The organism is Grimontia marina, assembly GCF_900060185.1.
Taxonomy (GTDB): Bacteria; Pseudomonadota; Gammaproteobacteria; order Enterobacterales; family Vibrionaceae; genus Enterovibrio; species Enterovibrio marinus.
This window is the reverse complement of sequence record NZ_FIZY01000001.1, coordinates 288,356-346,026: the sequence shown is the minus strand read 5'-3', so window position 1 is coordinate 346,026 and position 57,671 is coordinate 288,356. Positions and strand designations below refer to the sequence as shown.

Here is a 57,671-nt window from a genome sequence, read left to right as displayed (position 1 = left end):
GGAACACACAATTTGGGCGAAGATGTTTATCATAATCTGTCTGGACATCAACGAAGACAATTAGATAGCGAAAATGGCAAGACGGCCGCGCTAGATTCGGCAAATTTATATAGTCAATTAGTTACCGCAAAACGTTTCAATGAAATGCATGTTAGGGCGTAATCTTCTGATTTAATTACGATTATCAAACCCACTACCATAGCCAACTCATCAACTCAAGAACTTTAGCCCCAAAAAACCAAACTGTGATCACTTACTAAAAAATTAATTTTGCACACAGGTTGCACAACCTTTTTTGAACAAATTCACACCACTTTCGTAGATCATGGTCCAAGATTGTTATCCATCTCTTAAAAAGCTGGGTGTAAGTTGTTAGTCATCGTCGTATAACAATGAAGTGTGTCGGTAATAAATTAGAAAGGTCAGACAATGGATATTGCTAAATCCGTCATTGTGATTACAGCTGCTGGGACTCCAACAGGTCGCGCTATGGCTGAACATTTTTGTAGACTGAATGCCCGCGTTGCTCTCGTAGATACCAACTCGAATCAACTTCAGTCAACGTATGAATCTTGTATGAAAGTCGGAGGCATTTGCTTTTCCTTCTTACTTGCAAACCGCAATGTTGAGAATATTTCTTACCTGTTTGAGGAAGTAAATCGCGAGATGGGGGCTGTGGATGTACTTATCAACTACTGGCAAGGTGGGTCGCTTCCAAATCTGCTCGCCAGTCAGGAAGCTGCTAATGATGTCGTGAAAGACACTCTCGCTGATGTAGCTTCGAATCTGTACCTGTTTGGACGGGGAGCAGCATTCAATATGCTGAACAAAGGACGTAAGGGTGTGATTGTGAATATTCCCGGTGTTCTGACTCCTAATAATAGTACGCCAACCTTTGACAGTTCTAATGCTGTAATTAAAGGGCTGACCCGCAGTTGGGCGCAAGAACTGGAACATGCCAATATTCGGGTAGGCGGCGTTTTGCCAAGAATGCGTCATAGTGATGAAGGTAACGTTCGTTATCACCCTGCAGTGAACTACGACATGATTGATGGCGCCGCTTACATCGTAGAAAACGACAGTTTCACCGGCCGTATCTTAGAAGCTGCGAGTTAAACGGCCGGTGAGGTTTGCCGTAGCCGCTTCTATGCCCTGTTAAATTGAAGTGATAACACATCAGGCGATTGGATAGGTCCCATCGTCAGGGCGTTTTCACCTCAAAAGGGTATTGCCACTGCCAATAAAAAAGCCCGCTTATGCGGGCTTTCTCTTTATGTTTCAATCAGAAGGTTATGCTTTCGCTGCTTCTTTTTTCGCTTTAGGGGCAGGCTTTACCGCTGCTTCTTGATCTACGCGCTTCTTGATAACTGAAGTGCCTTCTACCGTTTCGCCTTCAACAAATGCTTTACCGTAGTAAGAAGCCAGAAGTACTTCTTTCAGCTCAGTGATCAGTGGGTAGCGTGGGTTTGCACCAGTACACTGGTCATCAAACGCTTCAACTGCCAGCTCATTCAGTTTCGCCAGGAAGTCAGCTTCTTTAACGCCAGCTTCTTGGATTGACATTGGGATGTCCAGGTTCGCTTTCAGCTCGTCCAACCAGCCCAGCAGGCGCTCGATTTTCTGAGAAGTACGGTCACCCGCTTGTGACAGACCCAGGTGGTCAGCAACTTCAGCGTAACGGCGACGTGCTTGTGGGCGGTCGTACTGAGAGAATGCTGTTTGCTTAGTTGGGTTGTCATTCGCGTTGTAACGTACCACGTTAGAAATCAGCAGTGCGTTCGCCAGACCGTGTGGCAGGTGGAACTCAGCACCGATTTTGTGCGCCATTGAGTGACATACACCCAAGAATGCGTTAGCAAATGCGATACCTGCGATAGTCGCTGCGTTGTGAACTTTCTCGCGTGCGATTGGGTCTTGTGCACCGTTCGCATAGCTTGATGGCAGGTATTCTTTCAGCATCTTCAGTGCTTGTAGAGCTTGACCATCAGAATATTCGTTCGCCAGAACAGATACGTAAGCTTCCAATGCGTGAGTGACTGCATCGTAACCTCCGAATGCTGTCAGAGACTTAGGCATGTTCATCACCAGGTTCGCATCTACGATTGCCATTTGAGGCGTCAGTTCGTAGTCAGCCAGCGGGTATTTCGCACCAGTCTTGTCGTCAGTTACAACCGCGAATGGTGTCACTTCTGAACCTGTACCTGAAGTGGTAGTGATACATACAAGCTCAGCCTTTTTACCCATTTTCGGGAACTTGTAGATACGCTTACGGATGTCCATAAAGCGCATTGCCAGTTCTTCGAAGTGCGTTTCTGGGTGCTCGTACATTACCCACATGATTTTCGCTGCATCCATCGGTGAACCGCCGCCCAGCGCGATAATCACGTCTGGCTGGAAGCTTTGCATTGCTGCTGCACCTTTTTCTACCACAGTCAGCGTTGGGTCAGCTTCTACTTCGAAGAAGGTCTGTACTTCCATGCCTTGTGCTTTCAACAGCGCTACCACTTCATCAGAGTAACCGTTGTTGAACAGGAAGCGGTCGGTAACAACCATTGCACGTTTCTTACCTTCCAGATCACCCAGTGCGATTGGCAGGCTGCCACGACGGAAGTAGATAGATTTAGGTAGTTTGTGCCACAGCATGTTTTCAGCTCGCTTCGCTACAGTTTTCTTGTTGATGAGGTGCTTAGGTCCAACGTTCTCAGAGATTGAGTTACCGCCCCAAGAACCACAGCCTAGAGTCAGTGATGGTGCAACGTTGAAGTTGTACAGGTCACCGATACCACCGTGAGTGGTTGGGATATTCACAAGAATACGTGCAGTTTTCAGCTTATCGCCGAAGTATTTGATGCGATCTTGGTTCACGTCTTGGTTAGTGTACAGACCAGAGGTGTGGCCGATACCACCGATTTCAACCATGGTGACCGCTTGTGCTACTGCGTCTTCAAAATCCGTTGCGCGGAACAGACCCAGTGTTGGAGACAGTTTCTCGTGAGCAAATGCATCATCGATAGACACTTTACCCAGGCCTTCACCAACCAGCACTTTGGTGTCAGCAGGAACGGTTACGCCTGCCATTTCAGCGATTGCTGCTGCTGGCTGACCTACGATTTTCGCGTTCAGAGCGCCATCAATCAGCAGAACTTTACGAACTTTTTCGGCTTCATCTTTGCTCAGGACATAGCCTTTGTGAGAAGCAAAACGCTCTTTCACTTCGTCATATACTGCGTCAACAACGATTGCAGCCTGCTCAGAAGCACACACTACGCCATTATCGAAAGTCTTAGACATCAGGATAGATGCAACAGCACGCTTAACATCGGCCGTTTCATCGATAACAACTGGAACGTTACCTGCGCCCACACCGATTGCTGGTTTACCAGAAGAGTAAGCTGCTTTAACCATACCTGGACCACCTGTTGCCAGGATCAGGTTGATGTCATCGTGCTTCATCAGCGCGTTAGACAGTTCTACTGAAGGCTGGTCAATCCAACCGATGATGTCTTTTGGTGCGCCCGCTGCCACTGCTGCGTCCAGAACCAGTTTAGCTGCATCATTAGTCGAGTTTTTCGCACGTGGGTGTGGCGAGAAGATAATACCGTTACGGGTCTTCAGAGAAATCAGAGATTTGAAGATCGCGGTAGAAGTCGGGTTGGTAGTTGGAACGATACCACAGATGATACCTACTGGCTCAGCGATAGTGAAAGTACCGAACTCGTCGTTCTCTTCCAAGATGCCGCAGGTTTTTTCATCTTTGTATTTGTTGTAGATGAATTCAGAAGCGAAGTGGTTTTTGATGACTTTGTCTTCGACAATACCCATGCCAGATTCCGCAACAGCTTGTTGAGCCAGAGGAATACGGGCGTTGTTAGCAGCCAAAGACGCAGCACGGAAGATTTTGTCTACTTGCTCTTGAGAGTAAGTTGCAAACTCTTTCTGCGCTTTCTTTACACGCTCAACCATTGCGTTGAGTTCGGCTACGTTAGTTACAGGCATAGTTGTCTCCTACATACCTAAAGTTTGAAAATTATTTAGTAACTACATGCTCGTTTACTTGGAGGCCTAAGCGTCACACTTCCTCAGTGAGCCTTGGCAAGCATTTAGTAAATAACTTTCAAAACTGATTATAGATTTTCAGAAAGGCAGAAGATTGATCGGGATCATGTGTAGTAAACTTTCACTGAGTTTTTCATCAACCGATTAATAATCAATCGAATTACGCTATAATCGATGTTTTGAAAGCCTAAATCCACAATAAAACTACGAGAATGTAACACATACGCACTGTGTCTCATACACTTGTGTAACTTCTTTGACTACTGTTGTCCCTCTTAGATTTTAAGGTGTGACCAGAATCACATAGATAGACTAGCAAGGCAGCGTATAGACCAGTTTTCAGCCTTACCCAATCGATAATATTTCGGACACTTATTGCTCGGATCGCCCCAAATACCTGACCTCTGGACTTGGAGATATTATTTCTTCCTCGCTCGACGTGTATCGATTGGCATTTCATCTTTCGACGTTATACTAGCGCTCAAGATTGGCACTTTTGCGATCCAAATCTAATCCTTACGTTTCTCAGATTTCGAGTGTTTGGGAATGAACAATATTGAACTTGTAATATTTTTTCAGTTTTTCATTGGTTTGTTTGCAGCCGTGAACCCATTAGGCATTATGCCTATCTTTGTGTCGCTAACAGCGCATCAGGACCCAGTTGAACGGAACAAGACTGCATATACCGCAAGTCTAGCCGTGGCTGCTATTCTGGTTGTCTCATTATTGGCGGGTCAGTTACTGCTGGATTTCTTCAGTATTTCTCTCGACTCTTTCCGTGTTGCTGGTGGTCTGCTACTGGTGAGTATCGCTTTCACCATGATGAGCGGTAAGTTGGGTGAAGATAAGCAAAACAAGCAGGAACAATCTGAATCTGTCAGCCGTGAGCAGATTGGTGTCGTCCCGCTGGCAATGCCACTTTTGGCTGGCCCTGGTGCTATTAGTTCGACTATCGTCTACGCGAGCCGATATCCAAATTCTGTGGATACACTTGGTCTTATTGGCAGTATTTGTATTTTTGCTGCCGGAATATGGGGTTTGCTAAGACTGGCGCCAGCCATTGTGAAATTCCTAGGCCAAACAGGTATTAACGTCATCACCCGTATCATGGGTTTGATTCTGGCTGCCCTTGGTATTGAGTTTATTGCCAACGGGCTCCGCGCCCTCTTTCCAGGCTTAGGCTAAACATTCATTGTTTTAGAGCCCGCTCCTCTCCCGAGTGGGCTTTCCCCTGCTAGACTTCTCATATCTAAATACTTTCCTAGAGCGCTTAACATGAGCAGGAATGCTGTTCAGGAGTCCCTTTACACCACCATTTTCGGTACCGAAACCAGGGCCGGTAAGGCCTTTGACGTTACCCTCATCATTGTTATTCTGGCGTCAATCGCAGTATTGATGCTCGAATCTGTCGGTGATATGCAGGCTAAATATGGGGGTTGGTTCTTTTCCATTGAGTGGGGCTTCACTTTGTTCTTTACTATCGAGTATGCCCTGCGCCTATACTGCTCCCCTGCCCCGAAAGCCTATGCAAAAAGCTTCTATGGTATTGTCGATTTGCTTGCCATTCTTCCAACCTATATCGCAATGCTTTTCCCCGGTGCAAATTACCTCATGGCTATTCGTTTACTCAGGGTACTGCGTATATTCCGGGTGCTAAAACTGATGCGCTATCTTGAAGAGTCAAACATCTTGCTCGTAGCACTCAAATCCTCTGGCAGAAAGATCTTTATCTTCTTTTATGCGGTGATGGTTTTGGTCACCATATTTGGCTCGTTGATGTTTGTGATTGAAGGCCCAGAGCATGGCTTCACCAGCATTCCTTACAGCATTTACTGGGCGATTGTTACCATGACGACAGTCGGTTATGGCGATTTGGTGCCGCAAACAGACATTGGCAAAGCTTTGGCCTCCATTACCATGCTGATGGGCTACTCCATCATTGCGGTGCCTACAGGTATTATCACCGCACAAATGGGGCAACAAATGACCATAAAAAGACAAACCGTTCTATGTCCTAACTGTTCAAAACCGGGACACGAAAATGATGCGGCGTTTTGCAAATATTGCGGCAGCGATTTAAGTGCAACAGGAACAGATAAAAGATGAAATCGAAGCAAGGACACAGTTGGACTTAATCTCGACTTCTTATGTAGGCTAGCTACACATCGAAGCCTCTGGCCCCCACAAACTGCTTAAAAAGTCATCACCAAAGATCAACAGACCCTATGATTCACCATCAATTTTTTGGTTACCTTTGGGAAGCCATTTTTTGCAAAGCTGCCCTACAAAAAAGCGGAGCATCAGCTCCGCTTTTTACTTCTGTAAATCTAGAAATCAGAACGAGTAGCGAATACCAGCCTGCATCTGATCATCATTCTGTTTACCATCGAGACGATTAAACTCATAGCCAGCATACCCGACAAAATTCTCCGTGACGTTATAAGCACCTTCAATGGCGTTGTAATCCACGCGATAATCTACAGGCGTCTTGGCTTTGTTATCAGTATCGCGATAATTGAAGACATAACGGAAAACAAAGTCATTGATACCGTAAGCAGCAGCAATCTCAAATCCATCTACGTCTACATTATCTATTTCACCGTTAACGTATATGCCGCCTATGTAAAAGCCACCCACCTCATAGGAGGCAGCTAAGTTGATTTGATCAACATCTACGTTCTTTCCAAGAACAGCTTGCTTACCTCCGACATAACCTGCACCAAACGCAAAGCCAATCGGATCATCATAGAACAATGATATGCCTGCACTGTCATTGTCTTTTGCATCCGATGCGACATAGTTAACTGTCGCTGTCACCCCAAAAGGAATCTCCAACTCGTATACAAAGTTATTTTCCCTTTTGTCTTGGTTTGCATCGATAAGATCCGCTGCACTGCCTCCAAACGTGTCCATAATATCGGTGACATTAGTCAGTATGACCTGCGCAGAATCCTGCTTACCATAGGAAAATGCACCAAAGTTGGTGTCAAACCCTGCGAACATGTATCGGTCATCAATCTGTGAAGTGCCAGATGCCATTTCACCTTCATAAAAACCAAAAACACTCACGTTATCATTTACCTGAGTTTCACCAGCGAAGTGAAGGCGTGCACGGCTGATATCTTTAAAAGAACTATCACCCGCCTTAACCTCATTTGCATCGGATACATTAAATCTAGGCTCAATACGACCACCAATATCAAGCGCTGACTCATCACTGGAATAAACCGTGTACGCGTAAGTGTTAAAGCCCACTGCCGCGCCAATTATTGACGCTGTTATCATCGTTTTTTTCATTTCAATCCATCCCTGCGGCTTTACAGCCGCTTGAGTTCCATCAAAACAACTGCACGTAATCGCGCCTACAACGATTAGAAAATAATTACGACAAGCGCCTGAACATCACAGCAAGAATCGCTCAAAGCCAGTAAAAATGGGCTCCCATAAGTGAGATTATGAACATAAACTCAATGAAAGAGCGCTCGTATCGACACGCGACTGGTGAATGGACGTCTTCATACAGACCATTTGAGGATAAATATTGTGATAAAAGCAGTGCAGGAGAGAAAGTGAAAACAAAAAATGGAGCACTAGGCTCCGCTTTCTTTCAATTTAAATTGACTTACTTTCGACGCCAGGTTGTGCCGGCTGCGCCATCTTCTAGAACGATCCCCATAGCAGTCAATGCATCACGCGCAGCATCTGCGGCAGCCCAATCTTTGCTAGCACGCGCATCGTTACGCGCTTTGATCAGGGCTTCAATTTCCGCCACTTCATCATCTCCACCTGCATTGCCCTGTAAGAAGGCTTCAGGGTCTTGCTCAAGCAGACCTAGGACTTCAGCCAGTTCACGCATGCGTGCCGCCAGTTTAGATGCCCCTTCTACATCTTCTGCTTTCAGGCGGTTGATTTCGCGTGCCATATCGAACAGCACTGAATACGCTTCTGGCGTGTTGAAATCATCATCCATCGCGGCTTTGAAACGTTCAACGAATTCTTCGCCGCCTTCTGCGGCTACTGAAAGGTCAAGGCCGCGAAGTGACGTGTATAGACGCTCCATCGACGCACGCGCTTGTTTAAGGTTCTCTTCACTGTAGTTCAGTTGGCTGCGGTAATGGCCAGACATCAGGAAGTAGCGAACAGTTTCAGCATCGTAGTGTGCCAGCACATCACGGATAGTGAAGAAGTTACCCAGTGACTTCGACATCTTCTCACGGTCAACCATCACCATACCGCTGTGCATCCAGGTATTTACATACTGGGTGTCATGTGCACAGCAAGATTGCGCGATTTCGTTTTCGTGGTGCGGAAACGTCAGATCTGAACCGCCGCCGTGGATATCAAAATGATTACCCAGAATGGCAGAGTTCATGGCAGAACATTCAATGTGCCAACCCGGACGGCCTGGACCCCATGGAGATTCCCATGTTGGCTCACCCGGCTTGGACATTTTCCACAGTACGAAATCCAGTGGGCTTTTCTTCGCTTCTTCTACATCAACACGTGCACCCGCCTGAAGCTGGTCAAGATCCTGACGTGACAGCTTGCCGTATTCGTCAAACTTAGCCACTTCGAACAGTACGTCGCCGTTAGAAGCAACATAAGCGAAACCGCGCTCAATCAAACGCTCCACCAACGCAATGATTTCAGCAATAAATTGCGTTGCGCGAGGCTCAACGTCTGGGCGCTTCATGTTTAGCGAATCAAAGTCAGCATACATTTCACCGATCAGACGCTCAGTCAAAGAATCACAGCTTTCACCATTTTCAGCTGCTCGCTTGATGATCTTGTCATCGATGTCTGTGATGTTACGAACGAACTTAAGGTCATAACCCAGAAATCGCAGGTAACGTGAGACAACATCGAATGAAACGAAGGTGCGGCCATGGCCGATGTGACACAAATCGTAAATGGTAACCCCACACACATACATGCCAACCTTGCCAGGATGGATAGGTTTGAATTCTTCTTTTTTCTTGGTGAGGGAGTTGTAAATCTTCAACATGGTAGTCGGGTTACCCATTACAAATATTAAATGATAAGAGGAATGGCATATTACACCTTTTCCGCCGAGTTTAGGCAAGGATGAACAGAGGTGCGCGCACAATTAAAGCATGCAGGCGCTAAGCTGAGTCATAAGGCTGATTTTTCTGGTGTGATCAGTTGAATGTCGCGACCACTAGGATAGAATCAAACGTTCAAAGCTAAACGCGAATTTATAGGAACAAATCATGGTTACGCTTCATACCAACTTTGGTGACATCAAAATCCAACTGAACAGCGAAAAAGCGCCAGTGACTGCAGAAAACTTCCTGCAATACTGCCGTGACGGTTTTTACAACGGCACTCTGTTCCACCGCGTCATCGACGGTTTCATGATTCAAGGCGGCGGCATGGCTTCTGGCATGCAAGAAAAAGAAACCAACGCACCGATTAAAAACGAAGCTAACAACGGCCTGAGCAACAAAGTAGCTACCATTGCAATGGCACGTACTATGGAACCGCATTCAGCGAGCTCTCAGTTCTTCATCAACGTTAACAACAACACCTTCCTGGACTTCAAATCTGAAACGCCAGACGGTTGGGGTTACTGTGTATTCGGTGAAGTGGTTGAAGGTATGGACGTGGTTAACAAAATCAAAGACGTTGCTACCGGTAACTGGGGTTACGTTCACCAGGACGTGCCTGTAGAAGAAGTGCTGATCGAAAGCGTGACAATCGAAGAATAAGGCACTGAGGGCGGCATGATATGCTGCCCTTATTATTATCTATGACCGTATTATTTATCTCTGATCTCCATCTCAGCCCTACCCATCCTGAAATTACCCAGTGCTTTTTGCGTTTCCTTAAAGAGGACGCGCCGAAGGCAAGCGCACTTTATGTGCTGGGTGACCTGTTTGAGTCCTGGATTGGTGACGACGACAGAACCCCGCTTCAAATTGAAGTGGCTGACGCATTCAAAGCGCTCAGCGATACAGGGGTACCGATTTACTTCATTCACGGAAACCGCGATTTTCTGGTCGGTAAACGGTTTGCCAGAGCATCCGGCATGACTTTACTCCCCGAACACAAAGTGATCGATCTGTTCGGCAAACCGACATTGATCATGCATGGCGATACGCTATGCATTCAGGATGAAGCTTACCAACGCTACCGCAAGAAAGTGCACAACCCTTTCATTCAGTGGCTTTTTTTCAGATTACCACTGTCAGTAAGACGTCGCATCGGTGAAAAGATCAGAGCTGGCAGTACTAAGAGCAATCAGGAAAAGTCTGAAGACATCATGGATGTGGATCAATCTGAGGTACAACGTGTGATGAAAGAAAGCGGAGTGAAGCAGCTTATTCACGGTCATACCCACCGTCCGGATATTCACGACATTCAACTCGATACTGATCCTGCTCAACGAATTGTTCTTGGAGATTGGTACACTCAGGGCTCAGTTTTGGTCTGTACCGAAGAAGGCTGCGCACTGCAAACACGTGCATTCTAAATTTTCCATTAAAATTATTTACTTATAGTTACATCGTCAAGATGAGAAAAGCATTAGCTCGTCAATTAATTTTCTTCGCGAAATATCAGTCTTTATTAGCACTCTCATATATGAGACATGATGTAAACTTTCTTTTGTAGTTCTCTTCAAGGAATTCTTGGCATTTTATGCGTTCGAACATTGCACGACAGGCTATCTATAACTCAGAGCAAACGGTCGTGGCATACGAGTTGTTGTTTCGGGAAGGCTGTCATGACGCTTTTCCTTGTGTGGAGTCAGAAATAGCTACCGCAAGCGTACTTAATGATCTCTTTTCTGAAGCCAATAAGAGTGCCAAACAAGTGTCCGATGGTCTCCCCTGCTTTGTTAACTTCTGTTACGAAAGTCTGACTCAGGGTAAAACGTTTAACTATCCGGTTGAAGATCTTGTCGTTGAAGTGTTGGAAGACTGCATCACTGATGCTTCTCTATACACTGCGTTGGAACATCTGAAAACACGCGGCTACCAAATCGCCTTTGATGATTTTATTCCGTCTTCTGACTGGCTCCCTTTCCTTCGTTTAGCCGATTACGTAAAAATCGACTTCCGGGCACAGACCCTGAATCAGATTTCCCAGTTTGTCTGCAAATACCGAAAGCGTTTTGACTTTAAACTGCTGGCAGAAAAGATTGAAACAGACGACGAATATCACGCGGCACTTGAGATGGGGTTCGACCTGTTTCAGGGTTATCAACTAAGTAAACCTGAGCGTATTTTCTTTTCAAACGTCGCTTAACGTTCAATCATACCAATCACAGTAGGTAGCTGATCAGAAATAGCGCAGGAAAAATGCTCGAGAACAAGGCGGAAAATTTCGATAAGTAGTTATTCTACAATCAAATTTTTCAACGCAGTTATCGAACATTTTAACAAGCTAGGATGAGCAGATATTTACTACGATTGGTATCAGTACTCCACATGAAAAAAGGAACCGTTCGGTTCCTTTTTTCTTTCAGGCATATTGCCATTATTTCATGGTTGGCATAATAAAATCGGCGTTTGCCCTGAGTCCGGTTGGCCATCGCGCTGTGATCGCCTTGCGTCTAGTGTAGAAACGCACACCATCGGGACCGTGCACATGCAGCGAACCAAACAGCGAACGCTTCCAACCGCCAAAGCTGTGGAATGCCATTGGTACTGGGATAGGCACATTCACGCCAACCATACCTACCTGAATTTCATGGCAGAACTGGCGGGCTGCATCACCATTTTGGGTGAAGATTGCCGTACCGTTACCAAATTCATGTTCGTTGATCAGCTTCACCGCTGTCGCATAATCAGGCACGCGAACGACGGATAAAACCGGACCAAATATTTCATCGCGGTAGATGGTCATCTCCGGCGTGACGTTGTCGAACAGGCAACCGCCCAAGAAGTAGCCGTCTCCACCTTCAGCCTCAATGCCTCGCCCGTCTACAATCAGATCCGCGCCTTCTTCCACGCCTTTTGCCACATAGCCTTCCACTTTGCTCAGGTGTTCTTTCGTCACCAAAGGCCCCATTTCCATGCCTTCAATCACGCCATTACCAACACGAAGCTCTCGGACTTTTGGCATCAGTTTTTCAATTAGGGCATCTGCAACATTACCGACGGCAACTGCGACAGAAATTGCCATACAACGCTCGCCGGCAGAACCATAAGCTGCACCCATCAACGCCGCAACCGCCTGATCCAAGTCTGCATCTGGCATCACCACCATATGGTTTTTCGCGCCGCCCAATGCCTGAACGCGCTTACCGTGCGCCGATGCCGTACTATAGATATATTCTGCAATCGGCGTGGAACCCACAAAGCTGACCGCTTGCACATCTGGGTGAGTCAGCAACACATCTACTGCTTCTTTGTCCCCATTGACCACATTAAATACGCCATCTGGCAAACCCGCTTTAGTCAGCAGCTCTGCGATACGTAGCGTTGAACTTGGATCCTTTTCCGAAGGTTTCATCACAAAGGTGTTACCACACGCAATGGCAATCGGGAACATCCACATCGGCACCATCACCGGGAAGTTGAACGGCGAAATACCTGCCACCACACCCAAAGGCTGATTGAGTGACCAGGCGTCAATGCCTGAGCCAATTTGCTCTGTCATCTCACCTTTCAACAAATGCGGAATACCGCATGCAAATTCCACCACTTCCAGACCACGGGTCAGCTCGCCCTTTGCATCATCCAGTACCTTCCCGTGCTCTTTGGTGATGAGGGCAGCGAGCTCGTCGATGTTTTCTTCTACCAACGCCTTGAACTTAAACATCACACGGGCACGGCGAAGTGGCGACATTTCAGACCATGCTGGAAAAGCCGCTTTGGCAGAAGCAATTGCAGCTTCGGTTTCGGCAACTGATGCCAAAGAGACTTGGCCACTTTGCTCGCCTGTCGCTGGGTTGAACAGCGCTTGTTTGCGCTCGCTTTCCGCTGTGTATTTGCCATCAATGTAGTGCGTTACAGACATATCCTTATATCCCCTTGAAGTTAAATCGCTTGCTTGATGGCGCGTTCCAGCGTGCTAACCATCTGATCGATGTGTTTAGATTCCATGATAAGTGGCGGTGACATAGCAATGATGTCGCCCGAAGCGCGAACTAACAGGCCATCGTAGAAACAGCGCGTAAAAATGTCATAGCCACGCTTGCCAATACCCTCAGTGCTTGGTGCAAACTGAATACCGGCAATTAAACCTGTGTTTCGAACATCAATCACATTCGGCAAATTATCGAGCGAATGCAGTGCCTCTTCCCATTCGGTTTCCAGTTGCCTTGCACGCTCAAACAGATTCTCATCACGATAAATATCCAGAGACGCCAACGCCGCTGCTGCCGCAACAGGGTGACCGGAATAGGTATAACCGTGGAAAAGTTCGATAGTGTCTTCCGGCGCTGCGTTCATACAGGCATCGTAAATACGGTCACTCACCAGAACAGCCCCCATTGGGATCGCGCCATTGGTTAGCGCTTTCGCCGTGGTAATAATGTCTGGAGTGACATCCCAGCGCTGCGAAGCAAAAGCATCGCCCACGCGGCCGAAGCCTGTGATCACTTCATCAAAGATCAGCAGAATGTCATGTTTGGAGGTGATTTCACGAAGACGTTTTAGGTAGCCTTTCGGTGGAAGAATAACACCACCCGAGCCTGACATTGGCTCAACCATCACTGCCGCTATGTTTTCGGCACCGTGCAGGGCAATCAACTGCTCCAGCACTTCAGCACGCTCGATACCGTGTTCGGGTAGGCCTTTAGAAAAGGCATTTCGCTCAATATCCAAAGTATGTGGGAGATGAGCAACACTCGGCAGCAACTGACTGTTAAACGCTTTGCGGTTGTTCACCATGCCGCCGACAGAGATACCGCCGAAGCAGGTCCCGTGATAACCCTGCTCGCGACCAATAAACATAGTCCGGTTAGCATGACCACGAGCGCGTTGGTAAGCCAGTGCAATTTTCAACGCCGTATCGGCAGACTCAGAACCTGAATTGGTAAAAAACACACGGTTCAGATCAGCGGGTGCCAGTTCTGCCAGACGTTCTGCGAGTTCAAACGGAAGCGGGTGCCCCATCTGGAATGTCGGCGCATAGTCGAGCTCTTTAATCTGCTTGCTCACTGCATCAGTGATTTGCTGACGGCTATGACCAGCGTTACAACACCACAGTCCGGCAGTAGAATCCAGCACCGGATTGCCTTCAACGTCGGTGTAATACATGCCTTCTGCTCTAGCGAGTAAGCGTGGCGTGGTTTTGTACTGACGGTTTGCGGTGAAAGGCATCCAGAAGTTGTCCAAACGCGCTCCTTCACTCTGTGGTTTGTTCACTGCCATAGTCCGATATCCTTGCTTGCGTTGTTAACAAGATGTTGCCTAGCGGCTAATATTTGCAATACTATGTCAAATATAACGAACAGTAAACGTGTTTTGTTCAATATCTAAAGAACAAATTACGTCAATTGTAAAATATTTTGAAATGGTGCACAGTGACCACATTCATCGCACATAAAAGGAAAAAGGGGCTGCTATGACTTCGCACAAGTCTCGTCAAGACTGGGATGCACTCGCACAATCTATAACAATTAAAGGACAGGCATTCATCGATGGTGAATACCGCGATGCGGTTTCTGGAGAGACTTTTGCCTGCATCAGTCCGGTCGATGGTCGTGTGCTGGCCGATGTTGCCAGTTGCGATCTTGCTGACGCCAACCACGCTGTCAGCAATGCCCGTGCAACGTTTGAGTCTGGTGTATGGGCTCACCTTCCTCCTGCAGAGCGTAAAAAAATCGTGATCCGTTTTGCGGAATTAATAGAAGAAAACGGCGACGAACTGGCACTCCTGGAAACACTGGACATGGGCAAACCTATCCGGTATTCCAAAGCGGTTGATGTGAACGGCGCCGCCCGTGCTATTCGTTGGTCAGGCGAAGCGGTCGACAAGATTTACGATGAACTCGCTCCTACGCCGCACAATGAAATCGGCATGGTCACCCGTGAACCTGTGGGCGTTGTGGCCGCTATCGTGCCCTGGAACTTCCCTATGCTGATGGCCTGTTGGAAGCTTGGCCCTGCCCTCGCCTCTGGCAACTCTGTCGTACTTAAACCTTCAGAGAAATCACCACTCACCGCCATCCGTCTTGGCGAACTTGCCATTGAGGCAGGTATGCCAAAAGGCGTGCTGAATGTACTCCCTGGTTTTGGGCACACAGCGGGCAAAGCGCTCGCACTGCACATGGATGTTGATACTCTGGTGTTCACGGGCTCGACCAAAATCGCCAAACAACTGATGATTTACGCTGGCGAGTCGAACATGAAACGTGTCTGGCTGGAAGCGGGGGGTAAGAGCCCGAATATCGTCTTTGCTGATGCACCGGATTTAGACGCTGCAGCCTCTGCCGCTGCGTCCGCCATTGCTTTCAATCAAGGCGAAGTCTGTACAGCGGGCTCACGGCTATTGGTGGAAGCGTCCATCAAAGATGTCTTCATCGAAAAGGTCGTCGAAAACCTGAAAGGCTGGCAGCCAGGGCATCCGCTCGATCCGGAAACTCAGGTCGGTGCAGTGGTTGACCAACAACAGCTTGATACCGTGCTGACCTATATTGATAAAGGTGCCCAAGGAGGTGCCAAGATGGTGTGTGGCGGCAGCCGTGTCATGGCAGAAACCGGTGGTTTATTTGTCGAACCCACGGTGTTCGATAATGTGAACAATGAGATGGCGATTGCCCGCGAAGAGATCTTCGGCCCTGTATTGTCGGTGATCACCTTCGACACACCCGAGCAAGCAGTCGCGATTGCCAACGATACCGATTATGGCCTTGCTTCTGCGGTATGGACATCTGACATCGGCAAAGCACACAAAACCGCGAAAGCGCTGCGCACTGGTATGGTGTGGATTAACCACTACGATGGCGGTGATATGACAGCGCCATTTGGTGGCTACAAGCAATCAGGCAATGGCCGCGATAAATCACTTCATGCGTTCGAGAAATACACAGAAGTGAAAGCCACCTGGATTGCGCTTTGATCTGACAATTTTCTAAATCAGATAAAAAAGACCGGCTCGATGAGCCGGTCTTTTTTATTTACCGAAGCCGTATTACTTATCTTTCAGTTCGGTAGTGATAACAATCTTACCTTCCAGCGTTTTGTGAACCGGACATTTATCCGCAATCTCAAGCAAGCGCTGACGTTCTTCATCGGTTAAGTCGCCAAAAAGCTCGATTTCACGAGACATGACCTCCACCTTCGCGTTGTTTTCATCACAATGCTCGCAATCTTCACCGTGCTGACGACTATGCGACAGCGTCACTTTCACATCTTCCAGTGGCAGCTTTTTACGGTTGGCATACATGCGCAGCGTCATGGAGGTACAAGCACCTAAACCAGCCAGCACGTGCTCGTATGGGTCGGGACCAAGGTTATCGCCACTGTAATCAACGGGTTCATCGGCAAACCACTGGTGATGGTCTGTTTGTATAGTCCGGGTAAATTGCTTGTTATGCTCATGCACAAGCACTTCACCGCGCTTCACGCCCTCTTCAACCTCTTTGACCGGCGCAGCTCTGTCTATGTAACGATGAGACCAGGCAGCAATAAGCTCAGCCACATACTGGGCATCGTCTTTATTGGTCAGCAAGTGGTCAGCACTATCAAGGGTGACAAAGCTCTTTGGGTGTTTGGCACGGGTATATATTTTCTCTGCCTCTTTGATCAACACAACGTTGTCGATAGGCGAATGCATCACCAGCAGCGGTACGCGCAGGTTTTCAATATCATCGTTGTCAGCTCGGATATCATCAAGGAACTGCTTTTTGATAGTGAAAGGACGACCAGCCAAAGAAAGCTCTGCTTCACCTTCGGCCTCAATTTTTTCCACATGGGCAGCAAACTGCTTGGACACATGTTCAGCGTCAGCTGGCGCGCCAATGGTGGCAACTGCCGATACTTCTGGAATACGGTGTGCGGCCGACAGCACCGCACGGCCCCCTAAGCTGTGACCAATCAACAATAGCGGTGCTTCATAGTTCTCCCGCAGGAAATCTGCCGCCGCCACCAAATCGTCAACGTTGGAAGAAAAATTGGTGTTGGCAAAGTCACCATCACTCCCGCCCAACCCTGTGAAGTCAAAACGGAATACTGCAAAACCAATGTTCACTAACGCACGTGAAATACGGGAGGCTGCAGCGACGTCTTTACCACAAGTAAAGCAGTGGGCAAACAACGCATAACCCCTCGCATTTTGCTCTGGTGTCTCTAACATCCCAGCCAGCTCAAGCCCCTTACTCAGGAAGGTAACTTTGCTTCTTTTCCCTGCCATTTCCGTCTCCCGGTTGTTTATTATGTGCTTCAAATCATTTAGCTAACGCTAACATTCATAGACAAGACCGGAACAGGGCATAAAAGATAACAAAGCGCCTCAGGCTTAAGCTTGAGACGCTTTCTACGGATGATTTAAGTATGAGGTTTATTGCAGTGCTTCTTTTAGGCGGTGATAAGTCATGCCGATCGCCAATAAAGGCGAACGTAACAGAGGACCACCCGGGAAGGTCATGTGCTTCACTTTAGCAAATACATCAAACCGTTCTGCGGTGCCTGAAATCGCTTCTGCAATAACTTTACCCGCCATATGCGTAGCATTTACGCCGTGACCGGAATATGCCTGTGCATAGAAGATATTGGGGGCATCCGGCAATCGGCCAATTTGTGGAAGACGGTTAGCACCAATCCCTATCATGCCACCCCATTCAAAATCGATACCCACGCCTTTCAGTTGAGGAAATACCCGCTCAAGATTTGGCAGTAAGGCTCCGGTAATGTCTTTCGGATCTTTTCCAGAATAGGTACACAACCCACCGAACAGTAATCGGTTGTCACCGGACAAGTGGTAGTAATCGAGCGCAATGCTGAGATCAGCGAAAGCCATGTTCTTTGGAATGGTGCTGTTGACCTGCTCGACATTCAGCGGCTCAGTAGCAATAAGGTAGCTGCCCGCTGGGAGCACCTTTCCGCCAATATAGGGTTCCAGCTTGTGGCCGATATAAGCGTTACCGGCCAGCAACAGATAGCTACAGGTTACCTGCCCTTGCGCCGTTTTCACGACCGGCTTTTGACCTTTGACTATTTCAGTGGCTGCGCTATCTTCAAACAACTGGACACCAAGGCTCGCTGCTGCCGCCGCTTCTCCTGTTACCAAGTTCAAAGGGTGTAAATGTCCACTGCCCATATCCAGCATGCCACCAATATATCGGTCGGACCCAATCACTTCCGCAAGATCTGCTTTTTCAAGCATGCGGATTTCATGGGGATACTGGTTTGAGCTCAGATCATCAAAATCTTCCTGAAGCTCTTTCATGTGGGAAGGTTTCATCGCCAGATCGCAATATCCCATCGCCAGATCGCAATCGATGCTGAACGCTTCCACGCGATCTTTAACGATCTGCACCGCTTCCAATCCCATTTGACTGATGGCGGCGACACCTTCTTTACCTATCTGGTTGGTGAACTGATCGATGCCATGACCAATACCACGGATCAATTCGCCACCATTTCGACCTGACGCACCCCACCCAATCTTATTAGCTTCCAGAATAGCCACTGAATAGCCGAGTTGTGCAAGCTCAATCGCACTGTTCACACCACTAAAGCCACCACCAACTATACAAACATCCACGCTGATAGATTCAGTCAGAACCGGATAGCGTTGCGGATACTTTGCCGTTGCCGTGTAAAAAGAGGAGGTATGGGGGAGATTTGATGGTGTATGCGCCATGCCTTACATCCTTTGTAAAATATAATTAACAAAGACTATCGTATTTTCATCGTCGTAGTGAAGCAAAAAATATACGCTTTGTTTGCTGCTCAATACCTGAACATCACTCCGTCTGAAGAATGAGATAAGCTTTACTCAAGCTAATTAACCGGTTTTATCAAAGAAAGATATTATTCAATAATATGCATAATTCACTATGTATTGTTGATTTATATTTTTTACATAATGACGATAACATCACAAAATGCTTGATTACTGCCCCAGTGAAAGTAGGATTGCTTGTTCAAAATCTATTACAGTGATTGGGCACGCTTATAAAAACCCAATTCAAGCAGGGAGAATCGAACATTGGACATTGGTGCAAACCTCAAGGCCGTTAGAAAAAGTCGCGGATTATCGCAACGCGAACTCGCTAAACGCGCAGGCGTGACCAACAGTACCATCTCGATGATTGAGAAAAACAGTGTCAGTCCCTCCGTCAGTTCTCTGAAAAAAGTATTGTCCGGCATTCCCATGTCTCTGGTTGAGTTCTTCTCTGCTGACATTGGTCAAACTGAATCTGCACCCGTCATATATCGCCAGCAAGACTTGCTCGAAATCGGCGACGACTCTGTCTCAATGAAGCTGATTGGCAAAGAATTCCCTAACCGCGCTATATCAGTACTTTCTGAAACCTATCCGCCAGGCGGGCATTCTGGTGAAGAGATGCTCCAGCATGAAGGTGAAGAAGCTGGCCTGGTGGTTGAAGGTAAACTCGAACTTACCGTTGGTGACGATATTTTCGTTCTGGAAGTCGGTGACAGCTATTACTTTGACAGTAACCGTCCGCACCGCTTTTCCAACCCATTCGAGTCAATTTGCCGTCTGTTCAGTGCGACTACGCCTGCCAACTTCTGAGCCTACAAACCCGTATTACCAAACGCCCGGATATCGGGCGTTTTGCTATCAGCTAAATGCCAAATTTGTCCCGCACGGTGTAATACCAGGCTCCCAACGCCGAGAACGGCACACTCAGCAAGTGACCACCAGGAAACGGTAAGTGCGGCAAATCAGCGAAGGCATCAAAGCGCTCTGCCTGTCCTTTCAGCACTTCCGACATCAATCTTCCCGCCAAGTGGGTATAGGTAACACCATGACCACTGCAGCCCTGTGAGTAGTAGATATTGCTGCCAATACGCCCCACCTGCGGTAAACGAGACAAGGTCATCAGGAAGTTACCCGTCCAGCGGAAATCAGTTTTCACACTGCCAAGCTGAGGGAAAGTCTTCAGCATTTTCGGCCGGATAATCGCATCTATGTCAGCTGGGTCACGCGCTCCATAAACCACACCACCGCCATAAATCAGTCGCTTGTCACCGGAAAGCCTGAAGTAGTCGAGAAGGTAGTTACAGTCTTCGACACAATAATTCTGCGGCAGTAAGCTTTGCGCCAGTTCATCCGATAGGGGTTCCGTTGCAATAACCTGCGTTCCACAGGGCATAGATTTAGCGCGAAGCTCGGGCATCAGGTTACCAAGGTAAGCATTGCCCGCCACAATCACGAAAGAAGCCGTCACCGAGCCTTGCTCAGTCACCACTTTCGCCGGTTCACCTCGTTCAATGTTCACGACTGGCGAGTGTTCGTAGATTTTTCCGCCCAGGCTCTCCACCGCTGCAGCCTCACCAAGAGCGAGATTCAACGGATGAATATGACCACCGGATTTGTCCAGCAGACCACCAACATAACACTCGGTATCGACTACTGAACGTATATCTCTGTCGCTGAGCATTTCAAGTTGGTTGTTACCGTATCTCTCCCACAGCACTTTCTGGCTTTCGAGCTCATGCATCTGCTTGGCATTGAGTGCAGCAAACACGCCGCCATCTTTTAGATCGCACTGGATGTGATATTTTTCTACGCGCTCACGAATGATTTTTCCGCCTTCAAAGGCCATCTCGCCAAACAGGCCAATTTTTTCCTTACCGACGGTTTTCTCAATCATATCAATGTCACGGCTGAAGCTATTCACAATCTGGCCACCGTTACGGCCAGAAGCGCCCCATCCGACTTTAGCCGCTTCCAACACTACGACATTGAAACCCGCTTCCAACAGATGCAGCGCCGAAGAAAGCCCTGTATAACCCGCGCCGACGATACAAATATCCGCTGTTATGTCTTCCTTCAGTACTTCACGCATCGGTGAAGCGTTAGCCGACGCCGCATAATATGACGGCGCATGAGCTTGGCTGGCCTCCAGCCTAGTTTGTTGAATCTGGTTTTGTGGGTTCTGAATTGAGCTGGCTTGTTCCATGATGACAATCCTATTCCTGAATCTCTTGATTGAGCCGCTTCATGTCTTCCAGCGATTTTTGCTCTGCGCGGCGTGCCACGTACCAAGACAAAAACGCAAACAGAGAAACAACCAGAATGATGATGGTGGCAAGCGCATTGATTTTTGGTGATACACCAAGCCTGACCGAGGAAAAAACCACCATAGGCAACGTGGTAGAACCCGGCCCCGAGACAAAACTTGCGATGACCAAATCGTCGAGAGAGAGACTAAAGCTCAGCAGCCATCCCGCCACCAGCGCAGGGGCAATCATGGGCACAGTGATCACAAAGAAGACTTTGAACGGCGTTGCGCCCAAATCCATCCCCGCTTCTTCAATCGAAAAGTCGAGTTCCCTGAGCCTTGATGAGACCACCACTGCGACATAAGCAGCACAGAAAGTGGAATGTGCAATCCATACCGTGGTCATCCCGCGCTCTGCAGGCCAACCAAACAGGTCGCCCATCTGCACAAACAAAAGCAGCAGTGACAAACCGATAATGACGTCTGGCATAACTAGCGGTGCAGTAATCATATTGGAGAGTGTTAATCGTCCCCATGAACGTCGAAACCGCGTCATCACGAAGGCTGCTAACGTGCCGATGATCACTGCCATCGTAGAACTATAGAAAGCAATCCGGAGACTGGTCCAAACCGCTTGCAGGATTTGTTCGTCTTTGAACAGCGCGGCATACCATTTGGGCGAAAACCCACCCCAGACGGTGACCAGCTTGGATGCATTAAATGAATAAATCACCAGGATCAGCATGGGCAGGTAAAGAAAAACCAAGCCTACCCAAAGCATAACCGTCGAAAATTGCCAGCGTTTCATCGGTCAGCCTCCATGTCCTTGGACTGATAATGGTGGAATAGCGTGATCGGGATGATAAGCAAAAGCAGCATCACAATCGCCAACGCCGAGGCAACCGGCCAGTCACGGTTATTAAAAAACTCCTGCCACAGCACTTTACCTATCATCAGGGTTTCCGGGCCACCCAGAAGTTCTGGGATCACCACTTCACCCACCACAGGAATAAACACCAACATGGAGCCTGCAATAATTCCACCTTTTGACAGCGGTAAGGTCACTTTCCAGAAGGTATTGAAGTTGCGCGAGCCTAGGTCTGCTGCGGCTTCCAGTAAGCTGCCATCCAGCTTCACCAGATTGGCGTATAGCGGAAGCACCATAAATGGTAGATAGGTATAAACAATACCAATATAAACCGCAGTGTTAGTATTCAGGATCTGAATTGGCTCAGAAATCACGCCAAGCCACATCAGGGTGTTGTTAATGATCCCCGTGTTGCTGAGTAGCCCCATCCAGGCGTATACACGGATCAGGAAAGAGGTCCAGGATGGCAGCATGATCAGAAGCAACAATACGGTTTGCATTCTCGCTGGCGCGCGGGCGATTGCGTAAGCCATGGGATAACCCAAAAGCAAACAGCCTAGCGTTGATACAAAAGCGATTTTTACCGAACTCAGATAGGCAAGGTAATAGAGTTCATCGTCCAAAATCCGCAAGTAGTTCTCGAGATTTAGGGTGATTTCGATGACTTCATCTACGTAAGCAACAATGGCCTCGTAGGGAGGAATGGCCAACGCCGCCATCGAAAAACTGATTTTGAATACGATAAGGAATGGCACAGCAAAAAAGAGCAGCAGCCAGAGGTAAGGAATACTCATGGTGATGTGCCGCCCCTTGGGAAACAACATCTTATTTTTGTGCGGCGCATTGCTTGGTGCTGGCGTTTTCGTCTGGGCGTTCGTCAAGGTCGTCATACGCGTAATACCACACCACCGGTGGCCTCCCAGCTGATAAACACCTCGTCATCCCAAGTGGGGCGATCCTGATGGCGAGAAACATTGGCCATACTGCACATCACCACTTTGTTGCTCGATAACTTTACGTAATACATGGAAGTACCGCCAAGGTAGGCGATATCATGGACTGTGCCCTTCGACCAATTATATTCACCGTCCGGTTGCTCTCGGCTAATAAAGGCTTTTTCAGGGCGAACTGCCAGCCACACTTTTCTGTCTTCCACGTTGGTTGCCACACCGTGCCCCACGTAGATTTGTTGCGCTGTTTCGCTGGACGAAATGACACAGTGATCAGTTTCATCCACCACGATTTCGCCTTCAAACAAATTCACAGAGCCAATGAACTCCGCAATCATGCAACTGTTCGGCGACTCGTAAATATCTGTGGGTGTTCCGGTTTGAGCAATCCAGCCTTCATGCATAATGGCAATACGGCCTGCCATGGTCATGGCTTCTTCCTGATCGTGGGTCACCATCACACAGGTCACACCAACACGCTCCAGAATATCTACCACTTCCAGTTGCATCTGGTTGCGTAGTTTCTTGTCTAGCGCACCCATCGGCTCATCAAGCAGCAAGAGTTTTGGGCGTTTGGCCAGCGATCTTGCCAACGCCACACGTTGGCGCTGACCGCCTGATAACTGATGCGGCTTGCGCTTGGCATATTGCTCCATGTGCACAAGCTTCAGCATCTCTTTAACCCGATCTTGAATCTCAGCTTTCTTGAGCTTGTCCTGCTTAAGACCAAACGCAATATTCTGCTCAACTGTCATATGCGGAAACAAAGCGTAGGACTGAAACATCATGTTGATCTGCCTGTCATAAGGCGCCATGTCGGTGATGTCTTCCCCATCGAGATAGATACGCCCGCTAGACGGTGTATCAAAGCCCGCCAACATACGAAGCAAGGTCGATTTACCCGAGCCGGAACCACCGAGCAAAGAAAAAATCTCACCTTTTTCAATCGTTAAGGAAACATCATCCACCGCTCGGACATCCCCGAACAGCTTGCTGACACTATCAATTCTCAACAGCTCCGGCTTTTTCGAGCCTTTGCCATTTCCATTAGAGTTGCTGGTAACCATCCGATCCTCCCTGTGACTACCGCGGAAAACACGAAAGAGGGAGCTGATTTTTCAGCTCCCAACCAAATGTTTATTGGCCTGTTTTCATGCGTGTCCAACTGCGGTTTTTCAGACGGCTGATTTTGAGTGGAAGCACTTCGGAGACAAAGAGCTTGTTCATCACTTCCTGAGGCGGATAAATAGAAGGGTTATTTAGAACTTCTGGGTCAACCAACTTGTTTGAGGCTGGATTTGGGTTCGCATAGGCTACGTAATCAGTGATTGGCGCAATAACCTCGGGACGCATGATGTAGTTCATAAAAGCATGGGCATTTTTGGCATTTTTCGCATCAGCCGGAATCGCCATCATGTCGAACCAAAGCTGCGCGCCTTTGCTTGGAATCGAGTAGTCAATCACCTGGCCATTGCCTGCTTCTTCTGCACGATAAGCCGCCTGGAAAATATCACCGGAGAAGCCGTAAGCCAGACAAATATCGCCGTTGGCTAAATCGGTGATGTAGCGGGATGAGTGGAAGTAGGTCACGTAAGGGCGGATTTTCGCCAGCGCTTTACCCGCTTCCTTGTAATCGCCTTTATTGGTGGAGTTAGGATCTTTACCAATATATTGCAGCACCTGAGGCATCACCTCGTCGGCAGAATCTACGACTGCAATACCACAATCCTGAAGTTTAGCTGCGTATTTAGCGTCCAGCAGTAAGTCCAGCTTGTTTTCTGGGATATCATCGCCCAAACGCTCTTTTACTTTATCGACGTTGTAGCCAATGCCATTAGTGCCCCACATGTAAGGAATTGCGTATTGGTTACCCGGATCTGCCATTTCAAGGCGCTTCATTAGCTTCTGGTCCAGATTGCCACTATTGGTCAAAAGACTCTTATCCAGAGGCTGGAAAGCACCCGCTTTGATTTGCTTGGCAAGGAAGTTATTCGACGGCACGACGAGATCGTAACCTGAGTTACCGGAAAGCAGCTTAGCTTCCAGCACATCGTTGCTGTCGTAAACGTCGTAGGTGACTTTGATACCCGTTTCTTTTTCGAAGTTTTCTATCGTGTCTTCCGCGATATAGTCACTCCAATTGTAGATTCGTAGGATTTCTTCAGCCTGCAGCCCGGTTGAAACCATCAATCCTGCCAATAGCACGGCAGAAACTTTGTTGCGGATTACCATCTTCATGTTTTCTCCTTTTGGCTCGATTCCCCTCGAGCGCGTTACTACATTCCAATGTCCAAACCAGAAAAGACCTTCTGATCTTTGGCTCTGGTTTTGATGGCTTGCCGGCACTTGGGTCTCTTGTTCTTAAGTGCCAGCAGAGTTCAATTCTTTGCGGGTTAGAGCAAACCCTTGTCTGTCAGTACCTGCTGCGTGAGATCCAATGCCAGTTTGGCCTTATGGATAAGCTCGTCCACCTCAGCTCGGGTGATAACTAATGGTGGGCTGATAATCATGGTGTCGCCACAGGCACGCATCACAAGGCCATTTTCCACGCTAATATCCCGGCAGATTCCGCCGATGCCGACTTCCTCATCAAAACGTTGACGGGTTGCTTTGTCCTGAATTAGCTCAATCGCCGCCACTAAACCAACACCGCGTGCTTCACCGACCAGAGGGTGTTCAGCCAGCGTTTGCCACTGGGACTGCAGGTAAGGTCCAATATCTTCCTTCACATACTGAACCAGATTTTTCTCTTTCATCACCTTGAGGTTTTCCAGCGCCACTGCGGCTGCAACCGGGTGACCGGAATAGGTGTAACCGTGGTTAAAGTCTCCGCCTTTCTCTTCGAATGCATTGGCAATGCGGTCGCTGACAATCACACCACCCATGGGGATGTAACCGGAAGTCATGCCTTTCGCAATCGGCATAAAGTCGGGCTTGATATCAAAAGTCTGGCTACCGAACCATTCACCGGTTCGGCCAAATCCACATATCACCTCGTCCGCAATCATTAGGATGTCGTACTTCGCAAGAATACGATTAATTTCCGGCCAATAAGTCGAAGGCGGAATGACAACACCACCAGCGCCTTGAACAGGCTCAGCGATAAAGGCCGCAACCTTGTCTTCACCGATTTCCAGAATCGCTTTTTCGAGCTCTTGCGCCGCTTTCACGCCAAATTCTTCAGGCGTCAGGTCGCCCCCTTCACCAAACCAATAGGGCTGTGGAATATGGTGAATGCCCGGGATAGGAAGGCCACCCTGCTTGTGCATCGCTTTCATGCCCCCAAGGCTTGCACCCGCGACAGTAGAGCCGTGATAACCATTGTGACGGCCAATGATAGTGAATTTTTCAGGCTGGCCTTTCAGTGTCCAATAGTGTCGAACCATGCGCAGTACAGTGTCATTGGATTCAGAGCCTGACCCAGTAAAGAACACCTGGTTCATGTGATCCGGTGCGAGCTCTGCAATCTCTTTAGCCAACTCAACCACAGGTGGGTGGGCACATTGGAAGAAACTGTTGTAGTAAGGGAGCTCTAGCATTTGGCGGTGAGCTGCATCTGCAAGACGCTTTTCGCCATAACCAATATTGGTACACCAAAGCCCTGCCATACCATCAAGAATACGGTTGCCATCGCTGTCCCAGATATACACGCCCTGAGCGCGAACTATCATACGCGCTCCTTTTTCCCTCAACGTTTTATGATCGCTGAATGGATGAAGATAATGAGCGTTATCCAATGCTTGTAGCGTTTGGGTATCTGGGTGTTGTACGACGTGTGTCATTCTGACCTCCACATCCTTGAAGTTTGAAATACTGGCAACCTTTTTGGTTGTCTCCCTTGTAAAACAATGAGTAATCGAATCAGATGGGATTCACATTAAACAGTCAATAACAGGAACTCCCGCTCCCATGAGCTGATGACTCGCTTGAAGTTTTCCTGCTCTTTGCGCTTCACTGCGATATACCCACGGGCAAAGGACTCACCAAGGTATTCAGCTACCTCATCGCAGTTTTCCATCATCTCAAGCGCTGCTTCGAGTGTGTAAGGCAGTACCGGGCTCCGGATTTCATAACCACGCCCCTGTGCCGGAGGCGTCGGTTTTAGGTCTCGAACCATACCGATGTAACCGCACAACAGACTTGCAGCAATAGCAAGATAGCTGTTGGCATCTGCACCAGGCAGGCGGTTTTCAACTCGACGCGACTGTGGTGAACAGCTCGGCACACGAAGACCGCAGGTACGGTTTTCTTCACCCCACTCCACATTTACCGGTGCTGAGGTGTCTGGCAGGAATCGGCGGAACGAATTCACGTTCGGGGCGAACATAGGCAGCATTTCAGGTATGAACTGCTGAAGGCCGGCAATGTGGCCATAAAAGAGTGAAGAGCTGGTGCCATCTTCATTGGTAAACACATTCTTGCCCGTTTTGGCATCAACAATGCTCTGATGCAGATGCATTGCACTGCCCGGTTCGTCAGTAATAGGCTTAGACATGAAGGTCGCCACCACTTGATGCTTAAGCGCGGCTTCACGCAGAGTGCGTTTAAAGAGGAACACCTGATCCGCAAGAACCAAAGGGTCACCATGACGGAAATTGATTTCCATCTGAGCAACACCTTCTTCATGGATCAAGGTATCGATGACGAGTCCCTGTGTTTCACACCATTCATACATATCCTCAAACAGCGGATCGAACTCGTTCGCCGCATCGATAGAGAAGGACTGACGCCCTGTTTCCATGCGACCGGAACGGCCAATCGGCGGCTCGAGGGGTAAATCAGGGTCTTCGCAGCGTGCTGTCAGATAGAACTCCATCTCCGGTGCGACAACGGGTTTCCAGTTTTTCTCTTCATAGAGCTTCAGTACCTTTTTCAACACGTTGCGTGGTGTCAGCTCAATAGGATTCCCCATCTTGTCGAAGGTGTCATGAATGATTTGCGCAGTTTTCTCGACTGTCCATGGCAGGAGGTAGAGGGCGTCTTCATCCGGCTTACAGATAAAATCGATATCTGCTTCATCAAGCAGCGCGTAGTAGATATCATCATCTACATAGTCACCCGTCACAGTTTGCAACAAAACACTCTCTGGAAGGCGCATTTCGCCTTCATTAATGAACTTATCGACTGGCGCAATCTTCCCACGCGCAATGCCTGACAAGTCGCTGACAACGCACTCAACTTCCGTAATCTCGTTTTCTTTCAACCACTTCTTAAGCTTGTCCATATTCTTTCTCACGCTGATTCGCCCTTATTCGGCAGGCTTCCCCAAACATATCGAAGATAGCTGAATAAAAAGGATTATTCGTGACCTTCCACTCAGGATGCCACTGAACACCTAAGGCGAAATTTTTTGCATCGATGACAGAGACAGCCTCTATCAGTCCGTCCGGGGCGTACGCTTCTGGTCGCAGTCCTTTGCCTAGTCTGTCGATGCCCTGGGTATGGACAGAGTTCACGTCAGCAGAGGTGCGACCCCAAGCCTCGTAGAGAAGCCCCCCAGGTTCGATGTTAATGGTGTGAGAAATGCCGTATTGGATATCAACGGAAGCCGTTTTGTCTTCGCGGTGTTCGATGTATCCGCCCACCTCATGAAGTTTTTGATGCAGAGTGCCGCCCATGACGACATTGAGTTCCTGAAAACCACGGCATATAGCAAGTACAGGAACCCCAAACTCTATGGCTAAAGCAAGCATTGGCAAGGTGGTTGCATCGCGTGCTGGGTCGTGATCAGTACCTTCTTCGCTAGGTGCCCCCTGGTAATGATGAGGTTCGATATTGGATGGAGAGCCAGTGAACAGAATGCCATCTAATGACGCCAGCAGACGTTTCATCGGCAAGTCCTGTCCTAACGCAGGAATGACCAGAGGGCAAGCGCCCATGGCATCCGACACGCTTCTGACGTACTTGTCACCAACAATATGGAAGGGATGCAGACCAAGCTGAGAGGTACATCCTGTCACGCCAATCATTGGGATAGTTGAATACTCCATATCTTCCTCTGCATTTCTAGCCGAATCTCAAAGCAAATCACTACCTACTATCAGTATGCTATGCGTTCGTTTTTTTTCACGCTACACGTTAAAAATAAATTACGCAAGTGACACAAGCAACAAAAATGATCTATTTAATTATCATTTTATTAACATCGATAACCTTATGTTCTTTCGAAGCTTATCGTATTGATTTGCCGTAAAAACAGAGATTTTGTGAAGTGAAACGTTGTTGACATAATCAAGGCTTTACTATTCACTCAGAACTACATAACGAGGTGATTGATATAATTTACACTCAGGTAGGTGTTTCATGCGATATCAAACAGACAGGGAAATGTTTGTACCCGAAGATGCAAAGTTACCGGATTCTAACGAGGCCATTGAATTCCTTGCGAAGAATCCAGATATCGAGTTTGTCGATTTGCTCTTACTCGACATGAATGGCATCGTGCGCGGCAAGCGCGTAGAGAAGGATAAACTTCAAAAAGCCTACGAACAGGGGATTGCTCTGCCAATTTCTATTTATGGAATGAATATTAAAGGCACGCCTGTTGAAGAAACTGGGCTCGGGCTCGAAATTGGCGAATCTGACGCCATTTGCTATCCCGTGGCAGGCTCACTTACCCGACAGCCTTGGCAAAAGCGCCCTATCGCCCAGTTAATGTTGGAAATGTACGAAGACAAGGAAACACCACTCTTCGCTGACCCGCGGATGATTTTACGCCGTATCGTCCGTCAGTTTAAAGCCCGTGGTCTGACACCCGTTTCGGCATACGAGCTCGAATTCTACCTAATTGACAGTAAGACACCCGGCAGCGCTCCTCTTCCTCCTGTATCGCCGATCACTGGCAAGCGGCCTGAAAACACCCAGGTTTATTCACTCGATGAACTGGATGAATACGCAGAGCTTCTTACTCAAATCATCGAAGCCGCCCGAGAACAAGGTTTACCGGCAGATACTATTGTCGCGGAATCTGCACCCGGCCAATTTGAAATTAACCTTAAGCACACGGATGACGCCCTCGCTGCCTGTGATCATTCCATCTTACTCAAGCGTGTTATTAAGCAAGTCGCGCACGACAACGATCTCGATACCACCTTTATGGCCAAGCCCTATGCAGATCAGGCAGGCAATGGCATGCACCTTCATATCAGTCTTCTGGATGATGATGGCAACAATGTGTTCGAGCCTCAAGAAGAAGGTGACATGACCGACACGCTGCGCCACGCGCTGGGTGGTATGTTGGAACTTATGCCGCAATACCTCGCAATTATGTGTCCCAACATCAACTCATACCGCCGCTTTGCCCCAGATTTTTATGTGCCGAACGCGGCAACCTGGGGCATCGAAAACCGTACCACGGCCCTTCGTATTCCGGGGGATGTGCCGGCTGCGACGCGCATCGAACACCGTGTAGCAGGAACAGATGCCAACCCATACCTGATGATGGCAGCTTTGCTGGCATCCATCATGTATGGCCTCGACAACAAAATCGAACCTTCCGAACCTGTGGTCGGTAATGCTTACGACTTGGATAACGAGCCACTGCCTACCAACCTTCGCGATGCCTTACGTGAACTCTCAGCTTCTGAAGCCATGCGACAGTTCCTTGGTACGGACTTTGTAGACGTGTTCGTCACCTGCAAAGAAAAAGAGCTTGAAGAGTTTGAGCAGCACGTTACTGCGCTCGAATACGATTGGTACTTGCACGCCTTCTGATTTCTCGCCTTTCCCCAGACCGTTTTTATCGCGGTCTGGGTCGGCACTTCACCTTGACTCACTTCACACTCACTTGGACAATACCGCCGTTATTTATTCAACGCGGTTTCTAGCTATGACAACAGCGCTTTGCCCTTGTGGCAGCCAAAAACCTTACAGCGAATGTTGTGAGCCAATTCATCAAAATCACGCCAATGCCGACCATCCAGAAAAGCTGATGCGTTCTCGCTACTCAGCACACGTAAAGGGGCTGGTTGATTATGTGGTGAAAACCTATCATCCCTCTTGTGGCGCGGAGCAACATCGTGACGCCATTGCAGATTCGGTTAACAGCGAATGGTTGATGCTGGAAGTGCTATCAAGCTCAGTTGATCCGGGTGGAAAACAAGGTTTCATTGAATTCAAAGCCCATTACAAAGACGCTGATAAACAATATTGCCTGCACGAGAAATCTCGTTTCGTCACCGAAGTAAAGGATGGCGAGACACTTTGGTATTACATCGACGGTGAATACCCGAAGGCTGAGAAAGTCGGTCGAAACGATCCCTGCCCATGCGGCAGTGGCAAAAAGCACAAGAAGTGCTGCGGTTAAAAAAACATCAAGCCTTTTGGCTATGAGCCGATATAAAGGGGGAACAATCAAGGAGCATTAATATGACTTGGTTCCCCAACATCTCCGACTATTCACCCCAAAAAGTGAAAAATGTCGTTAAACAGGACAAAACCAAACAGCAGCAGCAAAAGCCTGCGCGTCAAAATCAGCAGGACGAAATGCAGGAAAATGATCATGCTGAGGACGAAAACAAGAAAAGTAGCGGATTGTTAGATGTTTACGTGTAACACCTTCGTATTACCACCTCTCATCCAGTCAGAAATCAATGCGCCTAATCTCAGGTATTTTTGACAATTGATGCAACAAAGTTTCTTGGTCCTACTCCACCCTTATCCTTGAATACATCTTCTTTTTTGGACGTTTAGTATTTAACCAGTATCGAATTCTCTAAACACGCAAATTTCTTGTTGCAATATTTAAAGAGTTTGTTAGTGTTGATGCCAAGCAAACGTTAAATCGTTACAGCACTTAGAGAAGAAAAATATGCAAAAATCGCTCATGACCATTCACCACCATCATCCTGACTAGTCTTTCGGGAGATGTGGTTTCGACTGGAAGACAAGGAGTAAGGTTCTTCCACCGGTCATCAAAGCGAACACAAGATTCAGACCCCCGGAAGAGAACCTTCCGGGGGTTTTTACTTTTAGGATTCAAAAAAATTGCGATGACACTTTAAGGAAACGGGAAGCCGTCATCGCGAAAAAGATACAGGGAATAGATCATGCAAACAGAACGTCTAAGAATTGCCATTCAGAAAAAAGGCCGTCTTGCAAAAGAGTGTCACGAACTACTCAAGCGCTGCGGTGTGAAAATTAACTTTTCCGGCGACCGTCTGATCGTTCACGCCGAGAATATGCCAATCGATTTATTGCTGGTGCGCGACGACGATATCCCAGGCCTCATCATGGATGGTGTGGTTGATTTAGGTGTTATCGGCGAAAACGAACTCGAAGAAGTACGTTTAGAGCGTGTCGCACTGGGCGAGCCAAACGAGTATGTGAAGCTTCGTCGTCTCGACTTTGGTGGCTGCCGCCTGTCTGTGGCTATCGATAAAGACAAAACTTACAACGGCCCACAGGATCTGGCTGGCAAGCGTATTGCCACGACTTATCCAAATATCCTCAAAGATTACCTCGACAAACAAGACGTTAAATTCAGCACTTGTATGCTCAATGGCTCTGTTGAAGTTGCGCCGCGCGCCGGTCTTGCGGATGCTATCTGTGATTTGGTTTCTACAGGTGCAACGCTGGAAGCCAACGGCCTGAAAGAGGCAGAAGTTATCTTCCGCTCGAAAGCGGTACTTATTCAGCGCATGGGTGAGTTCGACGCAGACAAAACTGCACTGATTGAACGCCTGCTGACCCGCATCAAAGGCGTGATCCAAGCAAAAGAATCAAAATACATCATGCTTCACGCGCCAAGCGAAACCTTGGAGCAAGTAGTTGAATTGCTGCCAGGCGCAGAAGACCCAACCATCCTGCCTCTTGCACATGACAAGCAACGTGTTGCGGTTCACCTTGTCAGTACCGAGAACCTGTTCTGGGAAACCATGGAAAAACTGAAGGCCTTGGGTGCGAGCTCCATTCTGGTGCTGCCAATCGAGAAGATGATGGAGTAAGCCATGAAAACAGTGGTTTGGAAATCCCTCAGTGATACACAGCAGGCGAAAGCGCTTGAGCGCCCTGCTATCTCTGAAAGTGCATCAATCACTGAAGCCGTTGAAGGCGTGATCAAACAAGTCCGCACTGGCGGTGATGCTGCGCTGAAAGCACTGACAGAGAAATTCGATAAAGTGGTACCTGAGAATATTCAGGTTTCACAAAACGAAATCGATGCGGCGGAAGCTCGTCTGGGTGAGGAAATCAAAACAGCACTCAAACAGGCTTATGACAACATCGCTTGCTTCCACAAAGCGCAAAAAGCAGAGCCACTGACGGTAGAAACTATGCCGGGTGTGGTATGTGAGCTGGTGACCCGCCCGATCAACCGCGTTGGTCTTTACATTCCGGGTGGCAGTGCGCCGCTGCCATCAACCGTATTGATGTTGGGTGTGCCTTCTCAAATCGCCGGTTGCCGCAAAGTGGTGCTTTGTTCACCACCGCCAATCGCTGATGAAATTCTTTATGTTGCCAAGCTTTGTGGCATTGACGAAGTCTACAACCTCGGTGGCGCACAGGCTGTTGCAGCCATGGCTTACGGCACAGAAACGGTAAGCAAGGTTGATAAAATTTTTGGCCCGGGTAACGCCTTCGTGACCGAAGCTAAGCGTCAGGTCAGCAATGACCACCAAGGTGCCGCGATTGATATGCCGGCTGGTCCTTCTGAAGTGCTGGTGATTGCAGATGAAGACGCTGATGCAGATTTCGTTGCCGCTGATTTGCTGAGTCAGGCTGAACACGGCCCAGATTCTCAGGTTGTGCTTGTCACACCATCGCCTGTGCTGGCAGAGAAAGTGGCTGACGCCGTCAAAGCCCAGCTAAAAGTACTGAGCCGTGCTGACATCGCAAGCCAGGCACTGGGTTCTAGCATCATCATCATCGCAGACAGTCTGACCCAGTGTGTTGCGATTTCAAACAACTACGGTCCTGAGCATTTGATTGTCCAGACCAAGAACCCACGTGAATTGCTACCACTGCTGGATAATGCAGGCTCAATTTTCCTGGGGGCATGGTCACCGGAATCTGTCGGCGATTACGCATCTGGCACCAACCACGTGCTGCCAACTTACGGCTATACGCGCACCTACTCAAGCCTTGGCCTTGCCGATTTCAGCAAGCGCATGACAGTACAAGAGTTGTCATCTGATGGCCTGCAAGCATTGGCTCCGACGGTCGTTGCAATGGCCAACGCTGAAGGTCTGGATGCGCACAGAAACGCCGTGACCCTTCGTGTTGAAAAACTCAATAACAAAAAATAATAAAGGGGAAGCAATGGACATTGAAAAATTAGCCCGTAAGGACGTTCAGGCACTGACCCCTTACATGTCCGCCCGCCGACTGGGTGGTTCTGGTGATGTTTGGCTGAATGCCAACGAATCACCATTTAACAACGAATACACCATCAACGGCGCTGGCCTGAACCGCTACAGCACCTGTCAGCCTGAAGAACTGATCCGTGCTTACGCCGACTATGCAGGTGTTCGCCCAGAGCAGGTCCTGACCTCCCGTGGCGCTGATGAAAGCATCGAGCTTCTCGTGCGTACTTTCTGCGAAGCAGGTGAAGACAGCATTCTGTTCTGCCCACCGACTTATGGCATGTATGCCATCAGCGCAGAAACAACCGGTGTTGCCCGCAAAACAGTCCCGCTGACCGATGAATGGCAATTAAACCTGCCTGAAATCGAAAAGAACCTTGATAGCGTCAAACTGGTGTTTGTGTGTAGCCCAAACAACCCGACCGGTAACCTGATTAACCGTGACGACATTGAAGCGTTGCTGGAAATGACGGCTGGCCGCGCGCTGGTAGTCATGGACGAAGCCTACATCGACTTCTGTCCAGAAGCCTCAACCGTTGACCTGCTGGTACGCTACCCGAACCTTGCGATTCTTCGTACGCTGTCAAAAGCCTTCGCTTTGGCCGGCTTGCGCTGTGGCTTCACGCTGGCGAATCAGCAGATCATTCAATTGATGACCAAAGTGATTGCGCCATATCCGGTGCCAGTGCCTGTTACTGAAATCGCGGTACAGGCGTTAAGCGAAGCAGGCCTTGCCCGCATGAAGTATCAAGTGCTGGACTTGAATGCCAACCGTGCCTATCTGCAGGCGGGTCTTGCGATGTTGCCGGACGTGGAAGTGTTTGATGGCTATGGCAACTACCTGCTGGTGAAATTCCCAGACGCTGACCTTCTGTTCTCAGCCCTTTGGGACAACGGCATTATCTTGCGCCGTTCGCCAATTGAAGGATGCATCCGAATCAGCGTGGGCAACCGCGAAGAGTGTGAAAAGACCCTGACCTTTATCCGCCAGCAACTGGCATAAAGAGCGCAACAAAAGGAATTTGTAGTGAAAGAAAAAATCCTCTTTATCGACCGCGATGGCACGCTGATTGTTGAGCCACCTGTAGATTTTCAGGTCGACCGCCTCGACAAGCTCAAGCTTGAGCCATTCGTGATCCCTGCCCTGCTGGCACTGCAAGACGCTGGCTACAAGCTGGTGATGGTGACGAACCAAGATGGTCTGGGCACTGACAGCTACCCACAAGAAGATTTCGACGCTCCACACAACATGATGATGGAGATTTTCGAATCTCAAGGCGTGAAATTTGCTGACGTTTTGATTTGCCCACACTTCGACCACGAAGATTGCAGCTGCCGCAAGCCAAAACTTGGTTTGGTTAAAGACTACCTCCAGCAAGGCCGTGTGGATTTCAAAACCTCTGCCGTGATTGGCGACCGTCAGACCGACCTGCAGCTTGCTGAAAACATGGCGATCCGCGGTATTCAATACAACCCGGAAACCATGGGCTGGCAGCAAATTCTGAAGGATTTGACCACCAACCCTCGCGTGGCAACCGTTGTTCGTACCACCAAAGAAACGGACATCCGAATCACGGTGAACTTGGACGAAACTGGCGGCAATAAGATCAGCACTGGCCTTGGTTTCTTCGACCACATGCTGGATCAAATCGCGACCCACGGTGGCTTCCGTATGGAAGTGGCGGTTGATGGCGACCTACACATCGACGATCACCACACAGTAGAAGACACGGCGCTCGCGCTGGGTCAGGCGCTGAAAGAAGCGCTGGGTGACAAACGCGGTATCGGTCGTTTCGGTTTCAGTCTGCCAATGGATGAGTGTCTTGCGCAATGTGCTCTGGATTTGTCTGGCCGTCCTTACCTCAAGTTCGAAGCGACCTTCTCTCAGGACAAGGTTGGCGACCTCTCTACAGAAATGGTCGAGCACTTCTTCCGCTCACTGACTGACACCATGGCCTGTACTCTGCACTTGTCATCAGACGGCGACAATACACACCACATCGTGGAAAGCCTGTTTAAAGCCTATGGCCGCACTTTGCGTCAGGCGATTCGCGTAGAAGGTAACGAGCTGCCAAGCAGCAAAGGGGTGCTGTAATGAGCGATGCAAAGATTGTCATCATCGACACGGGTTGTGCGAACGTCAGCTCTGTGCGTTTTGCGATTGAGCGCCTCGGTTACGATGTCACGATCAGCCGCGACCCAGATGTCGTGCTGGCAGCAGACAAACTCTTTCTTCCGGGTGTCGGCACCGCGTCCGAGGCGATGAAAAACCTGGAAGAACGCGACCTGATTTCGCTGGTACGCGAAGTAAAACAGCCTCTTCTCGGCATTTGCCTTGGTATGCAGCTTCTGGGTAAATCCTCACAGGAAGGCAAAGAGCAGGTGAACTGCCTAGGCCACGTTGATGCCGACACCAGCTTGATGGAAACCGGCGAGTTGCCACTTCCCCACATGGGTTGGAACACGGTCACCCCAGTGAACAATCACCCGCTGTTTAAAGACATTCCAGAAAACAGCTACTTCTATTTTGTTCACAGCTACGCCATGCCAGTCGGTGATTACACCATTGGTCAATGCGACTACGGCAAGCCGTTTACCGCAGCAGTGCAAAGTGGCAACTATTACGGTGTGCAATTCCACCCTGAGCGCTCAAGCAAAGCTGGTGCGCAACTGATTAAGAACTTTTTGGAGATGTAATTAAGGATGATTATTCCCGCTTTGGATTTAATCGATGGGCAGGTCGTCCGTCTCTATCAGGGTGACTACGGACAAGTTACCGAATACAAAGTTGACCCAAGCGAACAGTTCGCGATTTACCACAACGCAGGCGCAAACTGGCTGCACTTGGTAGACCTGACCGGAGCAAAAGATACCTCTGCCCGTCAGCTGCCATTGATTGAAAAACTGATTGCCAGCACACCAGCCAACATCCAAATTGGCGGTGGCGTGCGCAAAGAAAGCGACGTGGTAGAGCTGCTACGTGCCGGCGCAAAACGTGTCGTCATCGGTTCAACCGCTGTTAAGCAACCTGAACTGGTTAAAGGCTGGATGGAAAAATACGGCGCAGAGCAAATCGTGCTGGCGCTGGACATCAACATTGATGACAACGGCAACCGTATGGTCGCGGTTTCCGGCTGGCAGGAAGATTCTGGCGTGACCATCGAAGCGCTGCTGGACGATTTCCTGACGGTTGGTCTCAAGCACGTGCTGTGTACTGACATCTCTCGTGACGGCACCTTGGCAGGTTCCAACGTCGATCTATACAAAGACTTGTGTGCAGCGTACCCACAGGTTCAGTTCCAGTCTTCCGGCGGTATCGGCTCACTGGCTGACCTCGAAGCGCTGAAAGGCACAGGCGTCGCAGGCGTTATCGTCGGCCGAGCCTTGCTGGACGGCAAGTTCACTGCAGAGGAGGCATTCGCATGCTGGCAAGAAGGATAATCCCATGTCTTGATGTTCGCGATGGTCAGGTGGTGAAAGGCGTTCAGTTCCGTAACCACGAAATCATCGGCGATATCGTCCCGTTGGCCGCGCGTTACGCGGCAGAAGGCGCAGACGAACTGGTGTTTTACGATATCACCGCATCCAGTGATGGCCGTTTGGTTGACAAAAGCTGGGTCGCGCGTGTGGCAGAAGTCATCGACATTCCATTCTGTGTCGCTGGCGGCATTAAAACCGCAGAGGACGCCAAACGCATTCTGGAATTCGGTGCAGATAAAATCTCCATCAACTCACCTGCGTTGGCTAATCCAGAGCTCATTACCGAGCTTGCGGAGAAATTCGGCGTGCAATGTATCGTGGTCGGTATCGATTCCTACTACGACAAAGACACAGGCAAGTATCAGGTTTATCAGTTCACGGGTGACGAAACCCGCACCAAAGCGACCCAATGGGAAACCCGCGACTGGGTGCAGGAAGTGCAAAAGCGTGGTGCTGGTGAAATCGTGCTGAACATGATGAACCAAGATGGCGTGCGCAACGGCTACGACCTTGAGCAATTAAACATGGTCCGCGAAGTGTGTCACGTTCCACTGATTGCTTCGGGCGGCGCAGGTGAAATGGTGCACTTTGCCGAAGCCTACAAAAAAGCGAATGTTGACGGTGCATTGGCAGCGTCTGTATTCCACAAGCAGATCATCAACATTGGTGAACTGAAACAATACTTAAAACAACAAGACGTGGAGATCCGCTTATGAGCCAGACACAATCAAACGCGGCGCTCGCTGAAAGCATCGACTGGGAAAAAGTCGACGGCTTGGTACCAGCCATTGTCCAAAACTCGCAGAGCGGACAGGTTCTGATGATGGGTTACATGAATCAGGACGCGCTGGCAAAAACGCTCGATACCGAGCAAGTGACCTTTTTCTCACGCACCAAGGAGCGTCTTTGGACCAAAGGCGAAACCTCCGGTAACGTGCTGCGTCTCAAACACATTGCTGTGGACTGCGACAAAGACACCCTGCTGGTGCAAGCCGACCCAATCGGCCCAACCTGTCACCTTGGCACCGAAACCTGCTGGGGAGAAGACGACGCAAACAAACCTGCTCTGGTGTTTCTTCATCAACTGGAGCAGGTGCTGGCTTCCCGTCGAGGATCCGATCCTTCAACGTCTTATACGGCGTCCTTGTATGCCAAGGGCACCAAGCGCATTTCGCAGAAAGTGGGCGAAGAAGGCGTCGAAGTCGCGCTTGCAGCGACGTCGGGCGATAAGGAGGAGCTGATCAACGAGTCTGCAGACCTGATGTACCACTTGATGGTGCTGCTGCAAGACCAAGGCTTCTCGCTCGAAGATGTAGCAAATAAGCTGAAGGAACGTCACAAGTAAGCTTCTCAGCTAATCACAATAAAAGGCAATTTCGAAAGAGATTGTCTTTTTTTTCGTCATCCAATCACGATGTAGGCAATTTTCTCCCACCGAAATTGGCGCTATCAGTTAAAATTTCAATCAGATACTGAGACGAATGCTTAAGGATTGAAATGTTTAACGGCAAGTCGATTTTGATCACCGGTGGTACCGGATCATTTGGAAAGAAATACACCAAGACCATCCTTGCGCGTTACAAGCCTAAGCGACTCATCATTCTCTCCCGAGACGAACTCAAGCAGTTCGAAATGCAGCAAGAGTTTAATGACCCTTGCATGCGCTATTTTATCGGCGATGTACGCGATGCTGGCCGTATGATGGAAGCCATGAATGGCGTGGATTACGTCATTCATGCAGCTGCTCTCAAGCAGGTTCCTGCCGCTGAATACAACCCGATGGAATGCATCAAGACCAACGTACACGGTGCAGAAAATATCATCCGCGCCGCCATCGCTAACAAGGTCGAAAAGGTTATCGCCCTTTCTACTGACAAAGCCGCCAGCCCAAATAACCTCTACGGTGCCACCAAGCTTTGTTCAGACAAACTCTTCGTTGCAGCGAACAACATGACAGGTGGCGGACAAACCCGCTTTGCCGTTGTTCGCTATGGCAATGTAGTGGGTTCCCGTGGTTCTGTGGTGCCGTTTTTCAAAAAGCTGGTTGAAGAAGGTGCAGATTCGCTACCAATTACCCACCCTGATATGACCCGTTTTTGGATCACCTTGCAGCAAGGTGTCGACTTTGTTCTGAAGAACTTCGAGCGCATGCAAGGCGGTGAAATCTTTGTCCCGAAAATCCCATCAGTCCGCTTGATGGACCTAGCGTTCGCTTACGGTAATGGTCTGCCAGTGAAAGAGATTGGTATTCGTCCGGGCGAGAAAATGCACGAAATCATGTGCCCAAGTGATGACTCTCATCTGACGCTGGAATTTGCTGACCACTATGTGATGCGCCCAACTATCAAATTCTATGCGGCTGATTACGACTATTCGGTGAATCCTCTCGGCGAAAAAGGCGAACCTGTTGCGGCTGGTTTTGAATACCATTCAGGCAGCAACCCGGATTTTCTGAACGTCGAGCAGATCCTAGAATTTGAGCAACAAGCATGATCCCTTACGGCAAACAAAACATTAGCCAAGACGATATCGATGCCGTCGTTGACGCTTTAACGTCTGACTTCATCACTCAAGGGCCGCGCGTTACTCAGTTCGAAAACGCTGTCGCTCAAAAAGTCGGGGCGAAACATGCCGTCGCAGTTAACAGTGCGACTTCCGCGCTGCATATCGCTTGCCTGGCGCTGGAGCTTGGCAAAGGTCAGCGTTTATGGACCTCTCCCAACACCTTTGTGGCGTCAGCAAACTGCGGTTTGTATTGTGGCGCAGATGTCGACTTTGTCGATATCGACCCAGCCACCTACAACCTTTGTCCAAAGCGTTTAGCTGAGAAACTGGAACACGCAAAGCTGTCGGACACCCTGCCGCATATTGTGGTCGTGGTACATATGTGCGGCCAAAGCTGCGATATGGAAGCTATCCACCAGCTTTCTGAGCAGTATGGTTTCCACATCATCGAAGACGCCTCTCACGCCATCAGCGGCAAATATCAGGATCAGTATGTTGGCAATTGCCAATACAGCGATATCACGGTTTTCAGCTTTCACCCGGTAAAAATCATCACCACCGCAGAAGGTGGCATGGCGCTGACCAACAATCCAGCGCTCGCCAAAGCGATGGAGAATCTTCGCAGCCACGGTGTTACGCGGGATTTAGAATCTTTGGTCGACAGCAACCAAGGTGCCTGGTACTACGAGCAGCAGTCACTGGGTTTCAACTACCGCATGACGGATCTTCAAGCCGCACTGGGAACTTCTCAGCTGGCGAGACTGGATACATTTGTAGAACGCCGACAAGTACTTGCAGATCGCTACACTGAAAAGCTGTCGGCACTACCACTGACCACACCAACATTGCTTCCCGCCAGTAAATCGGCATGGCATTTGTATGTCATCCAGTTAGCGGAACCAGATTGCCGCCGCAGCGTGTTTGATGAACTTCGCGCGAAAGGCATCGGTGTACACGTGCATTACATTCCGGTTCACACCCAACCGTATTACCGCGAGTTGGGATTTGAGTGGGGACACTTCCCTGCTGCAGAAAATTATTATCAAGCTGCGCTCAGCCTGCCTCTTTACTTTGATATGACGGAAGATGAGCAGGACACAGTGATTCAGGCACTGGCTGACGCGCTGCGCTGAGGACGAAATGAAAGTCTGTATTATTCCTGCCCGTGGCGGCAGCAAACGTATTCCGGGAAAAAATCTCAAGACCTTCATTGGCAAGCCAATCATTGCCTATGCCATTGATGTTGCCAAAAAGTCTGGCCTGTTTGACCGCATCATTGTCTCGACAGACAGCGAGGATATTGCCGGTGTCGCCAAAGAACATGGCGCAGAGGTGCCTTTCCTTCGTCCTGCAGATATCGCGAATGACCATGCGACAACGTTGGACGTGATCAAACATGCCATCGAATGGCTTCAGGAGAACGATACCCGTCCATTGGGCTCGGTCTGCTGTCTTTATGCCACCGTGCCGTTTACCCGCGCCAAGGATTTGGAAGAAGGTCTGGAACTGCTGGAAAAAGAACAGACCCAATACACGTTCGCCGCCACACGCTTTTCATTCCCCATTCAGCGCAGTATCCGAATGAATGGCGAAGGCAATGTGGAAATGTTCTGGCCTGAGCATTTCTCCACCCGATCACAGGATTTAGAGACCGCTTATCACGATGCGGGGATGTTTTACTGGGGCAAGCCGGACGCTTTCCTTTCCGGAAAACCGATTTTCGCACCACATTCCAAAGCCGTTCAGATCCCTCATTTCCGGGTTCAGGATATCGATGAGCCCGACGATTGGATCCGCGCTGAAATGCTCTATCAAATTCTTGAACAGCGGGGAGAGCTATGAAGGTTGCCATTCGCGCCGATGCCTCCAGCCAGATTGGCACCGGACATATCATGCGCTGTCTGGTGCTGGCAAAAAAGCTGATTGAGCGCGGCCATGAGGTTGTGCTTCTTAGCCGCCCTCTGACAGGCAATCTTACCGATTACAGCAAAGCTCAGGGTGTCGACGTCATTTCCCTAAAAACCATTCAGGAAACCTTCTTGCCCGATGCCGGCGATTACAAACACTGGCTTGGCGTGACACAGGAAGCTGATGCAAACGAAAGCTTGGCAGCACTGGAAGGATTTCAGCCTGACTGGATTGCCATGGATCATTATGCGCTCGACAGCGAGTGGCAAAACCTGATGCGTACATCGGGTGCCAGAATCTTTACCATTGACGATCTGGCTAACCGTGAACACAAGTGTGATGTGATCTTGGACCACAACCCGTGGCCGGATTTTGAAAACCGCTATCATCAGGTTGTGCCCAAGGAATGCACTCAACTTCTGGGACCAAAATTTGGCCTGCTGCGTCCACGCTTTTCTGAGCTTCGCCAACAACCTCCGGCGCTCAAGAATGTGGTACTGGCTTTTTTCAGTGGCACAGACCCAAGTGGCGAATGCATTAAGCTTTTAAACGCCAGCAGACACTTCGATTCACTCCCTTTCCGGCTGCATGTTGTGCACGGATTAGCAAATCCGAGAAGAGACGAAATTGCGTCGCTGCCTTTACCGGAGTTCGTAACGCTTTCTGAAAACCTTCCCGACTACGAAGCTGAACTTGCCGCCTGCCGATATGCTTTTGGCGGTGCCGGTGTCAGCGCGATTGAACGCGCGAGTCTCGGTGTGCCGGGAACCCTCGTTTCCGTTGCAGAAAACCAGCGCCAAATGGCCGAACACCTTGGGGCCAGCGGCCTGTACCGTTACCTTGGTGTCAGCGATAAAACCACCGAGCACGATTACGCCAATGAGCTGAAATGGCTGGCGGAACATTGGAAAACTTTGCCTTATCGCTTGGAGAAATCAGACATTGATGGCAATGGTGCGCAGCGTGTAGTCGAAGTCATGGAAAGTTTTTGTCCGCCTGAAACAAATAATGAGATGACATTTCGTCTCATGACGACCGAAGACTTACCCATGGTTCGGGGTTGGCGAAATGACCCTGGCGTTCGCGAGATGATGTTTACCCAACATGAAATCAGCGCTGAGGAGCATGAGCGTTGGTTTGCCAAAGCTTCAACTGACACCACCAAACAGTTTTTTATTGCACACTCTGAGGGAACGCCGGTTGGCATGGTCTCCTTCACTGAGATTGAAAGGAAATCCAACACCGCAGAATGGGGGTTTTATAAATCCCCTAAAGCACCCTCAGGCACTGGCTTTACGCTGTTATCGGAAGCATTGCAGCTAGGCTTTGATAAGTTGGGGCTTGAAAGTATTCGCAGCCGGGTGCTTTGCAGCAATCCAAAAGTCCTTTACCTTCACCACAAGCTTGGTTTTTCAAAGGAAAAGGACACGCAAACCCTAATCACAGCAGAGGGAGACAAAGATTATTTTGCTTTCTTCCTTTCACGTGAAGACTGGAACGGTAACACAGCATCATGACCCCGTTTATTACCATCGATGGCCGTAAAATTGGCCCAGACCACAAGCCTTACATCATCGCTGAAATGTCAGCAAACCATAACGGCTCCATCGAACGTGCTTTCCAGACCATTGAAATGGCCAAACGCGCTGGCGCTGATGCGATTAAGATGCAGAGCTATACCGCTGACACCATCACTCTTAATTGCGATTCTGACGAATTCCAAATCAAAGGCGGGCTCTGGGATGGTCGCACTGTTTATGACCTTTACCAAGAAGCCCATACGCCCTTTGAATGGCACAAGCCGCTGTTTGATAAAGCACGCGACGTTGGCATTACACTGTTCAGCACGCCGTTTGATTTTACAGCAGTAGACTTGCTGGAAGATCTCAATGCGCCCGCATACAAGATAGCGTCGTTTGAAGCAGTCGATTTACCGCTGATCCGTTATGTGGCGCAAACCGGAAAACCGATGATCATCTCCACAGGCATGGCTAACGGTGATGAGATTGCCGAAGCGGTGGCGACTGCCCGTGACAATGGTTGTGAGCAACTGGTACTTCTTCATTGCATCAGCGCCTACCCTGCTCCAGCTTCCCAAAGCCATCTGCGTACCATTCCCGATCTCGCAGAAAAGTTCGGTGTGATAGGCGGTCTGTCAGATCACACATTGGGTACCACAGTGTCTGTTGCTGCTGTTGCGCTCGGCGCGTCCGTGATTGAAAAACACGTCACTCTGAGCCGCAATGACCCAGGCCCAGACTCTACCTTTTCTCTGGAGCCTGATGAACTGGCATCACTCTGTCGGGACACAGAAACCGCGTGGCAAGCATTGGGACAAGTAGGCTATCAACTTAAAGAAGCGGAGAAAGGCAATGTGCAATTTCGTCGTTCGCTCTATGTTGCTCAAGACATCAAGAAAGGTGAAACCCTCAATCCAGACAACGTAAGAAGCGTTCGTCCGGGGTTTGGTTTAGCGCCCAAGCATTTTGATGCTGTCATGGGACGAATCGCGCTCTCAGATATTCCCGCGGGCACGGCCCTTAATTGGGAACTCATTTCCAAATAGCCCCCATCAAGCAACAGAGTTATCAAGACTCTGTTGCTTAGTTCATGCTCCAAATATGAAGCTTTGATGACACTCCCTCCTTTCTGATTGACTCTTATTTTTATGAACCTAATATACGCATATCCATATATGAGGATGCAATTATGTTGCCCCATCAGTTTTTCAAGTTGCTCTCTGACGAAACCCGAGTTCGTTGTTTATTGGTTATCGCTCGCGAGCAAAAAGCGTGTGTCGCGGAGCTAACAACTGCGCTCAACGAGAGCCAACCCAAGATCTCACGTCACCTTGCGTTGCTTCGTTCAAGCGGCTTGATTTTAGACACCCGACAGGGGCAGTGGGTGTTTTACCGTCTGTCTGACCAGCTTCCAGGTTGGATGCGCAAACAAATTCAGGGGCTGGTCGATTCGAACTGCCTTAAACAAGAATACCAGCAAGATATCCAGCGTCTCTCGGAGATGAAATCTCGCCCAGAGTGCTGTGTTTAGAGGAAAATTGAGATGTCTATTAAAGTAGGAATTAATGGTTTTGGCCGTATCGGCCGTCTGGCACTTCGCGCCGCATTCGACTGGCCTGAACTTGAGTTTGTTCAAATCAACGATGTCGCTGGCGACACAGCGACGCTGGCTCACCTTCTGGAGTTCGACTCTGTTCAGGGTCGCTGGCACCACGAAGTCACCACCGATGGCGATGCCATGCTGATCAACGGGAAAACCATCCGCACGACACAGCAGAAGAACATCAGTGATATCGATTGGTCAGGCTGTGACGTTGTTATCGAAGCTACGGGTGTACACCGTAAATCCGAGTTCCTGAATCAATATCTCGAGCAAGGCGTTAAACGCGTTGTGGTCTCTGCACCCGTGAAAGAAGACGGTATTGCCAACATTGTTGTAGGCATCAATGACAACATCTTCGACCCAGAAATCCACCGTATCGTGACCGCGGCATCGTGCACCACCAACTGTATCGCTCCAGTAGTGAAAGTGATCCATGAGAAGCTGGGTATCGAGCAATCTGCTTTCACGACGATTCACGATCTCACCAACACCCAAACCATTCTGGATGCACCGCACAAAGACCTTCGTCGTGCGCGCGCCTGCGGCATGAGTTTGATCCCAACCACCACAGGTTCCGCGAAAGCTATCGTTGAAATCTTCCCTGAGCTGGAAGGTAAGATTAACGGTCATGCAGTCCGTGTTCCGCTGGCGAATGCCTCTCTGACTGACATCATCTTCGATGTGAAGCGCGACACCACCGTAGAAGAAGTGAATGCCCTGCTGAAAGAAGCGTCTGAAGGCGAACTGAAAGGCATTCTTGGCTTTGAAGAACGTCCGTTGGTATCTATCGACTACAAAGGCGACCAGCGATCTACCATCGTAGACGCCCTCTCGACTATGGTCGTTGGCAAGCGCATGGTGAAAGTCTACGCCTGGTATGACAACGAAATGGGCTACGCTACGCGCACCGCAGAGTTGGTTCGCAAAGTGGGCTTGGCATAAACATAAAAGAAACATCAAGAGCTGCAAATGCGGCTCTTTTTTGGGCGAGTTGTTATGCTGTCTCAATTAAATTCCCACGTTCGCCAGTACATGCTGGTGACATTCAATTATTGGAATTTCACCATCACTGACGGTGCACTGCGCATGTTGGTGGTCCTTTATTTTTATGACCTGGGTTACTCCAGTCTGGAAATCGCTTCACTCTTTCTTTTCTATGAATTCTTTGGTGTGGTGACCAACCTGATTGGCGGCTGGCTCGGCGCAAGGTTGGGGCTTAACCGAACCATGAACATTGGTCTAGGCATGCAAATTGTCGCGCTCGCCATGCTGGCAGTCCCGACAGCTTGGCTCAGTATTCCTTGGGTAATGGCAGCGCAAGCCATGTCTGGTATTGCCAAAGACCTCAATAAAATGAGCGCCAAGAGCTCAATCAAAACGCTGGTTCCTGAAGATGCACAGGGCGCACTCTACAAGTGGATTGCGATTCTCACAGGATCTAAGAACGCATTGAAAGGGGCCGGTTTCTTCCTAGGCGGTGCACTGCTTTCCTTGATTGGTTTCCAATCTGCGGTGGCTGCAATGGCTGGCGTCTTGTTGCTGGTATTTATCGGTAGTCTACTGTTCTTGAAGTCGGACATGGGCAAGGCGAAAACCAAGCCTAAGTTCTCTGAGATATTCTCGAAATCCAGCAGTGTGAATATTCTGTCTGCTGCCCGTATGTTCTTGTTCGGTGCCCGAGATGTGTGGTTTGTGATTGCCCTTCCCATCTACCTTGGTACCACCTTTGGCTGGGACCACAGTGCCGTCGGTGCATTTCTGGCGACTTGGGTGATTGGCTATGGCTTTATTCAAGGGATTGCTCCGAAGATCACAGGTAAAGCTTCTGGTAAAACGCCGGATGGCAAAGCCGCAATTTATTGGGCGCTGTTGCTTTCCGTCGTCACAGGGATCATCGCCATCAGTGTGCAACAACAGTGGCATCCAGAAACGGTTATCATTGTTGGCTTGATGGTGTTCGGTGCTGTTTTTGCTGTGAACTCTTCACTGCACTCTTACCTGATTGTCAGTTATGCCAAAGGTGACGGCGTTTCGCTGGATGTAGGATTTTATTACATGGCAAATGCGATGGGACGCTTGATTGGCACCATTCTCTCAGGGTGGGTATTCCAGATCTGGGGATTCGCAGCGTGTCTCTGGGTGTCTTTCGCTTTCCTCGCAACAACCACAGTGATTTCGTTTTGGCTTCCTACTGCCAAAAACGAGTCTATCACCTAGGGGCTGTTGACCTTTGCAATAAACACAAAAAAGCCCGCGCTTGCGGGCTTTCGTTTACTTGCCAAACCGTCAGGTACTTTGTTGCTCTTTCGCTTCTGTCGTTTGAGCACTGCTTTGGCCTTGTACTTCGTCCAGCCAAAGCTTGTGGTGTTGCTTCGCCCAACTTTCATCTACATAGCCTGTTGCCATGCCTTCAAGCGCGCCTTCAGTACCCACCGTACCAATGTAGATGTGCCCTAACGCCGCTGCGAACAGGCCCAAAGAAGCAATACCATGGAGCAGGTTTGCTATTTGCATGTCTTCACGAGTTTGACCGAAAAGTGGGAAATCCATCACCAGACCTGTAACACAGACCACCACACCAACGGTTGCCAGCAGCCAGAACCAGATCTTCTCGCCACCATTACAAAAACCTGCATACGGGTGTTTACCGTTTGGCAAAATACCACCACCCTGCTTGAACCATTCAATGTCGACTTTGTTGATGATATTGTTCTTCATCCACTTCACCAACATACACAACAGTCCAAGCACAAACAGGGGACCCAAGTAGTTATGCGACACTTTAGCCGCATAGATGATGCTGCCCCAAACTGCTTCAGGCGCCACAGGTTTAATAAAGTGCTTGCCATATAGCAAGAGTACGCCACTGAAACCCAAGATCAGAAAGTTGATGGCGGTAAACCAGTGCATGGCGCGCTCAAAAGGCGTCCAGCGCATGACCTTTTTGCCAGTCCGCTTATGCGATAACTCTATGCGTCCTGCCCAAAGGTAAAACAACAGCAAACTACCTAAGGACACAGCGAGAAAAATTAGCCCGAGTGGACTGATCCACTCATTACGAATTTCCCGCCAGCGTTGACCGTCAACATTAATAAGTTGCCCAGCCTCTGCTCCCGTCGCAACCGTATAACCGGATTCCCCACCTCGCACTTCTCTCCAGAATTCAGGGCCAGCCAGTTGCACCATTTCTTTCTGTGGATCCGCCTTGGCACCGTCTTCTGCAAGACTGATTGGAGACCAAAAGGTTGCTATCACCATTAGCATGGCGAGCAATGTTCTAAACATATCTCTCCTCCTGATACTGTGGGACACAACACGTCCCACAGGTTCCATGCTAATCAGCTTTTTGTCGCATCGTAGGCAAGGTCATCGCCCTTGGTCCAGCCTGCTCCTTTTGCGCCACGCTCTACAACGCGTTGACGGAATACTGCTGAGATTTTCTCTGCATCCCCCGCCAACAGTGCTTTGGTAGAACACATTTCAGCACACAAAGGCAACTTACCTTCGGCAATACGGTTTGCACCATATAGCTCTCGCTCTTTTGCCGAACCGTCCGGCTCTGGACCGCCTGCACAGAAGGTACATTTATCCATCTTGCCACGCTCCCCAAATGCCGCCGTTTTCGGGAACTGAGGAGCCCCAAACGGACAAGCAAACAGGCAGTATCCGCAGCCAATGCAGGTCTCCTTGTTGTGTAAGACAATGCCATCTTCTGTTTTGTAGAAACAGTCAGCTGGACACACTGCCATACAAGGTGCATCGGCACAGTGCATACAGGCAACAGAAACTGAGTTTTCGCCCGCCTCGCCATCGTTCAAGGTAACGACACGACGACGCTGCGTTCCCCAGGTCACCACTTCAGAGTTAGCGTTGCTACACGCAGTGACACAGCCATTGCAATCAATGCAGCGCTTGGTGTCACATAAGAATTTCATATCAGCCATAACTATGCGCTCCCATTACGCTGGTAAGATCTTACAAAGGGTCACTTTACTTTCCTGCATCAAGGTCACTGGGTCATAACCATAAGTCGTTGCAGTATTTGCCGCTTCACCAATTACATAAGGGTCAGCACCCTCTGGATATTTTGACCTGAGATCCTCGCCTTCAAATACTCCCCCAAAATGGAACGGCATAAAGGCCAGCCCTTTGTAGACACGAGGTGTAATCATGGCTTTCACTTTCACTCGCCCTTTGTCCGCCCCCTCGACCCAAACATCCTGTCCATCCACAATGCCTAAGTCATTAGCATCAGCAATATTGATTTCCACGAACATTTCTTGCTGCAATTTCGCAAGCCAAGGGTTTGATCGGGTTTCTTCACCCCCGCCCTCATACTCAACTAAGCGACCAGATGTGAGAATGATGGGGTAGTCTTTTACTGCATCAATATCCTGAATGGACTTGTACAAAGTAGGAAGACGGTAGATGTCTGCCTTGTCATCCCAAGTGGCATATTCAGGCAACAGGTCACGGCGCGGTGTATACAGTGGTTCACGGTGCAGCGGCACCTTATCTGGGAAGGTCCAGACAATTGCACGCGCTTTGGCATTACCAAATGGGATACACCCGTGATTGATGGCGACACGCTGAATACCGCCAGACAAGTCTGTTTTCCAGTTTTTGCCTTCAGCCGCGGCCTTTTCTTCTGCAGTCAGATCATCCCACCAGCCGAGTTGCTTAAGCATCTTGTCAGTGAATTCAGGATAACCGTCTTCCAGCTCACAACCCTTTGAATAGCTGTCAACCGCCAGCAAATTCTCACCTTCATACTCCACGCCAAAGCGTGCTCGGAAGTTACCGCCGCCGCGGGCGACTTCTTTCGACGTGTCATAGAGAATGTGCGTACCCGGATGTTTCATTTCCGGTGATCCCCAACAAGGCCATGGCAAACCATAAGTCTCACCATTAACCGGGCCACCTTCCGCTTCAAGTGACGTTTTATTGAAGGTATGCCAATTCTGCTGGTGCGTTTTCAAGCGCTCTGGGCTCTGGCCCGTATATCCGATCGTCCACATACCGCGGTTGAACTCGCGGGTAATGTCTTCAATCAGAGGTTCATCGCCATTCACCTTCACGTTCTTAAACAGTTGGTCTGAGAAACCCAGTTTTTGGGAAAGCAGATACATGATGTTGTGATCAGGCTTTGAATCAAACAGAGGCTCAATCACCTTGTCACGCCATTGCAGTGAACGGTTAGATGCGGTCACCGATCCATAGGTTTCAAACTGAGTGGTCGTTGGCAGCAGGTAAACGCCGTTTTTACGGTTGTTCATGACTGCAGCAACGGTTGGATAAGGGTCGACGATGACCATCATATCCAGTTTTTCCATTGCCTTTTGCATCTCGGGACCACGGGTTTGCGAGTTCACCGCATGCCCCCAGTAAAACATGGCGCGGATATTGGCTTTCTGGGCAATTTTATCAGGGTCTTCCAGCACGCCATCAATCCAGCGTGAAACCGGTATACCGTTGCTGTTCATTGGTTTAGAGCCGTTGTATTCCGTTTGGTCAAAACGCCCTTGAACCCAGTCATAGTCCAGATCCCAGACTTTCGACCAATGTTTCCATGCACCGTTAGACAAACCGTAGTAACCCGGTAAGGTGTGGGACAACACGCCAAGGTCGGTGGCCCCCTGCACGTTATCGTGTCCACGGAAAATATTGGCACCACCGCCTGATTTACCGATGTTCCCCAGAGCAAGCTCCAGCACACAATAAGCGCGGGTGTTGTTGTTACCTGTGGTGTGCTGCGTACCCCCCATACACCAAACCACACAGCCTGGGCGGTTTTCGGCAAGGATTTTCGCCGCCTGATACATGTCGTCACGTCCAACACCGGACACACGCTCTACTTCTTCAGGGTTCCATTTCGCAACTTCTTCACGGATTTCATCCATGCCAAACACGCGCTGGTAAATGAATTCCTTGTCTTCCCAGTTGTTATCGAAAATGTGCCATAGCAGGCCCCAGATAAACGCAATATCGGTTCCCGGGCGGAGGGATACAAAGTGGTCCCCTTTCGCGGCAGTGCGGGTGCGACGTGGATCAGCCACAATAATCTTACAGCCGTTTTTCTCTTTTGCGATAAGGATATGCTGCATCGCAACCGGGTGCGCTTCGGCAGGGTTGGAGCCGACGAAAAGGATCGACTTACAATTATGCATGTCGTTAAAGGAGTTGGTCATCGCACCGTAGCCCCAAGTATTTGCCACACCCGCTACCGTGGTGGAGTGACAAATGCGCGCCTGATGGTCAACGTTATTGGTTCCCCAAAGCGATGCCATTTTACGGAACATGTATGCCTGTTCGTTGCTATGCTTAGCCGAACCTAAGAAGTACACAGAATCCGGACCGTCTTGCTTGCGGATTTCCATACACTTGTCGCCAATTTCATTGATGGCGGTGTCCCAGCTGATTTTCTGCCACTTTCCATCCACCAGCTTCATTGGGTATTTGAGGCGACGTTCACCATGGCCATGTTCACGCAGTGCAGCCCCTTTGGCGCAGTGACCGCCGGCATTGAATGGGTGGTCAAACGCAGCCTCTTGGCCTGTCCAGACACCATCCTGTACTTCTGCATACACGCCACAACCCACTGAACAGTGAGAACAAATCGTGCGCTTTTGTTCAACCGGTTTGTTAGGATCAGCGTCTTTCGCTGCGGCTTTTTTCATCATGCCCGGCGCAAACATCCCTGCCGCTGCAATACCACCTGCGGTAGCCAACGTAGAGTTACGCATAAAGGTACGACGGGAAACACCCAGTTGTTTTTCGTCCTTGCTGACGGTGTCAGACCGTTTCGTCAGTTTCATCATCTCACTCCATCAGCCAGGTTAGAGGGAATCGTAGTAATCGCGAACATGTTGCGTTTCGCGATAGCCCGAGGTGTTTTCCTGTTCCGGCTTAGCCACTGTCACTTCCGCTTGAGCCGCACCACTAACCACTGTGGTGGCCGCTCCAGCTGCTGCGGCAACACCTAATCCCTTAAGGAACTGGCGGCGCGCTTCATTTGGCTTGCCCGTCTCTTTTTGGTTTTCTGACATCACATTGCTCCTTGTACTTTTTATCAGCGCTTCAGTCCGCTTTCTGCCAGGCGGAATTACCAAGGACGCTGGGTAAAACTTATTTTTTCTATCGTTAGGAACTGTTTCGCGAGTGCAGCAACAGAGGAGTAAAATACTGCTGCATTCGCACGAATCACGTCGTCACACAATCGCTCAAACCACGGCGCAATATGACGGTTGAAAAAAGCCTTTTGGCTTTCTGTATCCTCTTCATCCACCAGCATCGCCATCACTTCCAGCAATGCGGCGATATGATCTTCCGGCTCTTTGGTTTCTTCCTGACGCTCAAACCCCAATCGGCGTAAGTCCTGACGAAGGTGTGCCAAGGGCAGTTCCATCAAAGATCCGGTGAGATACCAGGAACCGAATGGCACCACCTCTCCACGCCCGACACCGATAAACAACTGTTGATACTCATCGGCCGTCTGCATAGGTTTGGTTTTACTTGCGGACAGCTTGAGAACAGACCAGGCCGCAGCCATGCCATTATCTTCGTCGCCTTCCACTTCCAGTGTCGCCAGCCAGTTCAGCACATCCTGGTCAGGTGCCTGTCTGAACAGATGCGCCAGAAGGTGATAAATGTTGAGACGAATTTCATTGTCTTCACGGGTGACATCTTCCACGTTGATGATTTCCTGCATTACCATTCGTCCCTCCTAAACCTTCATCTGTTTCTCTGGGTTGTTGATCATTGTTTCAGCGACAATGTCGCGAACCCGGCAGTCTTCGCACATCGAGAGACGTTTGATGGCGTCACCTTCAAAGTGACTGTGGTTTTGCAGTTTTTCTATCAGCATGTTCACCATGGAAACCGGCGCAAATGGCTTACCGCAACTGGTGCATTTCGCCGCTTCCTCTTCATGTAAGGTTTCTCTTTGTTGACGCGTTTCGGTGTCCCAGTTGTAGCGGGGTTCAAGCGTGATGACAGATTCAGGACAGCTTGTTTCACACAGCCCACATTGCACACAGTCCTGCTCACGGAATGTCATTCCCGGATGGGAGCCTATTGCTAAGAGCGCATCAGTCGGACACACGGCCACACACCCCATACAAAGGGTACACTCGTCAGTTTTCACGTTGACGCGGCCATATGGCGCATTTTGAGGAACCAATGATGTGGTGAGAGTTTGAGCCGATTGCGCAGCCAGTAAGTCCAATGCTTGGCACAGTTTTTCACGCTTGGTACCCGTCAGTTTTTCCGGATGCGTCATCAGCGCGTTGCTGTATTGGGTCAGCGAGGAAAAAGTGTCCAGCGCTTTTAAGGCAATGCGATCCTGCTCAATGTTGAGGTCGTTGAGGAATGAAGAAGCAACCAATAGTTCTTGTTCCAGCACGTGGCGTGTTTTGGCATGCAGATTTGGGGCCATCGCTAAAATTACCTGTGAAGCACCGTAAACCAATGCATTCAGCCAAGTGTCTAAACCCACTGAGGCCAACTCCTCCAATCGCACTGGAATTGTATTGTTAGGCAGCGACGACATCGCTGCGACCAGGGTATCTTCATCCGCTTCCGCGTAGAAAAGAATCGCTGGCACTTCGCCCCCCTGCTGGCGGAAGCGTTGAATCAGGTCGAACACAAAGTGCTGGGTGTTTTCCGGATCTGGCAATGCATAGCTGATGGCTTCTGTTGGACACGTGGTCGCGCATGATCCCATACCTTGGCAAAGGTAAGGGTTGATGGTGATAGTCTGCTCGATAGAACTTAACGCGTCTGCCGGACAGGTATCGATGCAACGGGTGCAGCCCTCCAATCCACGAGCAACATGGGCGCAGCGCTCATTGTCTAGACGGAAGAATTTCGGTTTGTCGAACGTCCCAACGGTTTCTATCACCGCTTCCGAGGCATCGCCAGCCGTTACCAAGCCGCGCCCAACAGCGTGATAACCCAAAGGTGGCAGTTGCGCTGCGTGAATACCTTTTTCAGTTAGGTCAACAATAAGGTCAAAATACTCACGCCCGAAAGCAATTTGCGCCAGATTCTGCAGAGCGCCATTATGGGTGAGCGTCACTAGGAAAGACCCGAGGAAGCCATCAATCTTAACCTCACTGCTAAAGAACAATGTCATGCCTTCAGCAGGGTTTGAAAGCGTGGCACCCGCTTCATTGCACAGCAGCACGATGCGGTCGCGTGTATCATCTGCGATTAATTGACTGAATGAAGAAAGTGAAGAGGCGTTTCCCACGACGAGCGCAAGCCCACGGCTTTCAAAACTCACCGTGGGCGGGATTAAGTTTCCTAACGTGACTGTGCTTCTAAGCGCATGCAGCCTAGCCAATCCATTGGTATCGGTTTGATTTTCAAGATACTGATTGAGTGTTGTTATGTTATTTTCCGTCGACATATGCTCGATTGCTGTAGTTTGTGTAGCCATAGACACCTGCGTTCCTAGCCGGCAAACGGCGTTACTCTGTTTCATGCGATAGTTCTTCAAGGCTGGCATCACGCCGTTTAGCTTTACTGAACAGAGGCTTAGCTACGTCTTAAAGTAAGACTCTTCTGTTGCAGCAAGTAACGAACCAGAATTGAAGGAAGAAAAATGACCTAAACGGAGTCAGGATCCGTCCGAATTCTTATCCACACTTTCATTTGGGACATTTTGTCCCGGCGGATAGGACAAATTGTCCCCTAATTCTTCATGGGTACTTTTTGTCTCACTTTCTTTCAGCGAGTTGAGACTCTCTTCATTAACCGTTTTATCAGTTGAGGTTTCTGGCAGATTTTCCTGTTCATCCTGAGTGGCCTCTTCAAGCTTTTCCTTGGTCCATTTTCTTAGAGAAGCAGCAACGTCAGCCGCGAGGTTTGGCGTATTCGAATAATCAAGGTCGTATTCATTCATGCCATCCAACACATTGTAAGCCTCACTATGAAATAACTTTCTCAGGGCGGCTTTTTTCACTTCTGACGCAACGCCTTTCGCCAAGAATACCGAGGCTGAATCGCCCGCCTTTAGTTGCTCTACGTCTTCCATAGAAGGGGCTTCATCTTCCAACGAATCGTCTTGAAGGGATGGCTCGTCTCCCTCCATTTCAGGTGTTTCTGGAGCAAGGTTTTCTTCTGTTAATTCATCAGTGTTTTCACTTTGTGTCTCTTGCTTGCGCTTTGACCAACGATTTAAAAAAGACTCAGTTGCCACTTGCCCTCCCCGCGCCTCTGCGCTTTTTCTTACGTACTTCGAGAAGCTCTCCGTGGCGACCAATGAAAGCCTCCATCCATGCCTGTACCGCAAGTGGCATCGAAATGGACTGCACCAGATAGTCACCGTCCATAAAGCTTGCTGCGTGAGTTTGAGAGGCTGTCACCTGAAGCGGTTTGAGAGCCTCATCGTCTTCGACTTCAAAAATGAAAAAGAGGTGTGGGTCGCGGGAGCTGAGATTAAATCGATAGTCTGTTCGTTCGTCTTTAAACAGCTCCAAAGGAAGGGAAATCTGGGTGTCTGAACACTCTTCTTCAGTATGAGGCAGGTTTAGGTTCACAATAGACCAACGCTTGGTTTTCCAGCGCCCCACATCGACTTCCATTGCTTCAAGGTCAAATTGCATTAGCCAATATTGAGGGTCTTTTATCGTTTTCGTCACACATCACTCCTTGTGGTTCCAGGCTTCAAAATCACTACCGATGGTTCCGAGAAGTCTGGTTTTCTAACCCCATAAAGCAAAACACATACCATAGCCCCGATGACCCTGCGTGATTGGAACGGGAATTGCTACCTTTACTGATGCCCCAATGACATTCAGTTTTTGTGTCTCTAACACACCCAAAAGGAAGCCGGGTAAATGACCCAACCAAAAATTATCCAAACCCAGACCGACATCCCTCAAACGATTGATGTCACTGTGTTCGACGAATACGGCGAGCCAATGACCAAGCAGATTGCCTGTGAACGCGCCCTGACGGTTTATCTGAATTGGAAGGAGATCGTGACCCTGATGACATTGGGTGCCCGCCCAGATATGCTGGTATTGGGCTACCTCAAAAACCAAGAATTGATTAATGATGCTGACGCGCTAGATTCAGTGATCATAGACTGGGAAACCCAATCCGCTGCTGTGGTCACGGCAGAGCAAAATAAAGATATTGACGAGACGCTCTCCAAGAAAACCGTCACGTCGGGATGCGGTCAGGGCACCATGTTTGGCAACGTGATGAAAAAGCTCGAAGACCTGAAACTACCAGAACACCGCATTACCCAGTCTTCCCTGTATGGCCTGCTGGAAGCGCTAACTCATCACAACGACACTTATAAAGCAGCAGGTGCAGTGCATGGTTGTGCGGTGTGCAAAGGCACAGAAATTCTCTCTTTCGTTGAGGACATTGGTCGCCACAATGCCGTAGATACCTTGTCTGGCGAAATGTGGTTGAAAGGCGAAACTGGCGAAGACAAAATTTTCTACACCACAGGTCGCCTGACGTCAGAGATGGTGATTAAGGTGGCGCAAATGGGTATACCCGTGCTGCTATCACGCTCGGGCGTGACCCAGATGGGTTATGACCTTGCCCAACAGCTTGGTATAACCATGATTGCCCGCGCCAAAGGCCACCGTTTTCAGGTGTTCAATGGCGCCAAGAACATCGAATTCGATGTAAAAGGTGAATCCAATGAGTGATTTTCCGGAGTTCATGAATGCCCGTCAGGTTGCAGAGTATCTCGATCTGAACGAAAAGAAAGTCTACAGCCTGGCTAATGATGGTGTGCTTCCGGCCACCAAGGTCACTGGCAAGTGGCTGTTTCCTAAAAGCTTGCTTGACCGTTGGCTGCTGGAGTCCAGCCACAACGGTGTATTCAGCGACAGGCTTTTGATTGCAGGCTCTGATGACCCTTTGTTGCAACACATTGTGAGCAAAATGGCGAACGCTTTAGGAAGCACGGCATTGGTTGGCTACACCGCCACAGGCACCAAACAGGGTTTGTCGATGCTGGAAAAAGGTCATGTCGATATCTGCGCGATTCACTGGGGAAATGCCGAGGAAGCCAAGCTCCGTCACCCTGCACTTATCCAACAATATGCCGGACACAAAAACTGGGTGTTACTCCATGCTTTCGAGCGCCAACAAGGTCTGATTGTTCGCCCTGAACTCGCCGAGCAATTGAACGACCCGCACCATTTCACAGGAAAAGAATGGCGATGGGCTGGTCGTCAAGGCGGTGCTGGCAGTGCTCGTGCGATGGAAGAATGGCTATTTAGAAACGGTATTACCACTGACATGCTCAATACGGTCACTGTGTGTCTGAATGAGCGGGAATTAGGGTCTGCGATTGCCCGGGGAGCGGCAGACATCGGGTTTGGTAGCCAAAGTGCCGCGGG

The 57,671-nt window shown here is 49.3% G+C and carries 53 protein-coding genes and 1 other annotated feature (2 of these 54 running past the window's edge); of the genes, 30 read left to right on the top strand and 23 right to left on the bottom strand.

What is annotated here, in order from left to right; all coding sequences use genetic code 11:
* Positions 1 to 162, top strand: the 3' end of a protein-coding gene (locus tag GMA8713_RS01570) for a VC2046/SO_2500 family protein (RefSeq protein ID WP_062705059.1). It extends 348 nt beyond the left edge of the window; only the last 162 of its 510 coding nucleotides appear in the window; the start codon falls outside the window, past its left edge; it ends in the stop codon at positions 160 to 162.
* Between the two features lie 267 nt (positions 163 to 429).
* On the top strand, positions 430 to 1,116 hold the full coding sequence (locus tag GMA8713_RS01565) for an SDR family NAD(P)-dependent oxidoreductase (protein WP_062705057.1): 687 nt from the start codon (positions 430 to 432) through the stop codon (positions 1,114 to 1,116).
* A gap of 174 nt (positions 1,117 to 1,290) precedes the next feature.
* Here the strand turns inward: GMA8713_RS01565 and adhE are convergent, their stop codons facing one another.
* A complete protein-coding gene (adhE, locus tag GMA8713_RS01560) occupies positions 1,291 to 3,996 on the bottom strand; it encodes a bifunctional acetaldehyde-CoA/alcohol dehydrogenase (RefSeq protein WP_062705055.1) in 2,706 nt (901 codons plus the stop codon).
* Between the two features lie 606 nt (positions 3,997 to 4,602).
* Between adhE and GMA8713_RS01555 the strand changes: the two genes are divergently transcribed.
* Together GMA8713_RS01555 and GMA8713_RS01550 are read left to right on the top strand one after the other, a co-directional pair.
* Positions 4,603 to 5,241, top strand: a complete 639-nt coding sequence (locus GMA8713_RS01555) for a YchE family NAAT transporter (RefSeq protein ID WP_062705053.1) — start codon at positions 4,603 to 4,605, stop codon at positions 5,239 to 5,241.
* Positions 5,242 to 5,331: 90 nt separating this feature from the next.
* Positions 5,332 to 6,162 (top strand): ion transporter, encoded by an 831-nt coding sequence (locus GMA8713_RS01550; RefSeq protein ID WP_062705051.1) that lies wholly within the window; start codon positions 5,332 to 5,334, stop codon positions 6,160 to 6,162.
* Positions 6,163 to 6,390: 228 nt separating this feature from the next.
* On the opposite strand, the gene GMA8713_RS01545 is transcribed toward GMA8713_RS01550, so the two are convergent.
* Together GMA8713_RS01545 and cysS are read right to left on the bottom strand one after the other, a co-directional pair.
* The gene (locus GMA8713_RS01545; RefSeq protein ID WP_062705050.1) at positions 6,391 to 7,353 is read right to left on the bottom strand and encodes a porin; all 963 of its coding nucleotides are present in this window, start codon (positions 7,351 to 7,353) and stop codon (positions 6,391 to 6,393) included.
* Positions 7,354 to 7,678: 325 nt separating this feature from the next.
* The gene (gene cysS / locus GMA8713_RS01540) at positions 7,679 to 9,061 is read right to left on the bottom strand and encodes a cysteine--tRNA ligase (protein WP_062705049.1); all 1,383 of its coding nucleotides are present in this window, start codon (positions 9,059 to 9,061) and stop codon (positions 7,679 to 7,681) included.
* Between the two features lie 226 nt (positions 9,062 to 9,287).
* Here cysS and GMA8713_RS01535 point away from each other — a divergent pair, with 226 nt between their 5' ends.
* The 3 genes from GMA8713_RS01535 (at position 9,288) to GMA8713_RS01525 (ending at position 11,325) form a co-directional block, all read left to right on the top strand.
* Complete coding sequence (locus tag GMA8713_RS01535) at positions 9,288 to 9,785, top strand: peptidylprolyl isomerase (protein WP_062705048.1); 498 nt, start codon at positions 9,288 to 9,290, stop codon at positions 9,783 to 9,785.
* Between the two features lie 41 nt (positions 9,786 to 9,826).
* Positions 9,827 to 10,549: a UDP-2,3-diacylglucosamine diphosphatase gene (lpxH, locus tag GMA8713_RS01530; protein WP_062705093.1), complete on the top strand. Its 723-nt coding sequence runs from the start codon at positions 9,827 to 9,829 to the stop codon at positions 10,547 to 10,549.
* A gap of 167 nt (positions 10,550 to 10,716) precedes the next feature.
* Complete coding sequence (locus GMA8713_RS01525; RefSeq protein WP_062705047.1) at positions 10,717 to 11,325, top strand: EAL and HDOD domain-containing protein; 609 nt, start codon at positions 10,717 to 10,719, stop codon at positions 11,323 to 11,325.
* A 231-nt stretch (positions 11,326 to 11,556) separates the two neighbouring features.
* Here GMA8713_RS01525 and GMA8713_RS01520 read toward each other — a convergent pair whose 3' ends face one another.
* Complete coding sequence (locus GMA8713_RS01520) at positions 11,557 to 13,041, bottom strand: CoA-acylating methylmalonate-semialdehyde dehydrogenase (protein ID WP_062705045.1); 1,485 nt, start codon at positions 13,039 to 13,041, stop codon at positions 11,557 to 11,559.
* Between the two features lie 20 nt (positions 13,042 to 13,061).
* Complete coding sequence (aptA, locus tag GMA8713_RS01515) at positions 13,062 to 14,399, bottom strand: omega-aminotransferase AptA (protein ID WP_062705043.1); 1,338 nt, start codon at positions 14,397 to 14,399, stop codon at positions 13,062 to 13,064.
* Positions 14,400 to 14,592: 193 nt separating this feature from the next.
* Here aptA and GMA8713_RS01510 point away from each other — a divergent pair, with 193 nt between their 5' ends.
* Positions 14,593 to 16,089, top strand: a complete 1,497-nt coding sequence (locus GMA8713_RS01510; protein WP_062705040.1) for an aldehyde dehydrogenase — start codon at positions 14,593 to 14,595, stop codon at positions 16,087 to 16,089.
* A gap of 72 nt (positions 16,090 to 16,161) precedes the next feature.
* Here GMA8713_RS01510 and GMA8713_RS01505 read toward each other — a convergent pair whose 3' ends face one another.
* Positions 16,162 to 17,382: a bifunctional alpha/beta hydrolase/OsmC family protein gene (locus GMA8713_RS01505; protein WP_062705038.1), complete on the bottom strand. Its 1,221-nt coding sequence runs from the start codon at positions 17,380 to 17,382 to the stop codon at positions 16,162 to 16,164.
* Between the two features lie 147 nt (positions 17,383 to 17,529).
* Positions 17,530 to 18,834: an NAD(P)/FAD-dependent oxidoreductase gene (locus GMA8713_RS01500; protein ID WP_062705036.1), complete on the bottom strand. Its 1,305-nt coding sequence runs from the start codon at positions 18,832 to 18,834 to the stop codon at positions 17,530 to 17,532.
* A gap of 348 nt (positions 18,835 to 19,182) precedes the next feature.
* Between GMA8713_RS01500 and GMA8713_RS01495 the strand changes: the two genes are divergently transcribed.
* Entirely contained in the window at positions 19,183 to 19,731 is a 549-nt protein-coding gene (locus tag GMA8713_RS01495) for a cupin domain-containing protein (RefSeq protein WP_062705035.1), read from the top strand.
* Positions 19,732 to 19,783: 52 nt separating this feature from the next.
* Here the strand turns inward: GMA8713_RS01495 and GMA8713_RS01490 are convergent, their stop codons facing one another.
* The 8 genes from GMA8713_RS01490 to GMA8713_RS01455 form a co-directional block, all read right to left on the bottom strand.
* The gene (locus tag GMA8713_RS01490; protein WP_232314315.1) at positions 19,784 to 21,010 is read right to left on the bottom strand and encodes an NAD(P)/FAD-dependent oxidoreductase; all 1,227 of its coding nucleotides are present in this window, start codon (positions 21,008 to 21,010) and stop codon (positions 19,784 to 19,786) included.
* Between the two features lie 124 nt (positions 21,011 to 21,134).
* The gene (locus GMA8713_RS01485) at positions 21,135 to 21,974 is read right to left on the bottom strand and encodes an ABC transporter permease subunit (protein WP_062705031.1); all 840 of its coding nucleotides are present in this window, start codon (positions 21,972 to 21,974) and stop codon (positions 21,135 to 21,137) included.
* The gene (locus tag GMA8713_RS01480; RefSeq protein WP_438501709.1) at positions 21,971 to 22,828 is read right to left on the bottom strand and encodes an ABC transporter permease subunit; all 858 of its coding nucleotides are present in this window, start codon (positions 22,826 to 22,828) and stop codon (positions 21,971 to 21,973) included. The genes GMA8713_RS01485 and GMA8713_RS01480 overlap by 4 nt, the downstream gene beginning before the upstream one ends.
* 92 nt (positions 22,829 to 22,920) lie before the next feature.
* Positions 22,921 to 24,051, bottom strand: a complete 1,131-nt coding sequence (locus tag GMA8713_RS01475; protein ID WP_062705027.1) for an ABC transporter ATP-binding protein — start codon at positions 24,049 to 24,051, stop codon at positions 22,921 to 22,923.
* A 70-nt stretch (positions 24,052 to 24,121) separates the two neighbouring features.
* On the bottom strand, positions 24,122 to 25,222 hold the full coding sequence (locus GMA8713_RS01470; RefSeq protein WP_062705024.1) for a polyamine ABC transporter substrate-binding protein: 1,101 nt from the start codon (positions 25,220 to 25,222) through the stop codon (positions 24,122 to 24,124).
* Positions 25,223 to 25,377: 155 nt separating this feature from the next.
* The gene (locus GMA8713_RS01465; RefSeq protein ID WP_062705023.1) at positions 25,378 to 26,766 is read right to left on the bottom strand and encodes an aspartate aminotransferase family protein; all 1,389 of its coding nucleotides are present in this window, start codon (positions 26,764 to 26,766) and stop codon (positions 25,378 to 25,380) included.
* 95 nt (positions 26,767 to 26,861) lie between these two features.
* Positions 26,862 to 28,208 carry a glutamine synthetase family protein gene (locus GMA8713_RS01460; RefSeq protein ID WP_062705021.1) on the bottom strand — a complete coding sequence of 449 codons (1,347 nt, stop codon included), beginning with the start codon at positions 28,206 to 28,208 and terminating at the stop codon, positions 26,862 to 26,864.
* Entirely contained in the window at positions 28,195 to 28,974 is a 780-nt protein-coding gene (locus GMA8713_RS01455) for a gamma-glutamyl-gamma-aminobutyrate hydrolase family protein (protein WP_062705018.1), read from the bottom strand. The genes GMA8713_RS01460 and GMA8713_RS01455 overlap by 14 nt, the downstream gene beginning before the upstream one ends.
* A 313-nt stretch (positions 28,975 to 29,287) precedes the next feature.
* Here GMA8713_RS01455 and GMA8713_RS01450 point away from each other — a divergent pair, with 313 nt between their 5' ends.
* The 19 genes from GMA8713_RS01450 (at position 29,288) to arsJ (ending at position 47,517) form a co-directional block, all read left to right on the top strand.
* Entirely contained in the window at positions 29,288 to 30,697 is a 1,410-nt protein-coding gene (locus GMA8713_RS01450) for a glutamine synthetase family protein (protein WP_232314309.1), read from the top strand.
* A gap of 115 nt (positions 30,698 to 30,812) precedes the next feature.
* Positions 30,813 to 31,289 (top strand): YchJ family metal-binding protein, encoded by a 477-nt coding sequence (locus tag GMA8713_RS01445; RefSeq protein WP_062705014.1) that lies wholly within the window; start codon positions 30,813 to 30,815, stop codon positions 31,287 to 31,289.
* A 62-nt stretch (positions 31,290 to 31,351) separates the two neighbouring features.
* Positions 31,352 to 31,537, top strand: coding sequence for a hypothetical protein (locus GMA8713_RS01440; RefSeq protein WP_062705012.1), 186 nt, complete (start codon positions 31,352 to 31,354; stop codon positions 31,535 to 31,537).
* Between the two features lie 276 nt (positions 31,538 to 31,813).
* Positions 31,814 to 31,953: a sequence feature (His leader region), on the top strand.
* A gap of 78 nt (positions 31,954 to 32,031) precedes the next feature.
* The gene (hisG, locus tag GMA8713_RS01435) at positions 32,032 to 32,928 is read left to right on the top strand and encodes an ATP phosphoribosyltransferase (protein WP_002542155.1); all 897 of its coding nucleotides are present in this window, start codon (positions 32,032 to 32,034) and stop codon (positions 32,926 to 32,928) included.
* Positions 32,929 to 32,931: 3 nt separating this feature from the next.
* Entirely contained in the window at positions 32,932 to 34,227 is a 1,296-nt protein-coding gene (hisD, locus tag GMA8713_RS01430; protein ID WP_062662597.1) for a histidinol dehydrogenase, read from the top strand.
* 19 nt (positions 34,228 to 34,246) lie between these two features.
* Positions 34,247 to 35,287 carry a histidinol-phosphate transaminase gene (hisC, locus tag GMA8713_RS01425; protein WP_157515450.1) on the top strand — a complete coding sequence of 347 codons (1,041 nt, stop codon included), beginning with the start codon at positions 34,247 to 34,249 and terminating at the stop codon, positions 35,285 to 35,287.
* Positions 35,288 to 35,311: 24 nt separating this feature from the next.
* Complete coding sequence (gene hisB / locus GMA8713_RS01420) at positions 35,312 to 36,379, top strand: bifunctional histidinol-phosphatase/imidazoleglycerol-phosphate dehydratase HisB (RefSeq protein ID WP_046305804.1); 1,068 nt, start codon at positions 35,312 to 35,314, stop codon at positions 36,377 to 36,379.
* The gene (gene hisH, locus GMA8713_RS01415; protein WP_062662602.1) at positions 36,379 to 36,981 is read left to right on the top strand and encodes an imidazole glycerol phosphate synthase subunit HisH; all 603 of its coding nucleotides are present in this window, start codon (positions 36,379 to 36,381) and stop codon (positions 36,979 to 36,981) included. The genes hisB and hisH overlap by 1 nt, the downstream gene beginning before the upstream one ends.
* Before the next feature lie 6 nt (positions 36,982 to 36,987).
* A complete protein-coding gene (gene hisA / locus GMA8713_RS01410) occupies positions 36,988 to 37,725 on the top strand; it encodes a 1-(5-phosphoribosyl)-5-[(5-phosphoribosylamino)methylideneamino]imidazole-4-carboxamide isomerase (protein ID WP_062705008.1) in 738 nt (245 codons plus the stop codon).
* The gene (gene hisF, locus GMA8713_RS01405; RefSeq protein WP_062705006.1) at positions 37,707 to 38,480 is read left to right on the top strand and encodes an imidazole glycerol phosphate synthase subunit HisF; all 774 of its coding nucleotides are present in this window, start codon (positions 37,707 to 37,709) and stop codon (positions 38,478 to 38,480) included. The genes hisA and hisF overlap by 19 nt, the downstream gene beginning before the upstream one ends.
* Positions 38,477 to 39,109, top strand: coding sequence for a bifunctional phosphoribosyl-AMP cyclohydrolase/phosphoribosyl-ATP diphosphatase HisIE (gene hisIE / locus GMA8713_RS01400; RefSeq protein WP_046305797.1), 633 nt, complete (start codon positions 38,477 to 38,479; stop codon positions 39,107 to 39,109). The genes hisF and hisIE overlap by 4 nt, the downstream gene beginning before the upstream one ends.
* Before the next feature lie 152 nt (positions 39,110 to 39,261).
* Positions 39,262 to 40,257: a UDP-N-acetylglucosamine 4,6-dehydratase (inverting) gene (pseB, locus tag GMA8713_RS01395; RefSeq protein ID WP_062705004.1), complete on the top strand. Its 996-nt coding sequence runs from the start codon at positions 39,262 to 39,264 to the stop codon at positions 40,255 to 40,257.
* Positions 40,254 to 41,402 (top strand): UDP-4-amino-4,6-dideoxy-N-acetyl-beta-L-altrosamine transaminase, encoded by a 1,149-nt coding sequence (gene pseC / locus GMA8713_RS01390; protein WP_062705002.1) that lies wholly within the window; start codon positions 40,254 to 40,256, stop codon positions 41,400 to 41,402. Before pseB ends, pseC begins: the two co-directional genes overlap by 4 nt.
* Before the next feature lie 7 nt (positions 41,403 to 41,409).
* Complete coding sequence (gene pseF / locus GMA8713_RS01385; RefSeq protein WP_062705000.1) at positions 41,410 to 42,111, top strand: pseudaminic acid cytidylyltransferase; 702 nt, start codon at positions 41,410 to 41,412, stop codon at positions 42,109 to 42,111.
* Entirely contained in the window at positions 42,108 to 43,694 is a 1,587-nt protein-coding gene (gene pseG, locus GMA8713_RS01380) for a UDP-2,4-diacetamido-2,4,6-trideoxy-beta-L-altropyranose hydrolase (RefSeq protein ID WP_062704998.1), read from the top strand. The genes pseF and pseG overlap by 4 nt, the downstream gene beginning before the upstream one ends.
* Positions 43,691 to 44,743 (top strand): pseudaminic acid synthase, encoded by a 1,053-nt coding sequence (gene pseI / locus GMA8713_RS01375; protein WP_062704996.1) that lies wholly within the window; start codon positions 43,691 to 43,693, stop codon positions 44,741 to 44,743. Before pseG ends, pseI begins: the two co-directional genes overlap by 4 nt.
* 143 nt (positions 44,744 to 44,886) lie before the next feature.
* On the top strand, positions 44,887 to 45,228 hold the full coding sequence (locus GMA8713_RS01370; protein ID WP_062704993.1) for a metalloregulator ArsR/SmtB family transcription factor: 342 nt from the start codon (positions 44,887 to 44,889) through the stop codon (positions 45,226 to 45,228).
* Between the two features lie 12 nt (positions 45,229 to 45,240).
* Positions 45,241 to 46,242, top strand: a complete 1,002-nt coding sequence (locus GMA8713_RS01365; protein WP_062704991.1) for an ArsJ-associated glyceraldehyde-3-phosphate dehydrogenase — start codon at positions 45,241 to 45,243, stop codon at positions 46,240 to 46,242.
* Between the two features lie 54 nt (positions 46,243 to 46,296).
* A complete protein-coding gene (gene arsJ / locus GMA8713_RS01360; protein WP_062705092.1) occupies positions 46,297 to 47,517 on the top strand; it encodes an organoarsenical effux MFS transporter ArsJ in 1,221 nt (406 codons plus the stop codon).
* A 69-nt stretch (positions 47,518 to 47,586) separates the two neighbouring features.
* Here arsJ and GMA8713_RS01355 read toward each other — a convergent pair whose 3' ends face one another.
* The 8 genes from GMA8713_RS01355 to GMA8713_RS01320 all read right to left on the bottom strand — a co-directional run bounded on the left by GMA8713_RS01355 (position 47,587) and on the right by GMA8713_RS01320 (position 55,943).
* A complete protein-coding gene (locus GMA8713_RS01355; RefSeq protein ID WP_062704989.1) occupies positions 47,587 to 48,585 on the bottom strand; it encodes a formate dehydrogenase subunit gamma in 999 nt (332 codons plus the stop codon).
* Positions 48,586 to 48,638: 53 nt separating this feature from the next.
* Entirely contained in the window at positions 48,639 to 49,244 is a 606-nt protein-coding gene (fdh3B, locus tag GMA8713_RS01350) for a formate dehydrogenase FDH3 subunit beta (RefSeq protein WP_062704985.1), read from the bottom strand.
* A 15-nt stretch (positions 49,245 to 49,259) separates the two neighbouring features.
* Positions 49,260 to 52,115, bottom strand: coding sequence for a formate dehydrogenase subunit alpha (locus GMA8713_RS01345; RefSeq protein ID WP_062704983.1), 2,856 nt, complete (start codon positions 52,113 to 52,115; stop codon positions 49,260 to 49,262).
* A gap of 21 nt (positions 52,116 to 52,136) precedes the next feature.
* Positions 52,137 to 52,346, bottom strand: a complete 210-nt coding sequence (locus GMA8713_RS01340) for a twin-arginine translocation signal domain-containing protein (RefSeq protein ID WP_062704981.1) — start codon at positions 52,344 to 52,346, stop codon at positions 52,137 to 52,139.
* 56 nt (positions 52,347 to 52,402) lie between these two features.
* Entirely contained in the window at positions 52,403 to 53,014 is a 612-nt protein-coding gene (locus GMA8713_RS01335; protein ID WP_062704979.1) for a TorD/DmsD family molecular chaperone, read from the bottom strand.
* Positions 53,015 to 53,023: 9 nt separating this feature from the next.
* Positions 53,024 to 54,739, bottom strand: coding sequence for a 4Fe-4S binding protein (locus GMA8713_RS01330; RefSeq protein WP_422615188.1), 1,716 nt, complete (start codon positions 54,737 to 54,739; stop codon positions 53,024 to 53,026).
* Between the two features lie 180 nt (positions 54,740 to 54,919).
* Positions 54,920 to 55,501: a DUF3306 domain-containing protein gene (locus GMA8713_RS01325; RefSeq protein WP_062704977.1), complete on the bottom strand. Its 582-nt coding sequence runs from the start codon at positions 55,499 to 55,501 to the stop codon at positions 54,920 to 54,922.
* The gene (locus GMA8713_RS01320; RefSeq protein ID WP_062704976.1) at positions 55,491 to 55,943 is read right to left on the bottom strand and encodes a DUF3305 domain-containing protein; all 453 of its coding nucleotides are present in this window, start codon (positions 55,941 to 55,943) and stop codon (positions 55,491 to 55,493) included. The genes GMA8713_RS01325 and GMA8713_RS01320 overlap by 11 nt, the downstream gene beginning before the upstream one ends.
* Positions 55,944 to 56,141: 198 nt before the next feature.
* Here GMA8713_RS01320 and GMA8713_RS01315 point away from each other — a divergent pair, with 198 nt between their 5' ends.
* Positions 56,142 to 56,972 carry a formate dehydrogenase accessory sulfurtransferase FdhD gene (locus GMA8713_RS01315; RefSeq protein WP_062704974.1) on the top strand — a complete coding sequence of 277 codons (831 nt, stop codon included), beginning with the start codon at positions 56,142 to 56,144 and terminating at the stop codon, positions 56,970 to 56,972.
* Positions 56,965 to 57,671, top strand: partial view of a substrate-binding domain-containing protein gene (locus GMA8713_RS01310; RefSeq protein ID WP_062704971.1) — the 5' portion only. 193 nt of this gene lie beyond the right edge of the window; 707 of the gene's 900 nt are visible here — the first part of the coding sequence; the start codon lies at positions 56,965 to 56,967; its stop codon lies beyond the right edge, outside the window. Before GMA8713_RS01315 ends, GMA8713_RS01310 begins: the two co-directional genes overlap by 8 nt.

What these genes read in the sequence shown, in the direction of transcription:
- GMA8713_RS01480 (WP_438501709.1), bottom strand. Translation starts at nt 22,828, where the DNA reads ATGAGTATTCCTTACCTCTGGCTGCTGCTCTTTTTTGCTGTGCCATTC.
- GMA8713_RS01355 (WP_062704989.1), bottom strand. Translation starts at nt 48,585, where the DNA reads ATGTTTAGAACATTGCTCGCCATGCTAATGGTGATAGCAACCTTTTGG.
- lpxH (WP_062705093.1), top strand. Translation starts at nt 9,827, where the DNA reads ATGACCGTATTATTTATCTCTGATCTCCATCTCAGCCCTACCCATCCT.
- pseB (WP_062705004.1), top strand. Translation starts at nt 39,262, where the DNA reads ATGTTTAACGGCAAGTCGATTTTGATCACCGGTGGTACCGGATCATTT.
- pseF (WP_062705000.1), top strand. Translation starts at nt 41,410, where the DNA reads ATGAAAGTCTGTATTATTCCTGCCCGTGGCGGCAGCAAACGTATTCCG.
- GMA8713_RS01455 (WP_062705018.1), bottom strand. Translation starts at nt 28,974, where the DNA reads ATGGAGTATTCAACTATCCCAATGATTGGCGTGACAGGATGTACCTCT.
- GMA8713_RS01335 (WP_062704979.1), bottom strand. Translation starts at nt 53,014, where the DNA reads ATGGTAATGCAGGAAATCATCAACGTGGAAGATGTCACCCGTGAAGAC.
- pseC (WP_062705002.1), top strand. Translation starts at nt 40,254, where the DNA reads ATGATCCCTTACGGCAAACAAAACATTAGCCAAGACGATATCGATGCC.
- GMA8713_RS01550 (WP_062705051.1), top strand. Translation starts at nt 5,332, where the DNA reads ATGAGCAGGAATGCTGTTCAGGAGTCCCTTTACACCACCATTTTCGGT.
- arsJ (WP_062705092.1), top strand. Translation starts at nt 46,297, where the DNA reads ATGCTGTCTCAATTAAATTCCCACGTTCGCCAGTACATGCTGGTGACA.
- GMA8713_RS01370 (WP_062704993.1), top strand. Translation starts at nt 44,887, where the DNA reads ATGTTGCCCCATCAGTTTTTCAAGTTGCTCTCTGACGAAACCCGAGTT.
- GMA8713_RS01440 (WP_062705012.1), top strand. Translation starts at nt 31,352, where the DNA reads ATGACTTGGTTCCCCAACATCTCCGACTATTCACCCCAAAAAGTGAAA.
- GMA8713_RS01565 (WP_062705057.1), top strand. Translation starts at nt 430, where the DNA reads ATGGATATTGCTAAATCCGTCATTGTGATTACAGCTGCTGGGACTCCA.
- GMA8713_RS01345 (WP_062704983.1), bottom strand. Translation starts at nt 52,115, where the DNA reads ATGAAACTGACGAAACGGTCTGACACCGTCAGCAAGGACGAAAAACAA.
- GMA8713_RS01330 (WP_422615188.1), bottom strand. Translation starts at nt 54,739, where the DNA reads ATGGCTACACAAACTACAGCAATCGAGCATATGTCGACGGAAAATAAC.
- hisG (WP_002542155.1), top strand. Translation starts at nt 32,032, where the DNA reads ATGCAAACAGAACGTCTAAGAATTGCCATTCAGAAAAAAGGCCGTCTT.
- GMA8713_RS01510 (WP_062705040.1), top strand. Translation starts at nt 14,593, where the DNA reads ATGACTTCGCACAAGTCTCGTCAAGACTGGGATGCACTCGCACAATCT.
- pseI (WP_062704996.1), top strand. Translation starts at nt 43,691, where the DNA reads ATGACCCCGTTTATTACCATCGATGGCCGTAAAATTGGCCCAGACCAC.
- GMA8713_RS01450 (WP_232314309.1), top strand. Translation starts at nt 29,288, where the DNA reads ATGCGATATCAAACAGACAGGGAAATGTTTGTACCCGAAGATGCAAAG.
- GMA8713_RS01520 (WP_062705045.1), bottom strand. Translation starts at nt 13,041, where the DNA reads ATGTCTGTAACGCACTACATTGATGGCAAATACACAGCGGAAAGCGAG.
- hisD (WP_062662597.1), top strand. Translation starts at nt 32,932, where the DNA reads ATGAAAACAGTGGTTTGGAAATCCCTCAGTGATACACAGCAGGCGAAA.
- GMA8713_RS01545 (WP_062705050.1), bottom strand. Translation starts at nt 7,353, where the DNA reads ATGAAAAAAACGATGATAACAGCGTCAATAATTGGCGCGGCAGTGGGC.
- GMA8713_RS01460 (WP_062705021.1), bottom strand. Translation starts at nt 28,208, where the DNA reads ATGGACAAGCTTAAGAAGTGGTTGAAAGAAAACGAGATTACGGAAGTT.
- GMA8713_RS01555 (WP_062705053.1), top strand. Translation starts at nt 4,603, where the DNA reads ATGAACAATATTGAACTTGTAATATTTTTTCAGTTTTTCATTGGTTTG.
- GMA8713_RS01500 (WP_062705036.1), bottom strand. Translation starts at nt 18,834, where the DNA reads ATGGCGCATACACCATCAAATCTCCCCCATACCTCCTCTTTTTACACG.
- GMA8713_RS01470 (WP_062705024.1), bottom strand. Translation starts at nt 25,222, where the DNA reads ATGAAGATGGTAATCCGCAACAAAGTTTCTGCCGTGCTATTGGCAGGA.
- GMA8713_RS01340 (WP_062704981.1), bottom strand. Translation starts at nt 52,346, where the DNA reads ATGTCAGAAAACCAAAAAGAGACGGGCAAGCCAAATGAAGCGCGCCGC.
- hisH (WP_062662602.1), top strand. Translation starts at nt 36,379, where the DNA reads ATGAGCGATGCAAAGATTGTCATCATCGACACGGGTTGTGCGAACGTC.
- GMA8713_RS01490 (WP_232314315.1), bottom strand. Translation starts at nt 21,010, where the DNA reads ATGCGTGAAGTACTGAAGGAAGACATAACAGCGGATATTTGTATCGTC.
- GMA8713_RS01445 (WP_062705014.1), top strand. Translation starts at nt 30,813, where the DNA reads ATGACAACAGCGCTTTGCCCTTGTGGCAGCCAAAAACCTTACAGCGAA.
- hisF (WP_062705006.1), top strand. Translation starts at nt 37,707, where the DNA reads ATGCTGGCAAGAAGGATAATCCCATGTCTTGATGTTCGCGATGGTCAG.
- GMA8713_RS01315 (WP_062704974.1), top strand. Translation starts at nt 56,142, where the DNA reads ATGACCCAACCAAAAATTATCCAAACCCAGACCGACATCCCTCAAACG.
- pseG (WP_062704998.1), top strand. Translation starts at nt 42,108, where the DNA reads ATGAAGGTTGCCATTCGCGCCGATGCCTCCAGCCAGATTGGCACCGGA.
- GMA8713_RS01485 (WP_062705031.1), bottom strand. Translation starts at nt 21,974, where the DNA reads ATGAAACGCTGGCAATTTTCGACGGTTATGCTTTGGGTAGGCTTGGTT.
- adhE (WP_062705055.1), bottom strand. Translation starts at nt 3,996, where the DNA reads ATGCCTGTAACTAACGTAGCCGAACTCAACGCAATGGTTGAGCGTGTA.
- hisA (WP_062705008.1), top strand. Translation starts at nt 36,988, where the DNA reads ATGATTATTCCCGCTTTGGATTTAATCGATGGGCAGGTCGTCCGTCTC.
- GMA8713_RS01475 (WP_062705027.1), bottom strand. Translation starts at nt 24,051, where the DNA reads ATGGTTACCAGCAACTCTAATGGAAATGGCAAAGGCTCGAAAAAGCCG.
- cysS (WP_062705049.1), bottom strand. Translation starts at nt 9,061, where the DNA reads ATGTTGAAGATTTACAACTCCCTCACCAAGAAAAAAGAAGAATTCAAA.
- GMA8713_RS01505 (WP_062705038.1), bottom strand. Translation starts at nt 17,382, where the DNA reads ATGGCAGGGAAAAGAAGCAAAGTTACCTTCCTGAGTAAGGGGCTTGAG.
- aptA (WP_062705043.1), bottom strand. Translation starts at nt 14,399, where the DNA reads ATGGCAGTGAACAAACCACAGAGTGAAGGAGCGCGTTTGGACAACTTC.
- fdh3B (WP_062704985.1), bottom strand. Translation starts at nt 49,244, where the DNA reads ATGGCTGATATGAAATTCTTATGTGACACCAAGCGCTGCATTGATTGC.
- GMA8713_RS01535 (WP_062705048.1), top strand. Translation starts at nt 9,288, where the DNA reads ATGGTTACGCTTCATACCAACTTTGGTGACATCAAAATCCAACTGAAC.
- GMA8713_RS01465 (WP_062705023.1), bottom strand. Translation starts at nt 26,766, where the DNA reads ATGACACACGTCGTACAACACCCAGATACCCAAACGCTACAAGCATTG.
- GMA8713_RS01365 (WP_062704991.1), top strand. Translation starts at nt 45,241, where the DNA reads ATGTCTATTAAAGTAGGAATTAATGGTTTTGGCCGTATCGGCCGTCTG.
- hisIE (WP_046305797.1), top strand. Translation starts at nt 38,477, where the DNA reads ATGAGCCAGACACAATCAAACGCGGCGCTCGCTGAAAGCATCGACTGG.
- GMA8713_RS01525 (WP_062705047.1), top strand. Translation starts at nt 10,717, where the DNA reads ATGCGTTCGAACATTGCACGACAGGCTATCTATAACTCAGAGCAAACG.